This window comes from Staphylococcus sp. NAM3COL9 (genome assembly GCF_001431205.1).
Lineage (GTDB): Bacteria > Bacillota > Bacilli > Staphylococcales > Staphylococcaceae > Staphylococcus.
Window position 1 is genome coordinate 115,343 of the sequence record NZ_LGPC01000004.1, and the last position, 57,671, is coordinate 173,013.

49 protein-coding genes, 2 tRNA genes, 4 pseudogenes, 1 riboswitch and 1 other annotated feature (1 of these 57 cut by a window edge) are annotated in these 57,671 nt (G+C 33.7%); of the genes and pseudogenes, 47 read left to right on the forward strand and 8 right to left on the reverse strand.

The genetic code is table 11. The annotated features are described in order from the left end of the window. The first annotated feature begins 410 nt into the window (after positions 1–410). From dnaA to gyrA, 6 genes are all read left to right on the forward strand, one after another. Positions 411–1,778 carry a chromosomal replication initiator protein DnaA gene (dnaA, locus tag ACA31_RS00895; RefSeq protein ID WP_057511510.1) on the forward strand — a complete coding sequence of 456 codons (1,368 nt, stop codon included), beginning with the start codon at positions 411–413 and terminating at the stop codon, positions 1,776–1,778. A 247-nt stretch (positions 1,779–2,025) separates the two neighbouring features. Then, positions 2,026–3,156 carry a DNA polymerase III subunit beta gene (dnaN, locus tag ACA31_RS00900; RefSeq protein ID WP_057511511.1) on the forward strand — a complete coding sequence of 377 codons (1,131 nt, stop codon included), beginning with the start codon at positions 2,026–2,028 and terminating at the stop codon, positions 3,154–3,156. 527 nt (positions 3,157–3,683) lie between these two features. Further along, positions 3,684–3,917 carry a S4 domain-containing protein YaaA gene (gene yaaA / locus ACA31_RS00905; protein WP_172793137.1) on the forward strand — a complete coding sequence of 78 codons (234 nt, stop codon included), beginning with the start codon at positions 3,684–3,686 and terminating at the stop codon, positions 3,915–3,917. Next, entirely contained in the window at positions 3,914–5,029 is a 1,116-nt protein-coding gene (gene recF, locus ACA31_RS00910) for a DNA replication/repair protein RecF (protein WP_057511513.1), read from the forward strand. Before yaaA ends, recF begins: the two co-directional genes overlap by 4 nt. 12 nt (positions 5,030–5,041) lie before the next feature. Next, complete coding sequence (gyrB, locus tag ACA31_RS00915) at positions 5,042–6,973, forward strand: DNA topoisomerase (ATP-hydrolyzing) subunit B (protein WP_172793138.1); 1,932 nt, start codon at positions 5,042–5,044, stop codon at positions 6,971–6,973. A 35-nt stretch (positions 6,974–7,008) separates the two neighbouring features. Further along, positions 7,009–9,720 (forward strand): DNA gyrase subunit A, encoded by a 2,712-nt coding sequence (gene gyrA, locus ACA31_RS00920; RefSeq protein WP_057511515.1) that lies wholly within the window; start codon positions 7,009–7,011, stop codon positions 9,718–9,720. A 340-nt stretch (positions 9,721–10,060) separates the two neighbouring features. Here the strand turns inward: gyrA and ACA31_RS00925 are convergent, their stop codons facing one another. After that, positions 10,061–10,873 (reverse strand): NAD(P)H-hydrate dehydratase, encoded by an 813-nt coding sequence (locus ACA31_RS00925; protein WP_057511516.1) that lies wholly within the window; start codon positions 10,871–10,873, stop codon positions 10,061–10,063. 404 nt (positions 10,874–11,277) lie between these two features. Here ACA31_RS00925 and hutH point away from each other — a divergent pair, with 404 nt between their 5' ends. The 10 genes from hutH (at position 11,278) to ACA31_RS00975 (ending at position 23,652) form a co-directional block, all read left to right on the forward strand. Then, a complete protein-coding gene (gene hutH, locus ACA31_RS00930) occupies positions 11,278–12,786 on the forward strand; it encodes a histidine ammonia-lyase (protein ID WP_057511517.1) in 1,509 nt (502 codons plus the stop codon). A gap of 69 nt (positions 12,787–12,855) precedes the next feature. Beyond that, positions 12,856–13,044, forward strand: a binding site (T-box leader). Positions 13,045–13,111: 67 nt separating this feature from the next. Next, on the forward strand, positions 13,112–14,395 hold the full coding sequence (gene serS / locus ACA31_RS00935) for a serine--tRNA ligase (protein ID WP_057511518.1): 1,284 nt from the start codon (positions 13,112–13,114) through the stop codon (positions 14,393–14,395). A 328-nt stretch (positions 14,396–14,723) separates the two neighbouring features. Beyond that, entirely contained in the window at positions 14,724–15,419 is a 696-nt protein-coding gene (locus tag ACA31_RS00940; protein WP_057511519.1) for an AzlC family ABC transporter permease, read from the forward strand. Then, positions 15,416–15,745: an AzlD domain-containing protein gene (locus ACA31_RS00945; RefSeq protein ID WP_057511520.1), complete on the forward strand. Its 330-nt coding sequence runs from the start codon at positions 15,416–15,418 to the stop codon at positions 15,743–15,745. The genes ACA31_RS00940 and ACA31_RS00945 overlap by 4 nt, the downstream gene beginning before the upstream one ends. Before the next feature lie 127 nt (positions 15,746–15,872). Next, a riboswitch (SAM riboswitch) is annotated at positions 15,873–15,973 on the forward strand. A gap of 59 nt (positions 15,974–16,032) precedes the next feature. After that, on the forward strand, positions 16,033–17,001 hold the full coding sequence (gene metX / locus ACA31_RS00950) for a homoserine O-acetyltransferase MetX (RefSeq protein ID WP_057511521.1): 969 nt from the start codon (positions 16,033–16,035) through the stop codon (positions 16,999–17,001). Between the two features lie 306 nt (positions 17,002–17,307). Next, on the forward strand, positions 17,308–18,219 hold the full coding sequence (locus ACA31_RS00955) for a DUF2232 domain-containing protein (protein ID WP_057511522.1): 912 nt from the start codon (positions 17,308–17,310) through the stop codon (positions 18,217–18,219). 14 nt (positions 18,220–18,233) lie between these two features. Further along, positions 18,234–20,201, forward strand: coding sequence for a DHH family phosphoesterase (locus ACA31_RS00960; protein WP_057511523.1), 1,968 nt, complete (start codon positions 18,234–18,236; stop codon positions 20,199–20,201). Beyond that, positions 20,198–20,644 (forward strand): 50S ribosomal protein L9, encoded by a 447-nt coding sequence (rplI, locus tag ACA31_RS00965; RefSeq protein ID WP_057511524.1) that lies wholly within the window; start codon positions 20,198–20,200, stop codon positions 20,642–20,644. Before ACA31_RS00960 ends, rplI begins: the two co-directional genes overlap by 4 nt. A gap of 30 nt (positions 20,645–20,674) precedes the next feature. Beyond that, positions 20,675–22,078, forward strand: a complete 1,404-nt coding sequence (dnaB, locus tag ACA31_RS00970) for a replicative DNA helicase (protein WP_057511525.1) — start codon at positions 20,675–20,677, stop codon at positions 22,076–22,078. A gap of 290 nt (positions 22,079–22,368) precedes the next feature. Next, on the forward strand, positions 22,369–23,652 hold the full coding sequence (locus tag ACA31_RS00975) for an adenylosuccinate synthase (RefSeq protein ID WP_057511526.1): 1,284 nt from the start codon (positions 22,369–22,371) through the stop codon (positions 23,650–23,652). Positions 23,653–23,760: 108 nt separating this feature from the next. On the opposite strand, the gene ACA31_RS00980 is transcribed toward ACA31_RS00975, so the two are convergent. Continuing rightward, entirely contained in the window at positions 23,761–24,975 is a 1,215-nt protein-coding gene (locus ACA31_RS00980; protein WP_057511527.1) for a macrolide family glycosyltransferase, read from the reverse strand. Between the two features lie 283 nt (positions 24,976–25,258). On the opposite strand from ACA31_RS00980, the gene ACA31_RS00985 reads away from it, so the two are divergent. The 16 genes from ACA31_RS00985 (at position 25,259) to ACA31_RS01065 (ending at position 42,404) form a co-directional block, all read left to right on the forward strand. Further along, a tRNA-Glu gene (locus ACA31_RS00985) sits at positions 25,259–25,333 on the forward strand. A gap of 7 nt (positions 25,334–25,340) precedes the next feature. Then, a tRNA-Asp gene (locus ACA31_RS00990) sits at positions 25,341–25,413 on the forward strand. A 233-nt stretch (positions 25,414–25,646) separates the two neighbouring features. Further along, positions 25,647–26,108: a MarR family winged helix-turn-helix transcriptional regulator gene (locus tag ACA31_RS00995; RefSeq protein ID WP_057511528.1), complete on the forward strand. Its 462-nt coding sequence runs from the start codon at positions 25,647–25,649 to the stop codon at positions 26,106–26,108. Between the two features lie 364 nt (positions 26,109–26,472). Continuing rightward, positions 26,473–27,879: a DHA2 family efflux MFS transporter permease subunit gene (locus ACA31_RS01000; RefSeq protein ID WP_057511529.1), complete on the forward strand. Its 1,407-nt coding sequence runs from the start codon at positions 26,473–26,475 to the stop codon at positions 27,877–27,879. 426 nt (positions 27,880–28,305) lie between these two features. Then, entirely contained in the window at positions 28,306–29,007 is a 702-nt protein-coding gene (gene yycF / locus ACA31_RS01005) for a response regulator YycF (RefSeq protein ID WP_002506236.1), read from the forward strand. A gap of 13 nt (positions 29,008–29,020) precedes the next feature. Next, complete coding sequence (walK, locus tag ACA31_RS01010; protein WP_057511530.1) at positions 29,021–30,853, forward strand: cell wall metabolism sensor histidine kinase WalK; 1,833 nt, start codon at positions 29,021–29,023, stop codon at positions 30,851–30,853. Next, entirely contained in the window at positions 30,843–32,183 is a 1,341-nt protein-coding gene (locus ACA31_RS01015; RefSeq protein WP_057511531.1) for a YycH family regulatory protein, read from the forward strand. The genes walK and ACA31_RS01015 overlap by 11 nt, the downstream gene beginning before the upstream one ends. Then, positions 32,184–32,963: a two-component system regulatory protein YycI gene (locus ACA31_RS01020; protein WP_057511532.1), complete on the forward strand. Its 780-nt coding sequence runs from the start codon at positions 32,184–32,186 to the stop codon at positions 32,961–32,963. Positions 32,964–33,570: 607 nt separating this feature from the next. Continuing rightward, on the forward strand, positions 33,571–34,371 hold the full coding sequence (locus ACA31_RS01025; protein ID WP_156393384.1) for an MBL fold metallo-hydrolase: 801 nt from the start codon (positions 33,571–33,573) through the stop codon (positions 34,369–34,371). Positions 34,372–35,023: 652 nt separating this feature from the next. Continuing rightward, the gene (rlmH, locus tag ACA31_RS01030; protein ID WP_057511534.1) at positions 35,024–35,503 is read left to right on the forward strand and encodes a 23S rRNA (pseudouridine(1915)-N(3))-methyltransferase RlmH; all 480 of its coding nucleotides are present in this window, start codon (positions 35,024–35,026) and stop codon (positions 35,501–35,503) included. 140 nt (positions 35,504–35,643) lie between these two features. After that, positions 35,644–35,904, forward strand: coding sequence for a GNAT family N-acetyltransferase (locus tag ACA31_RS01035; protein WP_057511535.1), 261 nt, complete (start codon positions 35,644–35,646; stop codon positions 35,902–35,904). 228 nt (positions 35,905–36,132) lie between these two features. Further along, positions 36,133–36,591: a MarR family transcriptional regulator gene (locus ACA31_RS01040; protein WP_057511536.1), complete on the forward strand. Its 459-nt coding sequence runs from the start codon at positions 36,133–36,135 to the stop codon at positions 36,589–36,591. A gap of 119 nt (positions 36,592–36,710) precedes the next feature. Then, positions 36,711–38,123: a DHA2 family efflux MFS transporter permease subunit gene (locus ACA31_RS01045; RefSeq protein ID WP_057511537.1), complete on the forward strand. Its 1,413-nt coding sequence runs from the start codon at positions 36,711–36,713 to the stop codon at positions 38,121–38,123. A gap of 785 nt (positions 38,124–38,908) precedes the next feature. After that, complete coding sequence (locus tag ACA31_RS01055; protein ID WP_057511539.1) at positions 38,909–40,084, forward strand: FtsW/RodA/SpoVE family cell cycle protein; 1,176 nt, start codon at positions 38,909–38,911, stop codon at positions 40,082–40,084. 36 nt (positions 40,085–40,120) lie between these two features. Beyond that, positions 40,121–41,467 (forward strand): magnesium transporter, encoded by a 1,347-nt coding sequence (mgtE, locus tag ACA31_RS01060; RefSeq protein WP_253721345.1) that lies wholly within the window; start codon positions 40,121–40,123, stop codon positions 41,465–41,467. 235 nt (positions 41,468–41,702) lie between these two features. Beyond that, a complete protein-coding gene (locus tag ACA31_RS01065) occupies positions 41,703–42,404 on the forward strand; it encodes a TVP38/TMEM64 family protein (RefSeq protein ID WP_057511541.1) in 702 nt (233 codons plus the stop codon). Between the two features lie 157 nt (positions 42,405–42,561). Here ACA31_RS01065 and ACA31_RS01070 read toward each other — a convergent pair whose 3' ends face one another. Then, entirely contained in the window at positions 42,562–43,149 is a 588-nt protein-coding gene (locus ACA31_RS01070; RefSeq protein ID WP_057511542.1) for an undecaprenyl-diphosphatase, read from the reverse strand. A 208-nt stretch (positions 43,150–43,357) separates the two neighbouring features. Between ACA31_RS01070 and ACA31_RS01075 the strand changes: the two genes are divergently transcribed. The 11 genes and pseudogenes from ACA31_RS01075 (at position 43,358) to ACA31_RS01110 (ending at position 50,716) form a co-directional block, all read left to right on the forward strand. Continuing rightward, positions 43,358–43,543: a hypothetical protein gene (locus ACA31_RS01075; protein ID WP_057511543.1), complete on the forward strand. Its 186-nt coding sequence runs from the start codon at positions 43,358–43,360 to the stop codon at positions 43,541–43,543. Continuing rightward, positions 43,540–43,659, forward strand: a pseudogene (locus ACA31_RS12995) (sulfite exporter TauE/SafE family protein); the annotation flags it as partial. The gene ACA31_RS01075 and the pseudogene ACA31_RS12995, both read left to right, overlap by 4 nt. A gap of 14 nt (positions 43,660–43,673) precedes the next feature. Next, the gene (locus ACA31_RS01080; protein ID WP_057511544.1) at positions 43,674–44,282 is read left to right on the forward strand and encodes a methyltransferase domain-containing protein; all 609 of its coding nucleotides are present in this window, start codon (positions 43,674–43,676) and stop codon (positions 44,280–44,282) included. A gap of 526 nt (positions 44,283–44,808) precedes the next feature. After that, a complete protein-coding gene (locus ACA31_RS13195; protein ID WP_156393386.1) occupies positions 44,809–44,964 on the forward strand; it encodes a hypothetical protein in 156 nt (51 codons plus the stop codon). 12 nt (positions 44,965–44,976) lie between these two features. Beyond that, a pseudogene (locus ACA31_RS01085) lies at positions 44,977–45,411 on the forward strand (oxidoreductase); the annotation flags it as partial. Continuing rightward, positions 45,402–45,560: pseudogene (locus tag ACA31_RS13000) on the forward strand (fumarylacetoacetate hydrolase family protein); the annotation flags it as partial. The pseudogenes ACA31_RS01085 and ACA31_RS13000, both read left to right, overlap by 10 nt. Before the next feature lie 14 nt (positions 45,561–45,574). Continuing rightward, positions 45,575–46,468, forward strand: coding sequence for a VOC family protein (locus tag ACA31_RS01090; RefSeq protein ID WP_057511546.1), 894 nt, complete (start codon positions 45,575–45,577; stop codon positions 46,466–46,468). A 168-nt stretch (positions 46,469–46,636) separates the two neighbouring features. Further along, positions 46,637–47,704 carry a WD40/YVTN/BNR-like repeat-containing protein gene (locus tag ACA31_RS01095; protein WP_057511547.1) on the forward strand — a complete coding sequence of 356 codons (1,068 nt, stop codon included), beginning with the start codon at positions 46,637–46,639 and terminating at the stop codon, positions 47,702–47,704. 670 nt (positions 47,705–48,374) lie between these two features. Next, positions 48,375–48,956 (forward strand): PadR family transcriptional regulator, encoded by a 582-nt coding sequence (locus ACA31_RS01100; protein WP_057511548.1) that lies wholly within the window; start codon positions 48,375–48,377, stop codon positions 48,954–48,956. Between the two features lie 16 nt (positions 48,957–48,972). Further along, positions 48,973–50,109 (forward strand): FAD-dependent oxidoreductase, encoded by a 1,137-nt coding sequence (locus ACA31_RS01105; protein WP_057511549.1) that lies wholly within the window; start codon positions 48,973–48,975, stop codon positions 50,107–50,109. Positions 50,110–50,293: 184 nt separating this feature from the next. Beyond that, complete coding sequence (locus ACA31_RS01110; protein WP_057511550.1) at positions 50,294–50,716, forward strand: VOC family protein; 423 nt, start codon at positions 50,294–50,296, stop codon at positions 50,714–50,716. A 974-nt stretch (positions 50,717–51,690) separates the two neighbouring features. On the opposite strand, the gene ACA31_RS01115 is transcribed toward ACA31_RS01110, so the two are convergent. From ACA31_RS01115 to ACA31_RS01140, 5 genes and pseudogenes are all read right to left on the reverse strand, one after another. Further along, positions 51,691–52,119: a dihydrofolate reductase family protein gene (locus ACA31_RS01115; RefSeq protein ID WP_057511551.1), complete on the reverse strand. Its 429-nt coding sequence runs from the start codon at positions 52,117–52,119 to the stop codon at positions 51,691–51,693. Between the two features lie 74 nt (positions 52,120–52,193). After that, entirely contained in the window at positions 52,194–52,547 is a 354-nt protein-coding gene (locus ACA31_RS01120) for a cyclophilin-like fold protein (RefSeq protein ID WP_057511552.1), read from the reverse strand. A gap of 141 nt (positions 52,548–52,688) precedes the next feature. After that, positions 52,689–53,190, reverse strand: a pseudogene (locus ACA31_RS01130) (SDR family oxidoreductase). 36 nt (positions 53,191–53,226) lie between these two features. After that, a complete protein-coding gene (locus ACA31_RS01135) occupies positions 53,227–53,970 on the reverse strand; it encodes an SDR family oxidoreductase (protein WP_057511554.1) in 744 nt (247 codons plus the stop codon). A 107-nt stretch (positions 53,971–54,077) separates the two neighbouring features. After that, positions 54,078–54,638 (reverse strand): DapH/DapD/GlmU-related protein, encoded by a 561-nt coding sequence (locus ACA31_RS01140; protein WP_057511555.1) that lies wholly within the window; start codon positions 54,636–54,638, stop codon positions 54,078–54,080. A gap of 268 nt (positions 54,639–54,906) precedes the next feature. Here ACA31_RS01140 and ACA31_RS01145 point away from each other — a divergent pair, with 268 nt between their 5' ends. From ACA31_RS01145 to qoxB, 4 genes are all read left to right on the forward strand, one after another. Beyond that, the gene (locus ACA31_RS01145; protein ID WP_057511556.1) at positions 54,907–55,344 is read left to right on the forward strand and encodes a MerR family transcriptional regulator; all 438 of its coding nucleotides are present in this window, start codon (positions 54,907–54,909) and stop codon (positions 55,342–55,344) included. A gap of 849 nt (positions 55,345–56,193) precedes the next feature. Further along, positions 56,194–56,403: a gamma-glutamyltransferase gene (locus ACA31_RS13580; protein WP_367576194.1), complete on the forward strand. Its 210-nt coding sequence runs from the start codon at positions 56,194–56,196 to the stop codon at positions 56,401–56,403. Positions 56,404–56,456: 53 nt separating this feature from the next. Beyond that, positions 56,457–57,578, forward strand: coding sequence for a cytochrome aa3 quinol oxidase subunit II (qoxA, locus tag ACA31_RS01150; protein ID WP_057511557.1), 1,122 nt, complete (start codon positions 56,457–56,459; stop codon positions 57,576–57,578). After that, positions 57,578–57,671, forward strand: partial view of a cytochrome aa3 quinol oxidase subunit I gene (qoxB, locus tag ACA31_RS01155; RefSeq protein WP_057511558.1) — the 5' portion only. It continues 1,895 nt past the right edge of the window; 94 of the gene's 1,989 nt are visible here — the first part of the coding sequence; its start codon is at positions 57,578–57,580; the stop codon falls past the right edge of the window. Before qoxA ends, qoxB begins: the two co-directional genes overlap by 1 nt.

Sequence of the window (57,671 nt, forward strand, 5' to 3'; positions counted from 1 at the left end):
TACACTCTTTATAAATTATTTCCCAAGCTCACAAACGGTTCGATTTTTGTTATACTGTTTATTCCTCAAAGTTATCCACTTATGCACAATTACATTTTCTATTTCTGTGGATAATATATATGTTATTAACAAGGTCATCTACGTTTTAACAACATATTCACAGCCATTTGACATTAGTCATTGTTAAAAAGTATAATTGTGTGGATAAGTCATGTAAATATTGATAGATACAGGGTTTACTTTATAGAATTATATACTAATCAGCTGTGTATAAATGAGGGCACGTAAATAGTTATCCACTGATTGTGTGTAACTTGTGGATAATTATCAACATGCTATGATTCGTTTTATTTATGCCTGTTGTTTTTGTGTATAACTTTTAAAATTTATGAAAGTTGGAGTTTATTCATATGTCAGAAAAAGAAATTTGGGAAAAAGTCTTAATCTTGGCTCAAGAGAAAGTAAGTTATCCTAGCTATCAAACTTTCCTTAAAGATACTAAGCTTTACTCATTGCAAAATGATGAAGCTATTATTGTTATCGATGATCCATTTGTTGCCAATTGGTTAAAAACGCATTATGTTGAAATTATTCAAACTGCATTATATGAGGCAATCGGTCATGAAATTATGCCAGTTTTCTATTCTGAAGATCAATTAGAGAGTTTAAAATCAGGTGAAAATCAACACAAGAGTCAAGAGATTCCACAAAAGAAAAAGTATACACCGGGTGTAGATGAAGCTGTCATCGGTGGCGAACAATTCAATACAAACAATACTTTTGATACTTTTGTGATTGGACCTGGCAATAGATTTCCTCATGCAGCAAGTCTCGCTGTTGCCGAAGCACCTGCACAAGCCTATAATCCACTCTTCATTTATGGTGGCGTTGGTTTAGGAAAAACGCATCTAATGCATGCGATTGGTCATTATGTATTAGAAAACAATCCTGATGCTAAAGTTATTTACACGTCTAGTGAAAAATTCACGAATGAATTCATTAAATCTATTCGTGATAATAAAACTGAGCGTTTTAGAGAAAAATACCGTAATATTGACGTTTTATTAATAGATGATATTCAATTCATCCAAAATAAAGAGCAAACACAAGAAGAATTCTTCCACACTTTTAATGAATTACATCAAGCAAACAAACAAATTGTTATTTCGAGTGATAGACCGCCGAAAGAAATTGCTAAATTAGAAGATCGTTTGCGTTCTCGCTTTGAATGGGGATTAATCGTCGATATTACACCTCCTGATTATGAAACAAGAATGGCTATTTTGCAGAAAAAAATTGGAGAAGAGAATTTAAATATTCCAACTGAAGCATTAACTTATATTGCTAATCAAATCCAGTCTAATATTCGTGAACTTGAAGGTGCACTCACTCGTGTATTAGCATTTTCTAAACTTCAAGGTCAGCCGATTACAACTGAATTAACTGCTGCAGCGTTAAAAGATATTATTCAAGCGCCAAAATCGAAAAAAATTACGATTCAGGATATTCAAAAAATAGTTGGACAATACTATAACGTGAGAATTGAAGATTTTAGTGCTAAAAAACGTACAAAATCCATTGCCTATCCGCGCCAAATTGCAATGTACTTATCACGTGAGTTAACTGATTTCTCATTACCTAAAATTGGTGAAGAGTTTGGTGGTCGTGATCATACTACTGTTATCCATGCGCATGAAAAAATAGCTAAAGAAGTAAGTAGTGATCCAACTTTTAAGCAAGAACTTGAAAACTTAGAAAAAGAAATTAGAAATCAATAAAAAAACTGTACTATAACAGATTAATTGTAGGAAAATTGAGGAATAACGTATAAGCGATAAGTTTTGGGAATTGTGGATAATGTGTAAAAGTCATACACACTGTGCACAAGTTATCCACAACCGTTAAATAATGCCATACCTGATTTCATATAAGTTATCCCGTAATCCACAAGCCCTACTACTATTACTACTGTTTTAAAACCTATATAATTTATATATAAACGACTGGAAGGAGTTTGAAAATTAGATGGAATTCACAATAAGAAGAGATTATTTTATTGCTCAATTAAATGACACATTAAAAGCCATCTCACCAAGAACTACATTACCTATATTAACTGGTATAAAAATTGAAGTTAAAAATAACGAAGTGATACTTACTGGTTCTGACTCAGAAATATCTATCGAAATCACTATACCTAAACAAGTTGATGGTGAAGACATTATAGAAATTGCAGAAACTGGATCGGTCGTACTCCCTGGTCGTTTCTTCGTAGACATCATTAAAAAATTACCTGGTAAGGAAGTAAAGCTTTCTACAAATGAACAATTTCAAACATTGATTACTTCAGGTCATTCTGAATTTAACTTAAGTGGTTTAGATCCAGATCAATACCCATTGTTACCACAAGTTTCTCGTGATGATGCGATTCAATTATCTGTAAAAGTACTTAAAAACGTGATAGCACAGACGAATTTCGCGGTGTCCACCTCAGAAACACGTCCAGTACTCACTGGTGTTAACTGGCTTATACAAGATAGTGAATTAATATGCACAGCTACGGATTCGCACCGTTTGGCTGTAAGAAAAGTGGCATTAGAAGACGAGTCTGAAAATAAAAATGTCATCATTCCAGGTAAAGCATTATCAGAGCTAAACAAAATAATGACAGATAGTGAAGAAGAGATTGATATCTTCTTTGCATCAAATCAAGTGCTATTCAAAGTCGGCAATGTGAACTTTATTTCACGTTTATTAGAAGGGCATTATCCTGATACATCTCGTTTATTCCCAGAGAATTACGAAATTAAATTAGGCATTAATAACGGGGAATTCTACCATGCAATTGATCGTGCATCATTATTAGCACGAGAAGGCGGTAATAACGTTATTAAATTAAGCACTGGTAATGAATTAGTTGAGTTATCTTCAACATCTCCTGAAATTGGTACCGTAAATGAAGACGTTAAAGCTAGTAACGTTGATGGTGGCAACTTGAAGATTTCATTCAACTCAAAATATATGATGGATGCATTGAAAGCAATCGATAATGACGAAGTAGAAATAGAATTCTTTGGCACAATGAAACCATTCATTTTAAAACCCAAGGATGATGATTCAGTAACACAATTAATTCTACCGATTAGAACATATTAGAAATTAATAATTTATCCCTAGACAATTTATTTTGTCTGGGGTTTTTTCTGTTAATTTTTAAATTTAAAAGTAATCGCTAGTCTAGATGGGTGTATATAAATAAAGCAAGGTGACACTTTTTTTTAGATAAGCATAAATTTCAGAAGTATTTTAAGAGATATATTTCATTTTTAAAGGTACTAAGCGATTAAATATAAGCATTTATTGTTTATTGTTAGGGTATTTTCATAGAATTTTAAAACACGTCTAAAACACGCTTTAAATGCCATTATAAATTTCATATATTTAAAATGCAGATCTAAATTCGAATCAAATTTGAAATTATTGATAGAGAATCAAAAAAACGGAATAAAAACTACTCGGAATTTGATATAATATTACATGTAAAAAACCGCTATAATGGGCTTTGTAAATAATTATTAAAAATAAGTGAAAATTAGTTAGAAGAATACGCTTACATACTGTATTTTACATGAAATTTTCCGTGAAAAAAGGTATAATATATTAGTGAGCTTAAAAGAAACGGAGTGATTGATTTGGTTGAAGAGGTAATCGTTGATGGAGACATCACTTTAGGGCAATTTCTAAAGACAGAAGGTATTATCGAATCTGGTGGACAAGCAAAATGGTTCTTACAAGATTTTGATGTCTTGATAAATGACGAACGTGAAACACGTCGTGGTAAAAAGTTAAACCATCAAGATAGCATTGTCATACCAGAAGTCGGTTCATTTGTTATTTTACATCAAGGTGAAGAATGAGATTAAAGACACTCCAGATAGAAAATTATCGTAACTATGATTCAGTTACCCTTAATTGTCATCCAGAGGTCAATATATTGATTGGTGAGAATGCACAAGGGAAGACAAACCTCCTTGAATCTATTTATACGTTAGCGTTGGCTAAAAGTCATAGAACGTCCAATGACAAGGAACTTATACGTTTCGGTATGGACTATGCTAAAATAGAAGGTGAACTTAGTTATAGATACGGTGAAATGCCTTTAACGATGTTTATAACCAAAAAAGGTAAGCAAGTCAAAATTAATCACTTGGAACAAAGTAGACTGACTCAATATATTGGTCACTTGAACGTCGTATTGTTTGCGCCTGAAGATTTAAATATTGTCAAAGGATCACCACAAATTAGACGCAGATTTATAGATATGGAGCTTGGGCAAATTTCTGCAGTATACTTAAATGATTTGTCTCAGTACCAGCGAATTTTAAAACAAAAGAATAATTATTTGAAGCAACTGCAATATGGTCAAAAGACAGACAGCACAATGCTAGATGTCTTAAATCAACAATTTGCAGAGTATGCGCTCAAAATTACGCTCAGACGTGAACATTTTATTAAAGAACTTGAATCACTAGCTAAGCCTATCCATTCTGGGATAACAGATGAACGTGAGACGTTGTCATTAAAATATTTGCCTAGTATAAAACTCGACGATGAAGAGAAAAGTGAGACGGAACGCTTAGAAGAAGTCTTAACATTACTCAATGACAATATGGAACGTGAGAAAGATAGAGGCGTTTGTTTATACGGTCCTCACAGAGATGATTTAGGTTTCGATGTAAATGGTATGGACGCTCAAACGTATGGCTCTCAAGGCCAACAACGAACTACTGCTTTATCGATAAAACTCGCAGAAATCGAGTTAATGAATATCGAAGTGGGAGAGTACCCTATCTTATTGCTAGATGATGTTTTAAGTGAATTAGATGATTCACGTCAGTCGCATTTATTAAGCACAATTCAACATAAAGTGCAGACTTTTGTAACTACAACATCAGTCGACGGTATAGAGCATGAAATTATGAAGAACGCTAAACTTTATCGCGTTAACCAAGGCGAAATTATAAAGTAATGGAAAGTGAAGGTGGAAGCATTGTCAGATGTGAACAACACGGAAGATTATGGTGCTGGTCAGATTCAAGTATTAGAAGGTCTAGAAGCGGTTCGTAAACGACCAGGTATGTATATAGGGTCAACTTCAGCAAGAGGTTTGCATCATCTTGTATGGGAAATCGTTGATAATAGTATCGATGAGGCACTTGCTGGATATGCCGACGACGTTGAAATTGTTATAGAAAAAGATAATTGGATAAAAGTTACTGATAATGGACGAGGAATTCCAGTAGGTATTCAAGAAAAAATGGGACGTCCAGCTGTAGAAGTTATTTTGACAGTGCTTCATGCTGGCGGTAAATTCGGCGGCGGCGGATATAAAGTATCTGGTGGCTTACATGGTGTAGGTTCATCCGTAGTTAACGCGTTGTCTGAAGATCTTGAAGTATACGTTTATAAAGATTACAAAATATATCATCAAGCGTATAAAAAAGGGGCACCACAATTCGACTTGAAAGTTATTGGAGAAACTGAGGAAGCCACTGGGACGGTAATTCGTTTTAAAGCGGATTCTGAAATATTCACTGAAACTACAGAATATCACTATGAAACATTACAACAACGTACAAGAGAGCTTGCTTTCTTGAATAAAGGTATTTCAATTACGTTAAGAGATGAACGTGAAGAGGAAGTTAGAGAAGATTCTTATCGCTATGAAGGCGGTATTAAATCTTATGTAGAAATGTTGAATGAAACGAAAGAACCACTTCATGATGAACCGATTTACGTGCATGAATCAAAAGATGATATTGAAGTTGAAATCGCATTACAGTATAACAAGGGTTACGCAACTAACTTATTAACATATGCGAATAACATCCACACATACGAAGGTGGTACACATGAAGAAGGATTTAAACGTGCGCTTTCTCGTGTGCTAAACAGCTATGGTATAAACAGTAAAATAATCAAAGAAGATAAAGAACGACTTTCAGGTGAGGATACACGTGAAGGTTTAACAGCGGTCGTCTCTATCAAACATAGCGACCCACAATTTGAGGGACAAACTAAGACGAAACTTGGTAACACAGAAGTGCGTCAAGTTGTTGATAAATTATTCGCTGAACTATTTGAAAGATTCTTATACGAAAATCCACAAGTCGGACGTATTGTCGTTGAGAAAAGTATTATGGCATCGCATGCACGTCTTGCAGCTAAAAAAGCACGTGAAGTTACACGCCGTAAATCTGCTTTAGAAATCTCAAGTCTACCGGGTAAACTTGCAGACTGTTCTAGTAAAGATCCATCGCGAAGTGAAATCTTTATCGTCGAGGGTGACTCTGCCGGAGGGTCTACAAAATCAGGCCGTGATTCAGAGACACAAGCGATTTTACCATTACGTGGTAAGATTTTAAACGTTGAAAAAGCACGATTAGATAGAATACTAAACAACAATGAAATTCGTTCAATGATTACTGCTTTTGGTACAGGAATTGGCGGAGAATTTGATTTGAGTAAAGCACGTTATCACAAGATTGTCCTTATGACAGATGCCGATGTCGATGGCGCGCACATTAGAACATTGTTATTAACATTCTTCTATCGCTTTATGAGACCATTATTAGAAGCGGGATACGTATATATTGCGCAACCACCACTTTTCAAATTGACACAAGGTAAACAAAAATATTACGTGTTTAACGAACGTGAATTAGATAAGCTTAAAGAAGAACTAGACCCAAGTCCAAAATGGTCAATTTCACGTTACAAAGGTCTTGGTGAAATGAATGCGGATCAGTTGTGGGAAACTACAATGAATCCTGAACACAGAGCATTACTGCAAGTATCACTAGATGATGCTATAGAAGCAGACCAAGTATTTGAAATGTTGATGGGCGATGTTGTTGAGAATCGTAGACAGTTTATTGAAGATAACGCAGTCTATGCGAACTTAGATTTCTAATACAATGAACTGAATTTTTGAAGGAGGATATCTTGATGGCTGAACTACCTGAATCAAGAATTAATGAACGAAATATAACCAATGAAATGCGCGAATCGTTCTTGGATTATGCGATGAGCGTTATTGTCTCACGTGCTTTGCCAGACGTTAGAGATGGATTAAAACCAGTACATCGACGTATATTATACGGATTACATGAACAAGGTATGACACCTGACAAATCATATAAAAAATCTGCACGTATCGTTGGGGACGTAATGGGTAAATATCACCCACATGGTGACTCATCGATTTATGAAGCAATGGTAAGAATGGCACAGGACTTCAGCTATCGATATCCTTTAATTGATGGTCAAGGTAACTTTGGTTCAATGGATGGCGATGGCGCTGCTGCGATGCGTTATACAGAAGCACGTATGTCTAAAATCACGCTTGAAATGTTGAGAGACCTTAACAAAAATACAATTGATTTCATAGATAACTATGATGGTAATGAAAGAGAGCCGTCAGTCTTACCATCAAGGTTCCCGAACTTATTAGTTAATGGTGCTTCGGGTATCGCTGTTGGTATGGCTACTAATATTCCACCGCATAACTTAACAGAAGTTATTAACGGCGTATTAAGCTTAAGTTACAATCCTGACATCACTATTTCTGAATTAATGGAAGATGTCCAAGGGCCTGATTTCCCTACAGGTGCTTTAATTCTAGGTAAAAGTGGCATCCGTCGTGCATTTGAAACTGGACGTGGTTCAGTTATAATGCGTTCTCGTGCTGAAATAGAAGAGCGCGGTGGCGGACGTCAGCGTATCGTAGTGACTGAAGTACCTTATCAAGTCAATAAAGCACGTATGATAGAAAAAATCGCTGAATTAGCTCGTGATAAAAAAATAGAAGGTATTACAGATTTACGTGATGAAACAAGTTTACGTACAGGTGTACGTGTCGTAATTGATGTCCGTAAAGACGCAAACGCGAGTGTTGTTTTAAATAACTTGTATAAACAAACACCCTTACAAACGTCATTTGGTGTGAACATGATTGCATTGGTAAATGGTAGACCGAAACTTATCACGCTTAAAGAAGCATTGGTTGAATACTTAGATCACCAAAAAATAGTTGTAAGAAGACGTACTGAATACAACTTGAAAAAAGCGTTAGACCGTGCACATATTTTAGAAGGTTTAAGAATTGCACTGGATCATATTGATGAAATTATTAGAGTGATACGTGAATCAGATAACGACAAAATTGCGATGGCAAGCTTGCAAGAACAATTTAAGTTAACTGAACGACAAGCTCAAGCGATATTAGATATGCGTTTAAGACGTTTAACTGGTTTAGAACGCGATAAGATTGAATCAGAATACAATGATTTAATTGCTTATATTGAAGAGTTAAAAGCAATTCTTGCAGACGAAGAAAAGCTTTTACAAATCGTGCGTGATGAACTGATTGATGTTCGTGAGCGTTTTGGTGATGAACGTAAGACTGAAATTCAGCTTGGTGGTCTTGATAATATTGAAGATGAAGACTTAATCCCTGAAGAACAAATTGTTATTACATTAAGTCATAATAACTATATTAAACGCCTACCTGTTTCAACATATAGATCACAACATCGTGGTGGTCGTGGTGTACAAGGTATGAATACGCTTGAAGAAGACTTCGTTAGCCAACTTGTAACGTTAAGTACACATGATCACGTTTTATTCTTTACGAATAAAGGCCGTGTTTATAAACTCAAAGGTTACGAAGTTCCAGAGCTCTCACGTCAGTCTAAAGGTATTCCAGTAGTCAATGCCATAGAGCTAGATAGTGATGAATCAATCAGTACAATGATTGCGGTGAAAGATTTAGAAAGTGAAGAAAATTACCTTGTATTTGCAACGCTAAAAGGTAGAGTTAAACGTTCTGCGTTAAGTAATTTCTCACACATAAATAGAAACGGTAAGATTGCTATAAACTTTAAAGAGGATGATGAGCTGATTGCAGTACGTCTCACAGATGGAGAAACTGACATTCTTATTGGTACTGCGCATGCGTCATTAATTCGTTTTCATGAAACTGCATTACGTCCACTTGGTCGTACGGCAGCAGGTGTGAAAGGTATTACACTTAGAGAAGGCGATAAAGTTGTCGGTTTAGATGTTACTAAAGCGGAACAAGATGATGAAATCCTAGTAGTTACTGAAAATGGTTACGGTAAACGTACACCTGTAGGAGATTACAGATTATCAAACCGTGGTGGTAAAGGTATTAAGACCGCTACGATTACTGAGCGTAATGGTAACATTGTTTGTATAACATCAGTCACAGGAGAAGAAGACTTGATGGTTGTAACAAATTCTGGTGTTATTATTCGTATCGATGTAGATGATATTTCACAAAATGGACGTGCAGCTCAAGGTGTGAGACTAATCAAATTAGATGATAATCATTTTGTATCTACTGTAGCTATAGTAGACGAAGAAGAGGAAGAAGAAGTTGAAGCAACTGAAGAATCTGAAACAAATGAATCAGGTTTAACAAATGCTCAAATAACAGATTCTGAATCACAAGATGCGTCATCAAATAATGAAGCAGTTGTAGAAGATAACACACCAGGTAATGGTATCCATACAGAAGTTGAAGATGACAACTCCGAAGAAGATGGCCGTAAAGAAGTAAGAGAAGACTTTATGGATCGTGTTAACGAAGATATCGATAATGCAGATAGTAATGATAGCGATGACAACGAAGAATAATTTTTAATTAAAGTTGAACAAGCATATAAAAAGACCTACCTTCTTGAGGTAGGTCTTTAACTGTCGATAAAGAATGTGACTTTATTGGCAGTTTTTTGTGCGCGCTTTCCGCAAGCAGAACCTCATCCTGTAGTCTTTGGTTAATACTTTACTCACTAGTCAGGAGTCGTCCAAAGCACTGCATGATTCAAATAAACATTGCTATCAATCTTTAATTGAATCAATGAAATCATCACATAAAGTCAGAAAAATGTATGTTTTAGGTATAAAAAACAAACCAAACGCTAAAAGTGACGTTTGGTTTGTTTGCGTGTTAATCACTATCTCATATAGACCGTTATCAGCTTTCTAATGATTTCATTACATGCGGGATTTCGCTAATAAGTCTTGATGGTGGGACGACATACATTTTCTCTGCTAACTGTTCACCAATGAAGCTATGTGCGTATGTTGCACTTGTGACAGCTTCCTGAGTGTCATCAAACTGCCCGACGAAACTCGTAATCATTCCAGCTAGGGTATCACCCATGCCTCCGGTTGCCATAGCAGGCGTACCTATGGGTAATTTATACGCTTTATCTTTGAAATAAATTTCCGTACCATGCATTTTTAGCACAATGGTTGCTCCGATACGGTCTACAGCTTCACGATTACGTTCATATGTTTGTTCCTCAATTGGAATACCGCTTAAACGTTCCCATTCTTTTTGATGCGGTGTGAAAATGACATGGCAAGTAGGTATTTCAGGTTTCAATTTACTGAAAATCGTAATAGCATCACCATCTACAATTAGTGTTTGATGTGGTTGAATATTTTGTAGTAAGAATGTGATTGCATTATTACCTTTAAAATCACAACCTAATCCAGGGCCGATTAAGATACAATCTGTGTTTTCAATCATTTTTGTTAACATTTTTGTATCATTAATATCAATGACCATTGCTTCTGGACAACGAGAATGTAATGCAGCATGATTCGTTGGATGTGTAGCTACTGTTATTAGCCCACTGCCACTATAAACACATGCACGTGCTGCAAGCATGATTGCGCCACCTAAGTTTACATTACCCCCAATTAAAAGGATTCTGCCATAATCACCTTTATGTGTATCATCTTCACGTTTAGGAATGCTTACCGATGATAAAGTTTCCATATTGAAACCTCCTTTTAAAATTCATGATAATTTAACGATATTGATTTCTGAATAATATGCGTAAAAGTCAGACTTTAAAATTACAAAAGTAATTATAAATCCACTTTAGAAACTTCAATTATGCGTGCAAAATATTGATATCTATTGAAGTATTTTTGTTTTCGAATTTTTTTAGCTATTTTTAAATACAATAGAAAATATTAAACCCGCAATGCAATTAAGTCAATAGGGAAACCTGTTAAGAAATTTTTAACTTTTCTAAAATGAAAAGAGATGCTTCTTTACCCTATTAAAACAGTGATTTGATACCATGTTACGGATGTGCCAAAAGCTATTGTTCTACTGAAAATGTAAGCGTATACTCTAATTAATTGAATTAAATTCATAAGCGAGGAGATGGAGAAATGACATTACAATTAAATGGAGAAATGCTTACAATTGAAGATATTAAGGAATTTTTATACGAGAAAGATACGGTGGAAGTGACTGAAGAAGCTTTTGAACGGGTCAAGCATAGCCGTAAAACAGTAGAGAATATTATAGCGAATAAAGAAACGATCTATGGTATTACAACAGGTTTTGGCTTGTTTAGTGATGTGCGTATTGATGAAGGGGAATATAAGCAATTACAAGTTAATCTTATCCGCTCGCATGCATGTGGTATGGGGGATCCATTTTCAGAAGAAGTGTCATTAGTGATGATGGTATTAAGATTAAACACTCTACTTAAAGGACATTCTGGTACTACAGTAGATTTGGTCGAACAGCTCGTATACTTCATTAATAATAGAATTGTTCCAGTAGTTCCACAACAAGGATCACTTGGTGCTTCTGGAGATTTAGCACCGTTATCTCACTTAGCATTGGCCTTGATTGGTGAAGGTAACGTTTTTTACCAAGGTGAAGAGGTAGACAGTCGGTATGTCTTAAGTAACTTGAAACGTAACCCACTAGAATTACAAGCAAAAGAAGGACTAGCACTAATCAACGGCACACAAGCGATGACTGCCCAGGGTGTAATTAACTATATAGAAGCAGAGAGTTTAGGCTATCAATCAGAATGGATTGCTTCACTTACACATCAAGCACTTAATGGTATTACAGATGCTTATAATGAAAAGGTACATAAAGCACGTAATTTCCAAGAACAAATTGATGTAGCTGCGCGTATGTTAGATTGGTTAGAAGGTTCTGATTTAACAACCACACAAGGTGAAGTACGCGTACAAGATGCTTATACTTTACGCTGTATCCCACAAATTCATGGCGCAAGTTTCCAAGTGTTCAATTATGTTAAAGAAAAACTAGAATTTGAAATGAATGCTGCAAATGATAACCCACTTATATTTGATGAAGATGATGAAACACTAGTGATATCGGGTGGTAATTTCCATGGACAACCGATTGCTTTTGCTTTAGATTTCTTGAAATTAGGGGTCAGCGAACTGGCTAATGTTTCAGAACGACGACTAGAAAGACTTGTGAATCCACAATTGAATAATGGCTTACCTGCCTTTTTAAGTCCACAACCAGGTTTACAAAGCGGCGCAATGATTATGCAATATGCGGCAGCAAGTTTAGTTTCAGAAAATAAGACACTTGCACATCCGGCTAGTGTGGATTCTATACCGTCGTCAGCGAACCAAGAAGACCATGTATCTATGGGAACTATTGCTTCTCGTCACGGTTATATGATGGTAGAGAATGCACGACGTGTCTTAGCGATAGAGACGATTATTGCATTACAAGCCGTAGAATATAAAGATATTGATAAGTTATCACCAAAAACGTATGAAAAATACCAAACGTTACGCCAAATCATACCTTCAATTACAGAAGATAGACAATTTCATAAAGATATCGAAGCGGTATCGCAATATTTACACGATATTGCGTATATGAATGAGATATAATAGGCATCAACACTGTCACTCTTGAAAAACATAAGGTTATTTGCTATATTTAAAACAAGTTAATAAGTTATTGTTCGTAGGCTAAGTAGTATTAATTGTTTGATTTCAGAGAACTTGTGGTTGGTGTGAACAAGTAATCAACATTAGTGTGAATCTACCTACCATTAAAAGAGCAACCGGCTTTGGCCGTTATTTATGGAGAGTGCAGTCTAATTAGACTGTTAAATAGGGTGGCAACACGTAGACCACGTCCCTTGTAAAGGGGATGTGGTCTTTTTTGTGTTATTATCCAAACATTTTTTAAAATTGAAAGGATGAATTCGACATGTTAGACATTAAATTATTCCGTAACGAACCTGATTTACTTAGAGAAAAAGTAACAAAGCGTGGTATGGATGCCCAAGTAGTTGACGATATTTTAGCATTAGATGAAAAACGTCGCCAATTAATTAGCCAAGCTGAAGAAATGAAAGCACAACGTAATAAAGTAAGTGGTGAGATTGCTCAGAAGAAACGTAATAAAGAAAATGCAGATGATGTAATTGCAGAGATGCGTAAACTTGGAGATGAAATTAAAGTCTTAGATGACGATTTAAATCAAATAGATCGAGAGCTTAATGACAAACTGTCTCGTATTCCGAATATCATTCAAGATGATGTGCCTGTAGGTGCATCAGATGAAGAAAACGTAGAACTTAAACGTTGGGGCACACCAAGAAACTTTGATTTTGAAGAAAAAGCGCATTGGGACCTTATAGAAGATTTAAAAATGGCTAACTTTGAACGTGGTGCTAAAGTATCTGGAGCAAGATTTGTCTTCTTAACTGGTGAAGGTGCACAATTAGAAAGAGCGTTAATGAACTACATGGTAACGAAACATACAACACAACATGGTTATACAGAAATGATGGTACCACAATTAGTAAATGCAGATTCAATGTATGGTACGGGTCAATTACCTAAATTTGAAGAAGATTTATTTAAAGTTGAAAAAGAAGGTCTATACACAATTCCAACGGCTGAAGTGCCATTAACGAATTATTACCGTAATGAAATTATAGGTCCAGATGTCTTACCTGCTAAATTCACAGCACAATCAGCATGTTATCGTAGTGAAGCGGGTTCAGCTGGACGTGATACAAGAGGTCTAATTCGTTTACACCAATTCGACAAAGTTGAAATGGTTCGATTTGAAAAACCAGAAGATTCTTGGGATGCACTTGAAGAAATGACAAACCATGCAGAAGCAATTTTAGAAGAACTTGTCTTACCTTATCGTCGTGTGAATCTATGTACAGGTGACATTGGATTTGGAGCTAGTAAAACATATGACTTAGAAGTTTGGTTACCAAGCTATAATGATTATAAGGAAATTAGTTCATGTTCAAATGTGACTGACTTTCAAGCGCGTCGTGCGAATATCCGTTTCAAACGTGATAAAGATGCTAAACCAGAATTAGTGCATACACTAAATGGTAGTGGGCTAGCAGTTGGACGTACATTTGCTGCAGTCGTTGAAAACTATCAAAACGCAGACGGTTCTATTACAATACCAGATGCTTTAGTTCCATATATGGGCGGTAAAACAGAGATACGTCCTGTAAAATAAGATTAAACAAGTATGTTTAAAAGAGCGCAACAAATGTCTTTGTTGCGCTCTTTTATGTGTATCAAGGTTGGGTAGGGGAGGTGTAAGGTCAAGTGAATATATAAAAATATGTAATTGACCTTACCGTTTTCATATAGAAAATAGCAGGTAAGTCTAAAATGTTTCGTAAGATTAAAAAAAGTAAAAAACGCTATTTAATCAACTTATTTAAACGGAGGGTTGTCTTCGGCCACACAAACAGCATACTAAAGTTATTGAATGAAACTCATGGTTTATATTAAACTAAAGTTATTGTTTTTAAGAATTGAAAAATGGAAGGAGTGAGATAATGGAAGCGCATATAACTTTTAAACAAGGTGTGAAAGCGTGTGTTCCTACATTATTAGGATACGCTGGGGTAGGGTTGTCTTTTGGAATTGTTGCTGTTGCCTCAGGATTTAGTTTACTTGAAATTATCTTACTCTGTTTACTCGTATATGCTGGTGCTGCACAATTCATTATTTGTGCATTAGTCATCGCCGGTACACCGATTTCTGCGATTGTGTTAACAGCATTTATCGTGAATTCCAGAATGTTTCTACTGAGTATGACACTTGCACCGAGTTATCAATCCTATAGGTTATTAAATCGAATAGGACTTTCAACACTTATTACAGATGAAACGTTTGGTGTAGCAATTACGCCACATCTTAAAGGAGAAAAAATAAACGATCGTTGGTTACATGGTTTAAATATTACAGCTTATTTGTTTTGGACGTTTGCTTGTGTTATTGGCGCTATATTTGGAAAATACATAAACAACCCAGAGACGTTAGGGTTAGATTTCGCTATTGCTGCGATGTTTATCTTTTTAGCTGTATCACAGTTTGAAGCAGTGAAACGTTCTCGTATTAAGACGTATTTTGTATTGATTATAACTGTAATCGTGATGATGCTTCTTCTAAGTCTCTTTATGCCATCTTACGTGGCAATTATTCTTGCTTCTACGATAGCAGCTGGACTTGGGGTGGTGATGGAACGATGACGACAACTACGCATATGCTTATTATTATTTTGCTTTGTGGTATTGTGACATGGTTTACACGGATTATACCGTTTTTACTTATATCTAAAATTAAATTATCTGAAAGAGTAGTAAAATGGTTGTCGTTTATACCAATCACGTTATTCACTGCTTTAGTTATTGATGGTTTGATTGAACAACAAGATGGCATGATGGGTTATAGCATTAATGTGCCGTTTCTAATTACGATGGTCCCGACAGTTGTGATTGCAGTTATCACACGTAGTTTAACAATGACAATTATAGGTGGTATTATTATTATGGCTGCATTAAGATGGGTGTTTTAATTATTTCATTGATGTAAGTTGGTTTATTCGTTAGAATAACAATAATTAGAAAATTCCGATATTTTTTAAATAAATTGATTGTTGGAACATCAATAATAGTAATGTAGTGCAATACAATTAAAATTAAATCTTATTTCGAGGAGCTAAGGGATTTGGCCCAATGATGCTTCAGCAACCGGCTGAATAAAGTACGGTGCTAAAACCAACGATATAGTCGAATGATAAGTAATTTTTAACTTCTTACTTATTGAATAGTGAGGAGTTTTTTACTAAGTAGGAGGTAAGTCATGACGAATTATACGGTGGATACATTAGAATTAGGACCATTTACAACAGAGTCAGGAGAAACAATCTCAAACTTAAAATTACGTTACGAACATGTTGGATTGAAAGGTCAACCACTTGTCGTTGTATGTCATGCTTTGACAGGAAATCACTTAACGTATGGCACAAGTGAACAACCTGGATGGTGGAGAGGGATTATTGATGGTGGTTATATGCCGATTAACGATTATCAGTTTTTAACTTTCAATGTAATTGGTAGTCCATTTGGTTCCAGTTCTGCACTTACGGATGAAGACTTTCCAGAACAACTGACTTTGCGTGATATTGTGCGTGCAATTGAATTAGGTGTTGAGCGTTTAGGCTTTGAACGTATTAATATTCTAATAGGTGGCTCTTTAGGAGGCATGCAGGCAGTAGAATTGTTATATAACCGTAAATTTGAAGTGGATAAAGCAGTTATACTTGCTGCTACACAAAGAACGTCTTCATATAGTCGTGCATTTAATGAAATTGCGAGACAAGCAATTCATTTAGATCATGAACAAGGTATGAGTATCGCAAGACAACTTGGCTTCTTAACATACCGTTCGTCTAAAAGTTATGAACACCGTTTCTCACCAGATCAAGTTGTTACATATCAAAAACACCAAGGCGATAAGTTTATGCAACACTTTAGTTATTCATGTTATTTAACACTACTTGACGTCTTAGACAGCCACGATGTGGATAGAGGGCGTGATGACGTGGACGAAGTGTTCGGTAGACTGAATACTAAAATAATGACGATGGGTTTTGCGGACGACTTACTATATCCTGATGATCTCGTTTGTGCAGTTGGGCAACGTTTCAAATACCATAAACATTTCTTTGTACCTGATAATGTAGGACATGATGGGTTTTTAGTTAATTTTAATGATTGGGCACCTAATTTATATCATTTCTTAAAGGTTTATAAGATTAAGCGTAAATGAGAGTGACTGTACGATAGCATATTAAATTTAGGATGAGAGAGCAGAATCAGAATAACCACTTGGGATATACAGGTAGACTGACTGCTACTGTATGTCCTGTTTTTATGGAAAAACGCACGAACATGTTTAGTAGGGGATGTTTCTGTATAATATAAACTGAAGTGATGAATGTTAGTTTATCTTCGAATAGTTGAATATGTAGCGTATTTTTAACTTCTATAGAAATGAGTTGGCAATAATTGTATAAAAGTTTTAAAGAGGTTAAAATAAAAGTTATAGTCAAAAATAGTATTGGGAGTGGCGAATTTGTTTTCAAAAATATATCCTAAGGCAACTATGCTTAGTATAATCACGCTAGTCGTAGTAGCTTTAGCTTTACATATATTACCACCGCTTGGTCTTGTATTAAGTTTGTTTGCGACAATTCCAGGCATTATTTTATGGCACAAGTCTGTAGAATCATTTGGTTTAACAGCAGTCGTAACAGTTGTATTAACAACTTTATTAGGTAATATATTCGTATTAAGTATCATGGTCATCGTACTCTTAGTGAGTTTCGTTATTGGCCAATTATTAAAAGAACGTACATCTAAAGAACGTATACTTTATATTACAACTACATACGTGAGTATGATCTCGTTAATTGCATTTATGGCATTACAAACATTTGATAAAATACCAACGTCAACAACGTTAATGAAACCTGTGAAAGATCAAATAAATTATTATATTACTAATGCAGGTCTTGGTTCAGATTATAAACAAATGTTTGAAGAAACGTTCCGTCAATTATCAGTTCAATTACCAAGTTATGTAATCATTGCAGTATTTATACTTATATTAATCAATTTACTAATTACTTTTCCAATTTTACGCAAGTGTAAAATTGCTACACCAATATTCAAACCATTATATGCGTGGCAAATGAAGCGTTCATTGCTATTTATGTATATGATTGTCCTGCTTTGTGTTATGTTTACTATCGAACCGAGTACGTTCCAAAGTATCGTATTAAACCTCGAAATTGTGTTATCATTATGTATGTATATTCAGGGGTTAAGTGTGATTCACTTTTTCGGAAAGGCAAAATCAATGCCGCTCACGCTTACTGTAATTTTAATGGCGATAGGGACAATTCTAATGCCACTTACACATATTGTAAGCCTCCTGGGTGTTATAGATTTATGTATTAACTTAAAACGTATCATTAAAAAATGATTTGAGGTGGAAAAATGAATCGTCAATCCACTAAAAAAGCCTTGCTTTTGCCATTTATCATAATGGCACTCACAGCAATTGCGCTTGTTGTAATATGGTTTGTTTTCAACCAAATTATGGCAGGCATCGCTGCGATTGTCTTAGTGGTTATCATTATAGGGACAGTATTTTTGGTAAGACAAGCTTTACAAAAACTAGATAGCTATGTAGATGATCTGAGTGGTCATATTTCTGAAGGTAGCAACATCGCAATTAAGAATTTACCTATTGGGATGATTATCTTAGATGAAAATGAAAACATAGAGTGGATGAACCATTTTATGTCGGAACGATTAGATCGTAATGTCATTTCCGACCCAGTTAACGAAGTATATCCTAATATCTTAAAGCAATTAGAAAAAACACAAGAAATCGAAATTAAAGAAAATGAATATCACTATCGCGTTCGATATTCTGAAAAAGAACATGTTTTATACTTCTTTGATATTACAGAAGAAATTCAAACGCAAGAATTATATGAAGAATCTAAACCGATTATTGCAACACTATTCTTAGACAACTATGATGAGATTACTCAAAATATGAACGATACACAAAGGTCAGAAATTAACTCTATGGTTACCCGTGTAATCAGTAGATGGGCGACAGAATATAGCATTTATTTCAAACGTTATAGTTCTGATCAATTTGTGGCATACTTAAATCAACGTATTTTAAAAGATATCGAAGAATCTAATTTTAGTATATTAAGTCAACTCCGTGAAAAGAGCGTCGGTTACCGTGCCCAACTTACATTAAGTATTGGTGTCGGTGAAGGTTCAGAAAATCTCGTTGATCTAGGTGAACTTTCTCAGTCAGGCCTAGATTTAGCACTCGGTCGTGGTGGCGACCAAGTAGCGATTAAGAGTATGAATGGTAATGTACGTTTCTATGGCGGTAAGACTGACCCAATGGAGAAACGCACACGTGTAAGAGCACGAGTGATTTCACATGCCTTAAAAGATATCTTGATGGAAGGCGACAAAGTCATCATTATGGGACATACACGTCCTGATTTAGACGCAATCGGTGCAGCAATTGGTGTATCTCGTTTTGCAATGATGAATAACTTGGATGCTTACATTGTATTAAATGAATCAGATATCGATCCAACGTTACGTCGTGTAATGGGTGCAGTAAATGAAAAACCAGAACTAAAAGATCGTTTCATTACTTCAGATGAAGCATGGGATATTATGACATCTAAGACAACATTAGTCATCGTAGATACGCATAAACCTGAAATGGTTATTGATGAAAATATTTTAAATAAAGCAAACCGTAAAGTCGTGATTGATCATCATAGACGTGGTGAAAGCTTTATCTCTAGTCCATTACTTATATACATGGAACCTTACGCAAGTTCGACAGCTGAACTTGTCACAGAATTACTAGAGTATCAACCGACAGAACAACGTCTGACACGTTTAGAATCAACAGTTATGTTTGCAGGTATCATCGTAGATACACGTAACTTTACATTGCGCACAGGTTCTAGAACATTTGATGCTGCAAGTTATTTACGTGCACATGGTGCCGATACGATATTGACACAGCATTTCTTGAAAGATGATCTCGATACGTATATCAATCGTACTGAGTTGATTCAAACGGTGAAACTGCAAGAGAATGGGGTAGCAATTGCCCATGGCTCTAACGACAAAATCTATCATCCTGTTACAGTTGCACAAGCTGCCGATGAACTGTTAAGTTTAGATGGTGTAGAAGCTTCATATGTAATAGCGAGAAGAGAAGATAATCTCATAGGTATGTCTGCCCGCTCGCTTGGTGCAGTCAATGTTCAATTAACGATGGAAGCACTTGGTGGTGGTGGACATTTAACAAATGCAGCGACACAAATGAAGGATGTAACTGTCGATGAAGCAATCGAAAAATTACAACAAGCTATAACAGAACAAATGAGTAGGAGTGAAAATTCATGAAAGTAATATTCACACAAGATGTAAAAGGTAAAGGCAAAAAAGGCGAAGTTAAAGACGTACCAGTAGGTTATGCAAATAACTTCTTAATTAAGAAAAATTATGCGGTGGAAGCAACACCAGGTAACTTAAAACAATTAGAACAAAAAAATAAAGCAGTTGAAGCTGAGCGTCAACAACAAATTGAAGACGCTAAACAATTAAAAGAACAATTAAGTAATATTGAAGTCGAAGTATCTGCTAAAACAGGTGAAGGCGGCAAATTATTTGGTTCAGTAAGTACAAAACAAATCACACAAGCATTACAAAAACAACATGACATTAAGATTGATAAACGTAAAATGGACTTACCAAATGGTATCCACGCATTGGGTTACACAAACGTGCCAGTTAAATTAGACAAAGAAGTCGAAGGTACAATTCGTGTACACACAGTTGAACAATAATAACGGATTGAGATATGAGGTGTAATCGTAATGGATGGAATGTATGAACAAAATCAAATGCCACACAGTAATGAGGCTGAGCAGTCTGTCTTAGGTGCCATTATCATAGATCCAGAATTGATCAACACAACTCAGGAAGTATTACTTCCTGAGTCCTTTTATAGAGGCGCGCATCAACACATCTTTAGAGCCATGATGAACCTCAACGAAGACAACAAAGATATTGACGTGGTAACAATCATGGATCAATTGTCACAAGAAGGACGATTGAATGAAGCGGGCGGTCCACAATATCTAGCTGAATTATCTAGTAATGTGCCAACCACACGTAATATTCAGTACTATACAGAAATCGTATTTAAACACGCAACCAAGCGTAAATTAATACAAACAGCTGATAGTATTGCGAATGATGGTTACAATGATGAACTGGAACTAGATATCATACTGAACGACGCTGAACGTCGTATATTAGAATTATCATCCACACGTGAAAGTGATGGATTCAAAGACATTAGAGACGTGCTTGGAGAAGTATATGAGACGGCAGAATTATTAGATCAAAACAGTGGTCAAACACCAGGTATTCCTTCAGGATATCGCGATTTAGACCAGATGACAGCAGGGTTTAACCGTAATGATTTGATTATTTTAGCTGCCCGTCCTTCTGTAGGTAAGACTGCCTTCGCGCTTAATATTGCGCAGAAAGTAGCTACAAATGAGCGTAATTATTCAGTTGGTATCTTCTCGCTTGAGATGGGCGCTGATCAATTAGCGACACGTATGATTTGTAGTTCGGGCAACGTCGATTCTAACCGTTTAAGAACAGGTGCAATGACGGAAGAAGACTGGAATCGTTTTACAATTGCAGTAGGTAAATTATCACGTACAAAGATATTTATCGATGATACACCAGGTATCCGTATTACAGATATTCGCTCAAAATGTCGACGCTTGAAACAAGAACATGGCTTAGACATGATAGTGATTGACTACCTACAATTAATTTCAGGTAGTGGTTCGCGTTTTTCAGATAACAGACAACAAGAAGTTTCTGAGATTTCTCGTACATTAAAAGCAATTGCCAGAGAACTTGAGTGCCCCGTAATCGCACTAAGTCAGTTATCACGTGGCGTTGAGCAACGTCAGGATAAACGACCAATGATGAGTGATATACGTGAATCTGGTTCGATTGAGCAAGATGCCGATATCGTTGCCTTCTTATATCGTGATGATTATTACAACCAAGGCGAAGATGAAGAGGACGATGATAACACGAACTATGAACCACAAACGAATGATGATAATGGTGATATCGAAATTATTATTGCCAAACAACGTAACGGTCCTACAGGAACTGTGAAGCTTCACTTTATGAAGCAATATAATAAGTTTACAGATATAGATTATGCTCATGCAGATATGATGGGTTAGAAAAAAAGATAAAATTAATTTTTCCGTACAATAATACAAATTTTTGTTTTATTGTACGTTTTTTGTTTGTATTTTATTCTCGATTCTTAATGTAAGTATGTATCTTTTTTAAATGTAAAATATAGTTAAAACCTTGGTGTTACTATGTTTATCGCATTTATTGCAGCGTTTGAATATTGATAGTGATTAGAAAAATGATGAAAAATCAATGTTCGATTTTTGTTTGCAATATCGTTGTGGTATTGGTAGAATACTCATTGGTTAATTGAGAAAAACTTGGAGGTGCTCATATGTCATCAATAGTAGTCGTTGGGACACAATGGGGAGACGAAGGTAAAGGTAAAATTACGGATTTTCTAGCAGAACAAGCAGATGTTATTGCACGTTTTTCAGGCGGTAATAATGCGGGTCACACAATTATATTTGGTGGAGAAACTTATAAATTGCACTTAGTACCATCTGGTATTTTTTATAAAGAAAAATTATCAGTGATTGGTAATGGTGTAGTCGTAGATCCAGTTGCACTATTAAAAGAATTAGATGCTTTAAATGAACGAGGTATTTCAACAGATAATTTACGTATTTCTAATCGTGCACAAGTTATTTTGCCTTATCACTTAAAACAAGATGAATATGAAGAAGAACGCCGTGGAGATAATAAAATTGGCACAACGAAAAAAGGTATCGGACCTGCTTACGTAGATAAAGCACAACGTATCGGTATCCGTGTGGCAGATTTGTTAGATAAAGAAACATTTGAACAATTATTAAAAAATAACATTGAATATAAAAATGATTACTTCAAAGGTATGTTCGGTAAAGCATGTCCAACTTTTGATGAAATCTTTGAAACATATTACGCTGCAGGTCAACGTATTGCACCTTTTGTAGTAGACACTGCTAAAGTATTAGATGATGCGTTTGTAGCAGAAGAAAAAGTATTATTTGAAGGTGCTCAAGGCGTTATGTTAGACCTTGATCACGGTACATATCCATATGTAACTTCAAGTAACCCAGTAGCTGGTAACGTTACTGTAGGGGGCGGTGTTGGTCCAACATTCGTATCTAAAGTCATCGGTGTATGTAAAGCATATACATCTCGTGTAGGTGATGGTCCTTTCCCAACAGAACTATTCGACGAAGATGGTCACCACATCCGTGAAGTTGGCCGTGAATACGGTACAACAACTGGTCGCCCACGTCGTATCGGTTGGTTTGACTCAGTGGTATTACGTCATTCTCGTCGTGCAAGTGGTATCACAGACTTATCAATCAACTCTATTGATGTATTGACTGGTCTTAAAGAAGTGAAAATTTGTACCGCTTATGAATTAGATGGTGTAGAAATCACTGAATATCCAGCAAACTTGAAAGACTTAAATCGTTGTAAACCAATCTTTGAAACATTACCAGGTTGGACTGAAGACATTACGAGTTGTCGTTCATTAGAAGAATTACCTTTAAATGCACGTAGATATTTAGAGCGCATTTCTGAGCTATGTGATGTGAAGATTTCAATCTTCTCAGTAGGTCCAGACCGTAATCAAACAAACTTATTAAAATCTTTATGGTAGGAAAATAATACCACGTTAGGCTTTCAGTCTAATTATGAAAAAATACCTTGTAGCGTTCACCATTAAAGGTGCATCTACAAGGTATTTTTATTTATAAATAATTGTTATTTAATTGAATTGGCAAATTTTATTGCGAAAAGCGAGTATTTGGTCTACTGCATATGCATAACCCGCTTTGTCGAGAGGTTGCACGTTTTTTACTTTTTCGATATGTCGTTGATAATGCACTTGATTTTTTAACATTTCTGATACAGCACAGCTTAATTGTTCAGGCGTAACGGTCTCAGCATCAATATAATGACCTACATTTAAGTCTGTAATCTGTTTGGCTACGACAGGTTGGTCTGCACTCTGTGGGAAGGCTAGCATTGGTACATTCATCATCATAGCCTCGTTAGTACTATTCATGCCTGCATGCGTTAAGAATAACGCTGTATATTGTAATAACTCAGTTTGTGGAACATAGCTTTTAATTATAAAATTGTCCGGTACCTCATCGAAATCTTTGAGATGATTTGTTTCACCAATAGAAACTACGACCGACGCATTGACGTTTGCTAATGCTTTAAAGCATTTATTAAAAAAAGCGATATTTTGATTAAAAATAGTCCCTAAAGAAATATAAATGATTGGTCGTGTTTGGTCTATGTCATCCATAAATCCAGAAGGTTGCGGTTGAATAACTGAAGGACCAGTAAAGACAAAACGTTGAGCATCAAACAGGTCATAATTCATTTGGAAACCTTTCATTACATAACATAAATTGAAATCTCCTGGATTATTCATTACTTCAAAGCGAGAAGGTACATCTACACTATATGTAGATTCAATATGTTGTTTCAATTCATTAAATGTTTCATCTGCTTGTTTAATTTCATTGGCATCGACCATTGTTGTTAATTTTTCTATAAATGCATCAAAACTTTGTTTACTATGCGCAAATGATGTAATAGAAGATATGGAAGGAATATTTAATTTTTGCGCAATGATATGACCGCAACTAAACATAGAATCGTGAATCATATAATCGTAATGCTCATCTTTTGTTTCTTCTAAAATTTGAGGTAAGATAATATCTGCAGTTTTTAATAAACCATTAATCACATTATATAAATGATGTCCACCATAAGATCTAAAATGATCGAAGATAGCTTCGGTATGTAATGTGCGGACTTCTACACCTGTACCAGTTAATTTATCTTTATATTGATCGCATATATAATAAACAACGTTTTCTCCACGCTCAACGAGTTCTTTACATACTGCAATAGTAGGGTTAAAATGTCCGGGTGATCCTGAGTTGATAAATAATACATTTGCCAAAGGTAAGCCTCCTAATATATTTTATTACATAAGTTTAGCAAAAGTTTTGAAAACAAAAAAGATTTTAATTTTAATAACCTATTTTAAAATTAAAATCTTTGTGCGCACTTGAATGAATTTAAAGTTTTTTGTGTTTTCATTAATGACTTTATAACAGTTTTTCAAAATAAATCTTAAAATGCTCACTTTATACAATTAATATAGAAAATTATACTAATAAAATTAAAAAAAGAGCTTGTCTTCCTTGTTGAGACTTGGTATAATTTAACTTGTGCTTAAGACAGGCTCCTTGGTCAAGCGGTTAAGACACCGCCCTTTCACGGCGGTAACACGGGTTCGAGTCCCGTAGGAGTCACCATTTTTTAGGTCTCGTAGTGTAGCGGTTAACACGCCTGCCTGTCACGCAGGAGATCGCGGGTTCGATTCCCGTCGAGACCGTATAATGCCCATCCAATAGGATGGGCATTTTTTAATATCATTTTTTATACATGCGGGATATTGTATAGAAGTTTTAAAATGAGCTTAATTTGAATTTGATAAAAAAATTGCTTATGATAATTAAGTATACGATAGATGAATTACAATTTTATCAGGAATGCAATTTGAAGTTGCAGTGGCGATGGTCATTTATTGATATAGTATTTTATGAAATAAATATGAGGAGTGTAAGTATGGCAAATGATAAAAGTATAGAGGGATTGGATCTCATAGATTTAATTAGTGAACGTCACAGTGCGCTTAGACAAACATTAGAAACCACAACTTCAGAGCAAATAGAAGATGTTCACTTCAGTAGCTCAGAATGGTATCTGATTGATAAAATCAATTATGAGAAACCAACTTTTGCCGAAATCACTAGAAAAATCCACCTTACACGCCAAGCTATACACAAAGCAATCAAACAATTAGAACACAAAGGTGTCGTTCAAGTTGAAGCCGTTCCTAATAATAAAAAAGAAAAATGTGTAAACTTAACTGCATTAGGTCTGCAGTGTTTTGAACAATATGTAGATCATAAATTACAATTCGTCGGGCATATAGAAACAATAATTGGTAGTACACAATTAGAGCAACTTAAACAAGTACTACAGCAAGATTGGCATTTAGAAGATTTTAAAATAAATACTAAATAGCTACTTAAGTATCAGACAATAAAATTAATTGTTTGATGCTTAATTTTTCGTAAAGAAATTTGTCAACTAGGTTGACATTAATCAACGTGATTTGGTACAGTAAGAAAGTTCATATTGAGCGGACGATGTTGACTATCATCATGATTTATATTATTGCCTGGGTGGTATTAAAACGATGTTCAACTTATATAGACTAAAAGAAATGTAAATACAGGAATAAGTAGTAAAGCGTGGAGATGAATTTAATAAAAATGAGCGACAAAGCAGGATTGATTTATACTTGAATATGTACTTCAAGGCAGCACTCACTTTATATCTCTTAATTATACTTATACTTCGTTTACCATAAAAAGGAGTATATCAAATGGCAACACAAGTAATAGTGAAAAATCCAAAAATGTACGCACTCGTGCTAATGATTGGCGGATTTATGGGTCTATTTAGTGAAACAGCATTAAATATGGCTTTAACAGATATCATGGCTGACTTTCAAGTTTCAGCAGCAACTGTACAATGGTTAACAACAGGTTATTTACTCGTCATGGCTTGTTTAGTTCCTGCATCTTCGTATTTAACTAAATGGTTTAATACAAATCCATTAGTCATTACGGGCATATTATTATCTTTATTAGGTGTCCTAGTTGGTGCACTAGCACCTAATTTTGGTTTGTTATTATTAGGACGTACTGTTCAAGCATTAGGTACAGGTATTTTGTTCCCCATTATGGTGACTGTACTAATGTTAATCTTCCCAATTGAAAAACGCGGCGCAGTCATGGGCATTATGGGTCTTGTGATCACAGCAGGACCAGCACTCGGGCCGACGTTATCAGGCGTTATTATTTCAGCATCAAGTTGGCACTTTATCTTCTGGATTAGCGCAATTTTATACATTGTCGTATTATTGATGGCTTTGTCACATGTTGAAAATGTTGGAGAAATTACGAAACCTAGGATAGATATTATATCAATTTTCTTATCGACGATTGGTTTTGCAGGTCTTATCTTTGCACTAAGTTCAATGGCAGAAGCGTCATTTACAAATGTAATCGTTTGGTTGCCATTACTAATTGGTGTCATTGGATTAGCAATCTTTATCGTTCGTCAGTTTAAAATTGATTCACCGATGCTTAACCTAAGTGTATTTAAGTACCCAATGTTTATCATAGGTGCCACGATGGTATTCATAACGATTTTATGTGTATTGTCTATAGGGATTTTATTACCACTCTATTTAAAAGGTGCGTTATTATTTAGTTCTGTTGTAGCTGGTTTAATCTTATTACCAGGTAACGCAGTGAACTTAGTATTGTCGCCAGTTATAGGATCACTATTTGATCGCTTCGGTGCGAGATACTTTGGTATTATAGGCTTCTTGCTTATGTTTATTGCGGCAATCTCATTTGCATTTATGATTTCAGCATCTACACCTGTATGGGCAATCATACTCGCATTCATTGTGCTATTCTTTGGTATATCCATGGTCATGATGCCAGCACAAACAAATGCTTTAAATCAGTTGCCACATCATCTTTATGCAGATGGTTCAGCTACGATTACAACATTAATTCAAGTAGGTGGTTCTGCCGGCACAGCGATTGCCATTACAATTTATACTACGGCAATGAAATCATTCGGTTCAACTAACCCGAATGCGGCACAAGAAGTCATACTTGCACATGGCATTCAATATACCTTCTTCTTTATAGTAGGTTTAACAATAATTGGATTTATACTGTCTTTATTTGTTAAGAAAACAAAAACGGTATAAAAAATGATAAGTGATACATATAAATAAGCGACGCGTACATGTAGAAATTACAGCAAATGAACCATTATCCGCTGTAACATGAACACATGACCCGTTACTTCATATATGTATCACTTTTTTGATTTTGTATGGATAATGCAAGCGCATATTATAGGCTTCTTAAAAAGAAGGTTAAATGTAGGATATATATGGTCTATAAACAAGAAATTCGATTGATATGCTGATATTGTTTACACTTGATACATCTATGATTTAGCGATAAGTACCCATTTAATACGAATAATGTTATAATTTTACAATATACAAATATAATTTTCTATTTAGAAAATAGAATTAATATGACATAAATGGTAAATTATACTAGAGAGAAAGACGTAGAAATTTTTAAAATGAACGTACTACAATTTAGAAATGAGGTTTATAAATATGGCTAGAAAAGTTGTTGTAGTCGATGATGAAAAACCAATTGCTGATATTTTAGAATTTAACTTAAAAAAAGAAGGTTATGAAGTCTTTTGTGCCTACGATGGTGACGATGCAGTTGATTTAATATATGAAGAAGAACCAGACATCGTATTATTAGACATTATGCTACCAGGACGTGACGGCATGGAAGTATGTCGTGAAGTACGTAAAAAATTCGAAATGCCGATTATTATGCTTACAGCAAAAGACTCAGAAATTGATAAAGTTTTAGGTCTTGAACTCGGTGCCGATGATTATGTCACGAAACCATTTAGTACACGCGAATTAATCGCACGTGTGAAAGCAAACTTACGTCGTCATTATTCACAGCCAGCACAAGAAGTGGATAATGCATCCAATGAAATTTCTATTAAAGACATTGTTATTTATCCAGACGCATACTCTATCAAAAAACGTGGCGGAGAAATTGACTTAACACACCGTGAGTTCGAATTATTCCATTACTTATCTAAACATATGGGTCAAGTAATGACACGTGAACATTTATTACAAACTGTTTGGGGTTATGACTATTTTGGTGACGTGCGTACAGTAGACGTAACAATTCGACGCTTACGTGAAAAAATTGAGGATGATCCATCTCATCCAGAATACATTGTGACTCGTCGTGGCGTTGGATATTTCCTCCAACAACATGACTAGGGGACGCTTATAAATGAAATGGCTTAAATATTTTCAATCTTTACACACGAAACTCGTTATTGTCTATGTGTTGCTCATTGTAATCGGTATGCAAATTATCGGTTTATATTTTACCAATAGTCTAGAAAAAGAATTAACACAAACATTTAAAAATAATATTTCGCAATACGCGAAACAAATCGAAATTAATATAGAGAAAGTCTATGACGAAGACAATTCAGTTAATGCTCAAAAAGAAGTTCAAAACTTATTAAATGAGTATGCCAATAGACAAGAAATAGAAGAAATCCGCTTTATTGATAAAGATCAGATTATTATGGCGACTTCAAAGCAGTCTACGCGTAGTCTAATAAACCAAAAAGCGAACGATAACTCTATCCAAAAAGCCTTATCTTTAGGTGAAATTAATAGCCATACCGTGTTAAAAGATTACGGTAACGGCAAACAACGGGTGTGGGTCTATAATTTACCAGTTAAGACATCGAATGACGGAACGATAGGTGACGTTTATATCGAAGCGGATATTAACGATGTATTTAAACAACTAAGCAGTATTAACCAAATCTTTATTGTTGGTACAGGGATTTCCTTATTAATTACTATTATTCTTGGTTTCTTCATTGCGCGTACGATTACGAAACCTATTACAGACATGCGGAACCAAACGGTAGAGATGTCTAAAGGTAACTATACGCAACGTGTGAAAATTTATGGGAATGATGAAATTGGTGAGTTGGCCCTTGCTTTTAATAATCTGTCGAAACGTGTACAAGAAGCTCAAGCGAATACCGAAAGTGAGAAACGACGCTTAGATTCAGTTATCACACATATGAGTGACGGTATTATTGCGACCGACCGTCGTGGTCGTGTGCGTATTGTAAACGATATGGCACTGACGATGATGGGCTCATTAAAAGAAGACATTATCGGAGACTACATGTTAAATGTACTTAAATTAGAAGAAGAATTCTCTTTAGATGAAATTCAAGAGAACAATGATAGCTTCTTATTAGATATTAACGAAAATGAAGGCATTATTGCCCGTGTTAACTTTAGTACAATCGTTCAAGAAACAGGATTTGTGACAGGTTACATTGCCGTACTACATGACGTTACAGAACAACAACAAGTAGAACGTGAACGTCGTGAGTTCGTAGCAAATGTTTCACATGAATTACGTACACCACTGACATCCATGAACAGCTACATCGAAGCGTTAGAAAGCGGTGCTTGGGAAGATAAAGAACTCGCACCACAGTTCTTATCCGTAACACGCGAAGAAACAGAACGTATGATTCGTCTCGTAAATGACCTCTTACAATTATCTAAAATGGACAACGAATCCGATCAAATCACGAAAGAAATCATAGATTTTAATATGTTTATTAACAAAATTATTAACCGTCACGAAATGTCCGATAAAGAAACAACATTCGTCCGCGAAATTCCTAATAACACGATTTTTACTGAAATCGATCCAGATAAGATGACACAAGTATTTGATAATGTCATTACTAACGCGATGAAGTATTCTCGTGGCGATAAACGTGTAGAGTTTCACGTGAAACAGAATGCGTTATACAATCGTATGACGATACGTGTGAAAGATAATGGTATTGGTATTCCAATTAATAAAGTAGATAAAATCTTTGACCGTTTCTACCGTGTGGATAAAGCACGTACACGTAAAATGGGTGGCACAGGTTTAGGCTTAGCCATTTCCAAAGAAATTGTTGAAGCACATAATGGTCGCATTTGGGCAAACAGTGTAGAGGGACAAGGAACATCAATCTTCATTACACTGCCATGTGAAGTACTAGAAGATGGTGATTGGGATGCGGAGTAAAGAGTTAATCAAATCCATCATCCTATACCTTTTAGTATTAATGAGTGTTGTTTTGACATATATGACGTGGAACTTCTCGCCAGACTTAGTGAGTGTAGATCAACAAGATAGTAGTGATAAAGATGCTAAAGCAAATACGGTAGGCAAACCGCTCGACCAAGGCATGAGTAAAGTCGTTGCCCCATATCAAATCATTCACTCCAATGGCGAAGATACAAAAGGTATGGAAGCTACACGTAACAACGCCACAGAGGCCATCAGTCCATTGAAAAACCAGCGTGTACTACATGCTGAACAAATGCATAGTAATCATAATTTGATTATTCCAGACTTAAGCAACGAATTTTTAGTGTTGGATTTCAGTTATGACATGCCACTATCAACCTATTTAGGCCAAGCATTGAATATCGATGCGAAAGTACCGGATAATTTTAAATTCGACCGTTTATTAATTGATGACAATAAAGATGGCAAAGTAAAACTCTATGCGGTCAGTAAAGATCGTCATAATGTCGTTCGTATGACAACGACAGCGAAGATAAGTTCATTTGCTAAAAAAATAAAAGAACAACAGAAAAATATGCAGCCGTATACAGAGATTATTACGAATAAAGATACCATCGATAAGGCAACGCATATCTTTGCACCTAAGGCACCTAAAGGTCTGAAATCATACCACACGATTTACAACCGCATCAGTGTTGATACGATGAATTCCATACTCTTCAATGACTCTGTCGTTGTACGTAGCACGAAAAGTGGTACAACGACATACAATAATAATACGGGTGTCGCTAACTACAGTGAAGATAATGAAAAATATCGTTATACAAACCTTTCAGAAGATGAGAATCGTTCAACAAATATGCAAGACAGTATTCCAAGTACTTATGATTACATCAACAATCATGGTGGCTTTACAGACGACTACAGACTGTTCAGCACAGATAATAAAGGCGGCGAACTGACATATCAAATGTTCTTGAACGGCCGACCAACCTTCAATGATGATGACTTGAATAATATTAAAGTTTCATGGGGCGATAAAGGCGTCTTCAGTTATGCACGTGCATTGTTAAAATCTAACGTCACGATAGATAGCGGCGAAGATGAAATAGATTTGCCAGGTGCTGAAACAGTACGTTCAGAACTGGCAAACAACCCAGCAATCGACTTTGAAGAAGTAACGAATATGACGATTGGTTACAACATGGAACACAAAGATGACGGTAGCGACATCGAAATTCAACGTAATAGTGAATTCAAACCACAATGGTATGTAGAGTATAAAGGCGAGTGGCATGCATACAATGATGGGGGGCTAGAATAAATGAACTGGAAACGCGCAAAAACATTATTTATTATAGTATTTATTCTAGTCAACATCAGCCTGATTATTATTTATGTGGATAAAGTAAACAAATCACAAATTAATGATAGTGAAGATGAAAATGCAGTGGATTTTAAACAAGAAGAAATTAAAATTCCAGAAAATCTCCCAAGTGTAAATGGTTTGAAAATGCAATTACTGACAGCGAGATCAAATGACTTCTCATCTTATGCGAAGACACGACCAAGTATTACAAGCGAGTCTTCAGGCACAATGGCCAAGGGCGATATTAGCAATTCGATTAATATCAGTAATGACCAATTTACCGACCTTAAATCGTATGTCAAAGGCAGCGTGTATAAAGGTGAAGATTATGAAATGAGTCATATTGATGATGAAAAGGTTACATTTGAACAGACATATAACGACTATCCAATTATGAATAATAGTAAAGCGAGACTGCAATTCAATATTAAAAATGGTAAATCTTCAAGTTATGAACAAACTGCTATGAAATCGATCGAGCCTTCAGAAGGTACGAATAACGATGAAAAGCAAGTGAATACAGCGCGAAGTGCTATCGAAGACCTTTACTATAATCGTTATCTTAAATGTAACGATGAAGTAACTAATGCAAGACTAGGCTACTATACTGTCGTTAAAGAACCGAACGTTCAAGTGCTAGAAGCTAATTGGGAAATCAAAGTAAAACACGGTGACAAGATTAAAACATATTATGTAGAAGCCGTAGCAGACAGTCCGAAAATTATTGAAGAATAATCTTGTGGGTAACTGTGGATAAGTTGAGAATGAATTATCACGGGAGCGGGACAGAAATCAAAATTAGATTTCTATTCTGCTCTCTTTCTATTTAAAATTTACCAATTTTGAAAGTGCATGCTTGCCTGGGATATGGCACTGTCAAATAAATAACGTCTCAGTTTTTATTGTTATATTGGCAATAGATGACTGAATTGAAAATGCGCTTATACTAAGCTTTTTCAGTTCTAGTCATCTTTGCCGAGGTGGGACAACGAAATCTTATTAGAAAAATTAGATTTCTGTTCCACTCCCATATTATTCCACTAGGCGTCAGCCCTTTTCAAAATCGGTAGAAGTATATGTAACGATATAAAAAATATTTGGGTATTGTACACATCGATACAAGGGAATAAACAATTTGGACATGCGGAAACTTAAAAGTATGTTAAAATTAAATACTGTTAATGAGAGTTATTGAAGAAGTATGAAATAGTTCGAAAGAGTTTCATATTCTCAAAAACTTAGAGAAATTACTTTATTATAATAAATAATTAGACAGAGGGCATATTGATGGCACATAAACCGGAGACTGCCCCATCGTAATATAAGCAATAGATTAGAAAGGGTGAATCGCTTGATACGTATGAGCGCATTGGCGAGTGGCAGTACAGGGAATGCCACTTATGTGGAAAGTGATAAAGGTAGTATACTTGTCGACGCGGGTTTGACAGGTAAGAAAATGGAAGAGCTGTTTGGACAAATAGACAAACAAATTAAAGATTTAAACGGGATTTTAGTTACACATGAACATACAGATCATATTAAAGGTCTAGGCGTGTTAGCACGTAAATATGGTTTGCCGATTTATGCGAATGAGAAGACATGGACAGCTATTGAAAAGAAAGATAGTAAGATATCAATGGATCAGAAATTCATTTTTAATCCATATGAGACAAAATCAATTGCAGGATTTGATATCGAATCGTTTAATGTTTCTCATGATGCGATAGATCCACAATTCTACATTTTCCATAATGATTATAAGAAATTCACAATTTTAACAGATACAGGTTACGTTTCAGACCGCATGAAAGGCATGATCCAAGGTAGTGATGCGTTTATTTTTGAAAGTAATCACGATGTGGATATGTTACGCATGTGCGGTTATCCTTGGAAGACAAAACAACGTATACTTAGTGATATGGGACACGTTTCAAACGAAGATGCAGGCTTAGCAATGACAGACGTTATTACAGGCAGCACAAAACGCATTTACCTGTCTCATTTATCACAAGACAACAACATGAAAGACTTGGCGCGCATGAGCGTTGGACAAGTCCTCAACGAACACGATATCGACACAAACAAAGAAGTATTGTTATGCGATACTGATAAAGCCAAAGCAACCCCGATATATACATTATAGAGAATCTAAACTTCAAAGAAGTTTAAATTCTCTCAATGCGACAGCCCTAGCTGTTGTAATCCGCAATTCTACATTAAGCATGTGTATGGATATTTAATGCAGTAGTGGAGTTGATCAACAAATACTTAATTCAAATCAACCGATATCTCATTAGGAGGTATCGGTTTTTTATATTTTTCTAGCATACATATAAGTTAAAATACATTTAATGAGAGAATCTTTATAGGAAAATTTACCCAATAAAAGAAGGAATATATGGGCATACAACCCTAGGTCTTAACTGAAAATTGCAATATGCAATTGACGGATAATTATAACAATTTATGGAATCGGTATGTAGTAAGGAATAAGCAAAGATAGTATGAAGATAATGTAAACCCTGTGAATAAGTATGTAAGACAACCTCGAACTTATCCACGGAATTATACATAGTTATCCAGAGGTGTGCACAATTCACAGGGAAATACCCACATTGTACACAGACTTATCCACAAAATAACAAGTTATTCACTTCTTTTGTGTAAAAATCGTAAACATTATTAAAAAATAGTATGCATTCCTGTTATAATAAGAGGGAATAGTGTGAATAAGTGTATAACTTGTGGATAAGTCTAACAACTATCAACGACTATATAATTTTTGGAGGATAACTATGAAGATTACGATACTCACAGTAGGTAAACTAAAAGAGAAATACTGGAAACAAGCAATAGCAGAATATGAGAAGAGACTTAGTGCATATTCTAAAATAGAAATCATTGAAGTGCCTGATGAAAAAGCACCCGAAAATATGAGTGACAAAGAGATAGAGCAAGTTAAGGAGAAAGAAGGCCAACGCCTGTTAGCAAAAGTGAAACCACAATCCACAGTCATTACTTTAGAGATTAAAGGTAATATGCTGACATCAGAAGGATTAGCAAAAGAAATAGAAAGCCGCATGACACGTGGCCAAAGCGACTTTACGTTTATAATCGGCGGATCAAACGGCCTACACAAAGAGGTTTTAGACCGTAGCAACTATGCCCTGTCATTCAGTAAAATGACTTTTCCACACCAAATGATGCGTGTCATCTTAATCGAGCAAGTCTACCGCGCGTTTAAGATAATGAGGGGAGAAGCTTATCATAAGTGATGCGGTTTTCAAAAATAAAATTACATATTCACTTTATGAAGTAGGGTGAGATTACTAATTAAGGAATAGTAATAACTATGGATACTTCATATTTATTGAAAAATAAAGTGAGAATGTAATAGGGAGTGATGGAGCAAAAAATGGAATTTGCAAATAAAGAATACTTTGATTTATATTATCGATTGGATCCTAAGTCAACAGGTAATGGATATGCAATTGAAGCTATGGTAAAGATTTTAAATAGGTTACACTATGAAATAGACAATATTTTACCTTTTGTAATAAGAACCGATAAAAATAACTCAGCTTCTATAAATTTAGTTCATAAATTAGTATTTCAAAGGGATACTAATTTTGATGATTTTACAGATGAAGGAGACGTCTTCTTTTTAAAAATCTAACTTAATGACTAAAATATAATAATTCACATCAAATTTTAAAACGTTCTTGATTAAGATGAAATTTGAAACAATCAAGAGACTCCATATTCAATAAATTTCGGAATTTTATAAGTTGAATATGTATTGAAAGTAAATAACTTAGCAAAGTTATTTAGTATAATAATTAAATATATCATAAGACCGTCATATAAAGTGTTTACTACAATAATAATATAAGGAGATTTTAAAATGAATAAAGTGAAAGAACTATTATATCGGATGAGACGTGTGCAAGATAGAATAATCTGGCTTAATAAACCTATAATGGAAAAAGAACTAAACGGATATACCTCATCAGAAGTTCATTGTTTAGAATCTATCAAAAATATTAAAAATCCTAATGTAAAAAAAATAGCTGATGATTTATTCATGACTAGGGGAGCGATTAGTAAGTTAACTAAAAAATTGTTAAAAAAAAATGCGATTGAAAGTTACAAAAAAATTGAAAATAAAAAAGAAATTTACTTTTTGTTAACTGACGAAGGGGAAAAAATATATTTAAAACATTTAAAATTACATCACAACTTTTTCCTTAGAGACAAGCCCTTTTTCGATGAAATAACTAATGAAGAATTTGATATATTGATTACTTTTTTTGAAAGATACAGTAAATATTTAGAACAAGAAATAAATAAAAATAGTAAATAAATGGAAAAGATAAGTATAAAACCCATATCTTTTCCATTTATTTACCTGTTTTTATGTTGACAAGGAAACAATAAATGCAATATAATGTTTCCTGGGAAACGAAAAAGGAGCGAGTTTAAATGACAGAAAAACAGTTGAATAGCATTCCTAAAAGTACGATGTTAGCTGCATGGGCAATTGCTTTAGGAGCAATTGCACCTATGCTAGATTCAACAATGATTAATATTGCAATTGGTGATTTAACTCAATACTTTAACGTACCGTTGAATTTAATCCAATGGGGTGTGACTGGTTATATTTTAGCAATGGCAATTGCTGTACCTTTTTCAGGATGGTTAATGGACAATTTTGATGGGAAAAATGTTTATATAGCTTCAGTTTTACTTTTTGGGATAATATCCTTATTTACAGGAATGAGCAATATAGTTTCATTATTTATTTTATTTAGAGTATTACAGGGGTTTACTGCTGGGATTATTACTACACTTATGACAACGCTATTAGTAAAAATAGCTGGCCAAGATAAAGTTGGTCGTGTTATAGCAATAGTGAGCATACCTATGATTTTAGGACCTATACTTGGTCCTGTTTTTGGTGGATTTATTATCCATTTCACTTCTTGGAAATGGATATTTTTTATTAACATTTTTATTATGGTAATTATTATTCCAATTATGATTAAAAATTTACCTTCATTTTCGCCTTTTAATAAAGGACGAAAATTAGATTGGTTTGGTATTGCTAATTTATCTTTAATCAGCGTTACGTTCATATATGGTATTACTAAAATTACTAATAACGCTAAACTCATGAATAAAGAATTTATTTTTACACTAATTCTTGGAATTCTATTAATTGCTATATATATATATTATAATCGTAAAAAAAATTATCAAACTGTACTACCTACTAATTTGTTTAAAAATAGAAATTTTGCAGCATCAAGTAGTGGCTTGTTCTTAGCCAACTTAGCTATTATGGGGCCTATGATTATTTTACCCTTATTTTTTCAACAATTTAAAGATTTTAATACTATAGGAGCTGCTATAGCATTAATACCTCAAGGCATAGGCATGTTAGTAGCACGTCCTATGATTGGTAAATTAACTGATGAATATGGAGCAAAAAAAATTATTTTTATTAGTTTAATAATATCTTTAATTGGTTCTTTTCCATTAATTTTCATTACAGGACATACTTCTATAATCGTTATTAGCATAATTTTATTTATAAGAGGCATAGGTGTTGGTGGAGTTTTATTACCATTGACTACAAGCACATACGTTGGTTTGAAAGAAGAACAACTCCCTCAGGCTGGAATTACTATAAATATTGTTGAAAGTATTGGATCAAGTTTTGGTTCAGCAATAATTGCTACTGTGGTTGCTACAATGATAAAAAGTCCATTTGTCTCTTCAAATAATATAGTGAGAGCTTATCAAGTTGGATTTTTAGTACCAGTTATTATATTTATATTATTATTTATATGTTGGAATTATTTGTATTCAAATAAAGAAATAAATCAAAGATAACTTGAATAGTGAGTTAAAAAGCGTTGATGCAAATGATACACCTCCATATTCTCTAAAAATCTTAATAATATATTAATAGAAAACAACTCCCTCTCAATTAATTAAGAGGGAGTTGTTTTAACAAACTAAAATGTTTGGAACTCATATTAATATTTATGACTTTAAAAATGATAATAATGTTTTTTTTAACGTTGAGGTTCTTCTATTGCCACACCTTGTGCAATATACGTTCCTTATTAAGACAAAATTTAATTATGAAACGATTCAGAGACTCTTTATTAAAAAAGAGTCCCTTTTAATATGTCTTTTGGTAATGATCGATTATACCAATTATTGAAACCTAATCATGATATTTATCACTTGAAGTTAAACTTTGTGTAATTATTTTTAGGTTATATATTAAGTAACTCAAGTACGTGGCTCTACTTCTTCTTTTTAGCAATTTCCTCAGAATAAATAGGTTGTTTGTAGATTGGAGTATTACTTTTGAGGATACTGTTTCCATCAGTCATTTATCTACATGTGATTCTCCAAATAAAATGGGTGGTTTGTTTGTATGAATAAACCAAGGTGAACAATTAATATGCCTCTTCCTTTATAAGTAAGTACACTCAGAAAATTAATAATAATATTTTCAAAGATTCAATATTATTATTAATGCAACCTTTCAAAACCACTTTTCCTTTTATAATATCAAATTCTCAGTTTAACGAAAACTCCAAAACCATTGCTAACTTAATCAAATTTTGATTAACTGGATGTTAAAGCTTTTTCGGGGGGATAAAATGGAATTATTTTTACAGACATTAAACAGAAAGAGAAAAGAGAATGATTTTGGTTTAATTATAAGTTTTATTACATTGGGTGTATTAGGTGTGATTATGGTATACAGTGCCAGTATGGTTCCCGCATCTAAAGGGGCGCTCACAGGAGGCAACGCTGTCATAAGTAATTATTTTATGAAAAGACAATTTGTATTTCTTATCATAGGGACTGCGATTATTTTTACATCTTTTTTTATAAATATTAATGTGTTAAAACAAGTTAATGTACAAAAGGTTATTGTATTAGGAACGTTAACTTTATTGCTATTAACAATAATAATTGGTAACGAAGTTAATGGTTCAAAAAACTGGATTAACCTAGGTTTTTTTAGTTTACAATCTTCTGAGTTTTTAAAGCTATCTTCTATATTTTATCTTTCTTACATAATTGATCAACGTTTATCTAGCAAACAAGATTATAAATTAAAACATTTGATGCCCCCATTGGGTATATTAGGCGTTGGATTATTTCTTGTCTTACTTCAAGGTGATTTAGGCGGAACAATATTAACGGTCGCTATCATTGCATGCATCTTACTTTACTCTGACATAAAGGGAAAGGTAAAGCTTCAAATTCTAGGAATTACTTTAATTCCTACTACAATTTATCTACTTTACACTTTGCTATTTGATGCAAAAAACATTTACAGGTTAAAACGTATTAACGTTATGCTAGATCCATTTAAATATGAAAAGGATGACGGCTATCAGTTAACGAGTGCACTGATGTCTATAGGAAATGGCGGGTTATTTGGGAATGGTTTAGGAAATGGGGTTTCAAAATTAGGTTATTTACCTGAACCCCATACAGATTTTATCTTTACTGTTATTTCTGAAGAATTAGGATTGATAGGTGTGTTAATTGTTTTGATGATTTATGGTTTTATTTTAATGAAAGGACTTATTTATGCAAATAAAACCAATAATCATTTTTATAAACTCATTTGTATTGGTGTTGTAAGTTATTTATTTATACAAGTTTTTGTAAATTTAGCAGGTGTCTCAGGTCTGATACCATTGACTGGGGTAACATTGCCACTATTAAGTTACGGGGGTTCTTCAATGTTAAGTGTTAGTATCGCTTTTGCTGCTTTACTAGCGGTAACAAGGAAAATTAATAAGGAGAGCATTCACTAACTAAACTTAATGAAAAATATTGAAAAGAGGAATATTATGAATTTAAAACAAAAGCATCTTGTTAATTTAATAGAGGAAAATCACTATTCACAATTTAGAATAGAATTTTTAAGCTTACATGCTTATGAACAAAGTGAATTTTTCTCAGCAATAGATAAAAAAATTAGGAAAAATTTATATGAATTACTTTCTGCTCAAGAAGTAGCTCGATTTTTAGAATATTTAAATACTAGTGACAAAGAGTTCGAAATGATATTTAATGAGTTACATGTAAATTATGCGAGTGAAATATTAGAACATATGGCAGATGATGATGCAGTAGATATTTTAAATAAATTGTCGAAAGAACAACGTATTACACTGCTTACGCTTATGCCAAAGGATAAGTCAACCTTGTTGAAATCTTTAATGCATTATTATGAAGATACAGCTGGTGGCATAATGACTAAAGAATATATTTCTGTCCCAACTACTATGAACGTTGATGAAGCGCTGAAATATATAAAAGAAAAATCCAATTATGCTCAAATGATTTACGTTATTTATGCGGTGGATGCTAATAATAAATTGGTTGGAGTTATGTCTTTAAGGGAGATTATTCATACTGATGCCGATATGTTGATTAGTGAAATCATGAAAGTTAATGTCGTACAAACAGACATTTCTACTGATCAAGAATATATTGCCCAAACTATTCGTGATTATGATCTTATTGCAATTCCCGTAGTAGATTATCAACAACATTTACTAGGTATCATTACAGTCGATGATATTTTAGATGTTATGGAAGCTGAAGCCAATGAAGATTATTCAAGATTAGCAGGAATTGACAGTGTTAAAGATACAGAGGAATCTATTTTAAAAACTGCTAAAAAACGTTTGCCTTGGCTAATCCTACTTACTTTTTTAGGTATGATTACAGCAACGATATTAGGGTCATTTGAAGAAACACTTGAACAAGTAGCATTACTTGCAGCATTTATCCCTATTATAAGTGGTATGTCTGGTAATACAGGAACACAATCCCTGGCTGTTTCGGTCCGTAGTATTTCGACGGGTGATATGAAACATAAAAATAAATTGAGACATGCTTTGTATGAATCTGGGAGTGGTTTTATTTCTGGATTTGTCTGTAGTTTAATTTTATTTTTAATTATTGTGATTCTTTATGGTCAGCCATTATTAGCGACAATTGTGGCTATTAGCTTAACCATTGCTATGACAGTTGGAACAACGATAGGTTCAGTCATTCCATTATTTATGAATAAAATTGGCATAGACCCAGCCGTAGCAAGTGGTCCTTTTATAACTACAATCAATGATATAGTAAGTATGTTGATTTACTTTGGTCTTGCTACCTCATTTATGAGTTATCTAACATAATCTATTTATAGACAAAATATTTTTATTAATATAACGATACTTAGTGCTGAATATATTTTAAAATATGTTAGAGAAACAAAAATTCAGGAGGAATGAAAATGAAATTCATAGATATTTTCAGAAAATTGTATGGACTATATGAGGTTTTTGATGAAAATATAAAACTGATTAAACAATATATATTACCAAGATTACAAGGCGTATCTTCTAAGTTCAAGATTAGGGAGAAGGCTCTATGAGTACGTTTAAAAAGAACAATAGCATGTTTTCTTTTCGTTCTATAGGTTCTTTAATTGTTCTGGTGGGGCTAGGCGTATCGTTATTATGGATTAGTTTCTATCTAGAATTACCGTCACCAGCGGAAATGCGCAAGATTATACTTAGCTATGGATGGGCAGGATGGTTGGTATTCGTAGGAATTACCGTAGCCATCGCTATTACTCCTATTCCTATAACACTGCCTGCCTTTGTAGCCGGGTCTCTCTATGGTCTGGTGGAAGGGACACTGCTCTCTTTCTCCGGAGTAATGCTTGGATCTTGGGTTGGATATTGGCTGGCGCGTCTTGTAGGTCAACGTATTACTCTTCAGCTACTAGGACGACACAGATTTATTGTACAGAAGCACCTTAGTAATGCGGGATTTTGGGCTATGTGTACGGTGAAGCTAATGCCTGGTTTGCCGTACTGGCCAGTAAATTATGGTGCTGGGGCCTTAGGTGTAAGACAGTACACTTTCATCTATGCTACCTTTTTAGCTTCTATCCCTGGACAGATTTCTTTGGTGGCTTTAGGTGCTTTTGCAGTGAAACACTCAGTATTCCATGGTGTCGTATTAATTATCGCGTGGACTACGGTATTGATTTTGACTGGTATTTCCTATCGCCATTGGCGTGGCACAAATTCTGATATACAGAACCCAGAGGAGATAGAGCGATAGGCAAACTATCTATGATTTTTGAACACAATATCCATTACTGTTTGATTTTAAAATGATAAAGAGATTCCTTTTAAATAAGGAATCTCTTTTAATATGTGCACCTTTCTATAATCATCGGTTATTTAAAAGGGGTTAGTAAATCATTAAATTATATTTTCTATTTCGATATTTTTGATAGAATAAATTGTTCTCCATTTTCGTATAGTTCTAATGATTTTTTAATTAAATTTATGCAAGGAACAATCCTGAAACAAATCGAAGCTGACAACGTGCCTAAAATTGCTCCCACTAAGATGTCTCCTGGGTAATGAACCCCCACCCAAATGCGTGAAATTCCTACAAGAAAAGCCAATATTAGCCACATAAATCTCAAATTTTTCTTAAAAAGTAAAAACGTGATGCAGATAGAAAAAAACTGCATTGCATGGTCACTTGGAAATGAATTATCTACTGTATGCCCAATAAGTTGGTTAACATTTGTTAATTCAGCAAATGGCTGATTATTTGAATATATTTTCCCTACAACTTTCCCCAATACTTCAGCCATTACAAAAGCAATCATTCCACAAATGATCATTATTCTATTCTGCTTTTTTCGAGTGAACCAATATATGATAATACCTAAAACTAAAAAGTATTTCATGTACTTAGCTAAAAAAATCATTAATGGATTTAAAAATAGCAATTGTTTACTTAATTCGTTAAACATTCTAAAAATTTCAATATTTACTTCTGATAAATTCATAAAACTCATCCTCTTAATATTATAATGTTAGTTTAAATATAAATTATACTTAATCTCTGACTATACCAAAGTAAAGAACTTAGATAAACCTAGTCATATTAGTTCAGAAATAATCGTTTGTTAACACAAATTCTTATAAAATCCCTATTATTTAATATTTATTTTCTGTTAGTATGAAATTAAATATAGATATAAATGGAGTGAGATGATGCAACGACCGAAATTAAGAAAAACATTATTTACTTTACACTTTTTAATTGTTATCTCATTCATAGTTATAATTGTAGTATCAGGTTATCCGATATCTCAAAATCTTTGGATGATGATACCAATTTGGTTAGGTATTATTTTCATGCCTTCTATTATTGATAAGATTGCACCAAAACAAAATTAGGAAGCATTATCTTTGCACCTATAGGTTTAAAATTAGGTAATAAGGTTCCTAATACTGTACAAAAATTGATTGTAAGTATCTTAATTGTTATCGCAATCGTTCAACTTATATTTTAAAAGGAGACATTAAAATGAATCATTGGGATGAAAAATTTAATTCTGAAGATTATGTTTATGGTAAAGAGGCAAATGAATTTGTAAAAAATACATTTCAATCTAAAACTACAAATAAAGAAAAAGTTTTATTACTCGCAGAAGGTGAAGGCAGAAACGCTATCTACCTCGCTCAACTGGGTTATGATATCACAACGTATGATATGTCTAACGTAGGTATTAACAAGCAAGATAAATTAGCAGAAGATGTAGGTGTTAATATAGACGCAAAATATGGCGATATTACCCAGCCTAATTTAGCACCACAATCATCATTTGATTATAGTATTAATATCTTTGGCCATGTTCCGAAAGAAGGGAAACAAGGTATGTTTAATAATCTTGTGCAATCACTAGTTAAACATGGTCATAGTTATTTTGAATTTTATTCAACAGAACAACTAGAATATGGCACTGGTGGTCCAAAAGATGAATCTATGTTGTACGATACTGAAGAAATTAAAACTTACTTAAGAGATTTACCAGTTAAAATTCATCAACTAGAAAAACATGAATTTTACCGTAACGAAGGTATTAAACATACTGGTATAGGTTCTATAATTCAAGGGCACATAGAAAAAATTTAGTATTTGAGAATGCTAAATTTGATATAACAAATAGTAATTTAATCAATTTATGATAATAAAATATCTTTTAAATGAATTATTGTTATTTTGTTTAAATCTATCGTTATTAAGACATATTTTGATTTTGAAACGTTTAAGACACACGCATAATATGCATGTGTCTTTTGTTACACTTATAAGCCTTATTTATTCCAATAACCTAATTCATAGATTATAAATAATCAGGATATGATGATTTTATAAAAGAAGTTGGAGAACCTTTAATTTCAGATAATGATACACTTAAATTACCAACGGAAGAAGATATAACCAATTTAGTTAATATTGGGAAGAAATATAATATGAGCTTTTTAATAAATAATCAATGGTTGTAAGACGAAGCTTAAAATAATAATAGTAATAAGATTTATGATAATAGAGGAGATAAAATACTAATGAAATTTGAAAAACTATTTGGAAAGTCTAAATTTAAAAATGGAATTGAGATAAATAATAGAATAGTAATGGCACACTTAATAATGATGAATTGAAGTATATTGAAAGAATATCAAATGGCCCAGGGATGATAGTAACAGCTTGTGCATACATTTCTAAAAATGGGAAAGGATTTGAAGGCGAAACATCTGTGGAAGACGATAGTATGATTAGCCAACTGAGTGATTGGGCAAATGTATTAAAATAAAATGATTCAAAAGCAATATTACAATTACATCATGGAGGCAGAACTTGTAATCTCAATTCAGTTGTTAACAATGAAGTAGTAGCACCAAGTAATATACCTGCAGTAAGAGAAGCTTCAGGAGGAGTGAATCCGATAATTCCCCGTGAGCTTACTAATGAAGAAATAATTGATATTATACGGGATTTTGCAAAAGCAACAAAAATAGCTATAACAGCTAACTTTGATGGAGTGGAAATACACGGTGCAAATGGGTACCTACTGCAACAATTTTATTCTCCTCATGCGAATAGAAGAAAAGATAGATGGGGTGGTTCTAGAGAAAAAAGATTGGAATTCCCTATGGAAGTTATCAATGAAGTTAAATCAACAGTAGAAAAATATGGGGATGACTTCTTTATTATAGGCTATCGTTCCACTCCAGAAGAACCAGGTTTAACAATGATGTAGTTAAACAAAACTCTAATACTTCTAAAATGTTATTTTCTGTTCAAGAAATTATTGAGTACTTATCTTCGATTATGACACTTGAACCAGGGGACATAATTGCTACTGGTACACCAGCAGGAGTTGAACATGGAAGAGCAAAACCTGATTATAGGAGGAATTATATATGTTTGAAATCGTACGCCTAGTCAATGTGACATTGAATACTAAAAATATTGAAAAGATGCAAGACTATTATACTCACGTTATAGGTATGTATCATATAGAAACTGATAATGACATCAATCGCTATCTTAGTTTTGGAGTAGATCATCATAATTTAATTTTGAAACCCACTAAAAGTGATTTTGGATTTCAAAGTTTATCTTTTGAAATAGCAACGGATAACAGTTTTGAATCTATTATTCAATATTTTCATGATAACAATATTGCAGCACATCTTAAATTTAATGAAGAATACAATGTACCAGAACTTATAGAATTACCAGACCCTGATGGTCATTTAATTCATCTCTTTTTAGAAAGTCCTAAAACAAACGTTGATTGTAAAAATGGAGGTATTAGCCCTGATAAACTAGGTCATGTCGCGTTTACTGTTAATGACGTTGAACAAACAGTTGAATTCTATGAAACATTTTTAGGGTTTAAAGTCTCAGATTGGATGGACGATTTCTTTTGTTTCATGAGATGTAATCAAGATCATCATACAGTGAATTTTATTGAATCTAAAAAAACAAAAAAAATGCATCATTTGGCATTTGAACTTAAAGATGCATCTCACATTATTACTAGCAATGATTTGCTTTATAAAAATAATAAACCTTTAATTTGGGGTCCAGTTAGACATGGTATTGGACATAATATGTCTACTTATCATAATGATCCAGAAGAAAATACAATCGAACTATTTACAGAATTAGATGTTATTAATGAAAAACAAGGCGTTTTTGAACCACGTTTAGTGCATGATGATCATCCACAAAAACCAAAAGTTTGGAAAAATACCGATGATGCAGCAAATTTATGGGGCACACCGCCGCCAGAAGGATTTATGGATTAATAGTCTAAAATGAAAAAATCTGTGGAAAGAAGTCTTTATAAGGCTTCTTTCCATAGATTTTTTAGAGAAAAACATCCTATTGATGGATATAATACCAAACTTTTTTTGATAACATTGATTTTGAGGTTTAATTTGAAATTTCACCTCAAAAAGAAAGGATGGTTCAATATGAAAAAGTTTTTTCTAGGGTTAGAAGATGAATTATTAATGGTAACAGAAAAAGGAGATGACTATGATTCAACTAGCTGTTTAAAAGGCACACAACCTACTGATCTAGTCGTGGATCATCAAAATAAAAACCAAATTTTTTGTGGAACATATGGGAATGGGTTATGGAAAAGTGAAGACGGTGGGGAAAGCTGGTTTGCTATAGGTCAAGTTAATAATTATCATGAACCAAATAAAGGGATGGGAATCAAATCAGCATATATCACATCATTAGCCATTGACGATACAGAGGGAACTCTATACGTTGGTACAGAACCAAGTGAACTTTATTATTCTCAAGATGGTGGACTTACGTTTACAGAATTTAAAGCGATTCAAAACTTACCGTCTAAACCATTTTGGCAATTTCCACCACGTCCATACACTAATCATGTTCAAAGTATTGCTTCTAGTTATTCAAATAGCAAGGGGTTAAATGTAGCTATTGAATTTGGTGCCTTTATCTATACTACAGATTTTGGTCAAACATGGAATGACAGACCATTTTTAAGCCCTAAAGACATACACACGTTACTTGCTCATTCACTTGCACCCGGAAGATTATACGCAGCATGTGGCGATGGCTTTTCGGATTCTAGTAGTGCGTATGCAGAAAGTAAAAATGATGGCAAAGCATGGAAATATATGAGTGAAGGATTAGAAGCTCATCCCTACCTTTATAGCATGGCTATTGATCCTGAAAATCCTGATGATCGGTTTGTTTCAGCTTCAGAAAGCCCTATGAAAGCACACTTTAAAGGTGATGAAAAGCACAAGCGTTATTCCACAATCTATAGAAAAAATGGTGAAGAGCCATGGAAAGAAATAGCAAAAAATCTTCCAGTAAATGAGAGCTTTATCTACGAACTCGCAACAGACCTAACGGAAAGTGGTGTCGTTTACGCTTTTAATAATCATGGTTTATTTAGGTTGAAGATTGAAAATTATAAATGGGAACGTATAGAAATTGAATGGAAAGAAAAATATATGACACAACATCCATCCTTTTTAGTAGTAACTTCTGTATGATTATTAGCTTATTTAAAACGTTCGTTATTAAGACGAAATTTTATTATGAAACGCTTAAGAGACTCCTTTTTTCAATAAGGAGTCTCTTTTAACATGCCTTCTGATAACCATGGATTATGTAAAGTTAATATAGTATTTTATTTTAATGATAGATTAACTGATTTTATGTGTTCTTTTGGTTTTAATTTATTTTAAGTATCTATATATACGAATAATTAATTTTTAACTTCCATGGAGAGAATTATTACGTAACATATCGACAAACTCAAAAGGAGCTTATTTTCCTAGATGCTTATAAAGTATCTGGTTCTAAAAAACAAACGATATATCTATAAACCAATTAAAATACTCCTTGTCGAAAAGAAGTGTCTTTTAAGGTATCTCCTAATAAGCATGAATTATGTCTATTCATCATAAAAATAGGATGATAATGGTATAGCCAAGTTTTCTAGTCCCACAATAAAAAAAGTTCTTAAGTCAACAAAAACTGTAGACAAACAACCTTCTATTTGGAAGTTATTTGTCTTTTTCTATGACCAAATAACACATCTATTATACTGTTAATAGTTTTAATACGAGCACATTTCCATTTTCAATGTCTAAAACCGTTTGACTACTTTCGATATATCGTTTAATATAACGATATATCGAAAGTAGAAAGGTGATAATAATGTTTAACAAATCATTTAACAATAGAAGGCATACAATGATGCAACCTGAAGTTGGAGGATTCGGCAATGGTTTTGGTGACTTTGAAAAAATGTTTGCTTCTGCACGTGGTACAGATCGATTCTTCAAAAAAGGAAATTTGCAATTCACTATATTGAAATTATTATTGGAAGAACCCAAACATGGCTATCAAATTATCAAAGATCTTGAAGCACAATTCAAAGGTTTCTATTCGCCAAGTCCAGGCAGTGTTTATCCAATTTTACAAATGTTAGAAGATCGTGGCTTTGTTTCCATTTCAAAAGATGGCAAGAGAAAAATTTATACGGTTACAAATGAAGGAATGCAGTTTTTAGAAGAAAATGACAGTAACGATGAATTCACAAAACGTATGGAACAATTCAAAAATATGGACATGGATAAAATGAAAGAAGCAAGAGGCGAATTACAAGAGTTATTCAAATCATTTATGTTAGCAGGTCAAAACGCAATGCAAGATGATAAAGAATATGAACAATTTCAACAGTTAATTAAAGACACTAAAGAGAAACTCCTACTGTTCAAGGAAGAAAATAAAATTTGAAAAAGAAGGTTTAATGATGAAAAAACAAAATCTAAAACACATTGCAATTGTTGGTGGCGGACCAGGTGGATTAATGCTAGGTCTACTATTACAGCAACAGGGATTTCCTTTTACTATTTATGAACGTGGATACAAAAATATGCATGATGATAGAGGTGGTTCACTAGATATTCATGAGGACAGCGGGCAGTTACCCTTGAAAGAAGCAGGTCTATTTGATGCTTTCCGTAAATATGCGCGTTATGAAGGAGAAGACACACGTATTGTACGAAAAGATGGCAAGATATTATACGATGAAGATGCAGAAGATGAAGGCGGAAGACCTGAAATTGACAGAGGAAAATTATGTGATATTATAATTGAACAAATTCACCCAGAACATATTAAATATGGTTATAAATATGAAAAGATGATACAACAAGATAATGGACAAGTCGAACTTATATTCGAAGACGGTGGTACAGTAATGACAGATTTAGTTATTGGGGCAGACGGTGCATTTTCAAAAATTCGACCATATTTAACAAATGCTGAGCCTGAGTATACTGGTATATCTATGATTGAGATGAATTCTGATGAAAATGAACACCCAGATCTTCTTAAGTTCAATAAAAATGGTAAAGTCATGGGGTTAGGTGGCAACCAAGCTATATTAGGTCAACGTAACGGAGATGGACGCATCATGGCGTACATCAGTTTTAAAGAGAAATATGAAATACTTGATGAATATCGAAATCTTTCATTAGATGAATTAAAAGAAAAATTGTTAAATGCGTTTAGTGAGTGGGGATTAGAACTCAAAAAATATATTGCATATAGTTATGACGACATCAAGCTTCGCCGTATCTACAAACTCCCTATTGGCTTAACTTGGAAAACACAATCGAACCTCACACTCATTGGTGATGCTGCACATCTCATGAGTCCATTTGCAGGTGAAGGTGTAAACATGGCTTTATACGATGCTTATCTTTTAGCAGGGTCATTCAAAACCTACGATAATCTTACTGAAATATTGAAAAGTTATGAGCAACAGATGTTCGAAACCGCAAAAGTTCACGCGAAAGAATCCCAAGATAACTTAGAGATATTTTTCTCAGAAAATGGTGCTGAAAAAATGACACAATTCTTTATGGATATGGAAGAAAATTAAAGAAGATTCGAAACAACTTAGCATTTATGCCGTAGAGGGTGGCGTAAATTTATATCCTTTTGAAATTTAAGAATTGTGAAACCCAAATAATACCTTTATGATTAAATACTGAATATAGTTATTTATTTCATAACTTTGAACAGTAACTATCCATAAAATAAAATTTAGGTTGGGAGGATTTTATATGAAGTCTAGAATAACAGTAATTACTTTAGGTGTAGACGATTTGGACAGAGCAGTATCGTTCTATCAAGAGGGGCTAGGTTTTTCAACAGACGGAATCGTAGGAGAAGAATTCGAAAATGGTGCTGTTGCATTTTTTAAAATGAATTCAGGGTTAACATTTGCAGTATTTGAACGTAAAAACATTGCTCACGACACCCAGTTAAGCCAAGGTGCTGCTAACCCAACAGAATTCACTTTAGGTCATAATGTAGAAAGTAAAAAAGAAGTAGACCAAGTAATTGAGCAAGCAAGAAAAGCTGGAGCACATATTACAGTAGAACCTCATGATGCTTTCTGGGGTGGTTATTCAGGATACTTTCAAGACCCAGATGATCACCTATGGGAAGTGGTGTGGAATCCTGATTTAGATATTAACGAATAAGTAGCTTAAAAAACATCCAACGCACCTCTTACTATCGGACTTCGAGTACAATTAGTTGAAGATGTCGTTAATTTTTATCAAGGTGTTGGATTTAAAAAATATATGAATATTACTGATAAAGATGGTAAGTTACTTATGTCTATTCTCTCTTATGGTGTTTGTGCTATAGAAGTAAGTGTGCTTGAAAGGCTTCTACATCCTGATACTTAACGAGAGAGAAATATTAAAGAGGGACTCAAAACAATATAAGCAGCCAACTTGATATTATAAACATTAATGCAAGTAGATGGGTCGTTTTTGAAAACGAAGATAAGTTTCCAAAAGTTTTACAAGACACATGTGTTAAGATTTATTCTGAATGGTTATCGATATAGAATATAAAGTATCTGACATATCGATGTTTTTTCACTAAATTTAATGATACAAACAAAGGTTTTTCATATAGTGAAATCTGGGTAGCAGTTAGTAACTAATCATTTTAATTTATTAATGCACATATCTCTTAAATTAAGCTTTTAAAACGTTCGTTTAAAGAAAATACCCCTTAACTTCTTAAGAGGGTGTTTTTTTGTTTATTTAGGGTCTACCTTAATAGAACCATTAGTGAGGTTAGTAAAACAGTATTTCTGTATGTATGATTAGGTTGTTAAAAATGATCCTTATTTAGACAGAATTTGATTTTGAAATGGTTAAGAGATTCCTTTTTTCAATAAGGAGTCTCTTTTAACATACCTTCCGATAACCATGGATTTTATTACTATTTTATTTTAAATTTGGATAGTCTATTACTCTTGTTATATTGACAATATCATGAGAATTTATATCTTCCTCTTTTATATTTTTCATTTGTTCTAAAATAATACTTCTTTTTTCCATGATAAACTTATTTAAATAGGTTGTTGTTAAATTAAAATATTAATGATTTTATTGAAAGAAAACTTATAGTAGTCATTTGTATTCTGTTAGATATTTCATTAATAGCGCATCGTCATCCAATTTTTTACCTCTTTTAATTTAAATGTTATTGGGATGTTTTTTGCGTATTTACTCGCTTCAAATAAAGAAGGGCTATCGTTAGTTGCATCGGCTGATGCTGATTGAGTGATAAAAATTTCATCACATAATCCTTCTTGAATAAATGACCAGTTAATTTTTTCACCGCCGCCTACAAGTATTTCTTCTAAACCCAAATAGTCACTCAATTTTTTAACAACTAATTTTAAATCTAGTTTATCTTCTCCAGCGATAATATAAGAAATATTTAAACGACGTAACATATCTTTATATGCATTAGACGCATTCTCAGTCAATATTTCTACTACATGAGCAACTGTATCATTGTAGTATATATTGTTTTCTTCCCACCCTAATCTCCCTGAAGGGTCAATAGAGAAGTAATACATAGCTGCATCTTTAGTAACAATAAAATCACTAATGAGATCTATAGATAATATATAGTTGGCTCTAGAATTTCGATTTATGATAATGACTTTATTGTTATGTCTACATCAGAAATACTATTAAGTACATCTAAAGAATCTGGGTGTGTAATAGTACCAACAGGAGTGTAACTAAATGTAGTAGTAAATGATTTATAAAATATTACCAAATAGCTATCTTGGTATAACATAATATCGCCTTTGTGAATGTGCTTGATTTCTTGCATATTTGTTGGAAAAGCATCATTAAAATCATGATATTTTTCATTGTTGTTTAAATCATGCATTGTAATAGATAAAGGCAATTTTTCTAATAAATATTGTGATGTTACATTATCAAATATGTTTGCAGAAAATGTAATTGAGTCAATTGTGAATGTAACTTTTGACATATTTATACGCTCCTTTTAATTACTTTAGTTGAACTATCGGTTACAAAAGTATTTTCTAGCACATCTTTTGTTACTATAGCATTCGTACCAATCCATGTATCTTGCTTAAATAATAATTTTATTATTACCTCTCCATGAGTATTACCAAGGTTGAGAAGTAGGCCCAACTGTAAATTCATTAACATTAACATCTTCGGGTTAATCAATTGCGAAAGCCACAATATTAGCAATACTGTGTGGAGAAATTTGGTATTGATCGTACATCTGCTCTGTCCCTTTTGCTGTATCTTTATCAGTGATACGATCTATTAATTCAGTTTCTATTGCTGCAGGATAAATAGTATCAGTACGTATATTTGTACCTTCTTGTGCTGATTCTATACGTAAAACTTCCATTAGACCACATACTGCCCATTTAGTTGCACTGTAAACAGTACCACCTGGATATGCTTTCAATCCTGCTACAGAGGAAGTAGTAATGATATGACCGGATTTTTGTGAAGTGAATTCAGGTAATACTGCCTTAATACCATTAAGCACGCCTTTAATATTTACATCTATCATTTGATTCCATTCATCAGACTTAAGTTTTAATAAAGGGGGAGTTGGTCATTAAACCAGCGTTTAAAAAAATAACATCAATTTGTCCATAAGTTGATACAGCATGTTCAACTTTCTTTTAAAGTTTTTGTTGCGTAGGACGTATGATAATTTCATTTAGTCCAACATCTTCATCTTCATCAATACAAAAAGCAATAATACGTGCTACAGAATCGGGTTCAATGGCGTCTTCACTCAACTTATCAAATTGCTCTCTAATTTCTGGATCTTGAATTGAATGTGTGAATTTTGTATCTATAGAACCAGGAGAAATACTAGTTACTCTAACGTTTTTATCTAATTCTGCTTCTTCCTGTCTTAATCCTTCTGTTATGGCTTTAACAGCATATTTTGTCGCACTATATACTGCCCCGCCTGGAATAACACTATGAGCTCCAATTGAAGATATATTAATAATGTGACCAGAAGATTGTTTGTGCATTTCAGGCAATACAGCACCAATACCAAACAAAATGCCTTTCACATTAATATCTATTCCATTTTCCCATTCTTCATAGTTATTTTGATATAAATAGGATTGAGGCATTACACCTGCACAGTTAATAAGCACATCAATTCGACTATGTTTTTCGAGTGCCATTGATACTAATTGATTGATATCATTTCTATTACTGACGTCTGTTACTTTTGAAATGACACTATTTCCTTCATCTTTAATAAGTTTAGTTACTTCTTCAAGTCGTTCTTTATTTATATCACCTAAAACAACCTTTGCTCCTTTTTTAGATAATCTAAGAGCATTTGCTTTACCCATACCACTTGATGCTCCTGTGATAATAATCACTTTATTTTCTATTGTCATAGCAAAAATCCTCTCTAATAAATATTGTGATGTTAGCTTCTGGCATTTTTATATACTCTTTTTAATAAAAATAAGCACCTATAATTTAAACTGTTCACTAATTTGAGTTAAATTGTTTTAATAACTTTAGCTGGAATACCGGTCACAACAGTATTTGCTGGGACATCTTTTGTTACTACAGCATTCGCACCAACAATTGCATTTTCGCCAATAGTTACGCCTGGTAATACAGTAGCTGATGCACCAACCCATGCATTTTTTTTAATAGTAATTGGATCAACAATTAACCCTCTGCGTTGTTCAGGATCCGTGGGATGATTTACACTAAGCAAATTAACTCTTGGGCCAATTAATACATGATCTTCTAAAGTAATGCCGCCTAAATCTGTAAACATGACGTTACTATTAATAAATACAGATTTTCCAATAGATAAGTGTTTTCCGAAATCTGAGTAAAATGGTAAATTAACTCCTACAGAATCATCGATTCTTTGGCCTGTTATTTCTGATAATAACTGTATTGTTGAATCATGATCATGATATTCATTATTTAATTTTGATATAATTTTTGAGTTAGAATCTACTATTTTATTAATTTCTTCAAATACTGGTTCTTTTTCACTGACAATACGTCCCCAAATATTTTTACTTAAGATATTTTCAAACATAATCATTCTCCTTTTGTGATAACACCTTTAGTTGTAACTATACCCTTTAATATAAACGAATAATTTTTATGAATTGTTTGTTAAAAAGTTTTGTTCCATGATTCTGTTGAATTCAAATTTTCCATCTGTATAGTTGAATGCTCCCTTGAATGTTTTAATTAAGCTTTGCTTATTGATATCACTGGTGTTATATTTAACACGTTATCACCTGAACCTAACTTTAGGTCAAGCACTAAGAAGAATAATTTAAGGATTGTGGGGCATTAAAATGTATTCAATAGGAGAAGTATCTGAAAAATTCCAATTACCAATATCTACTTTGAGGTATTATGATAAAGAAGGATTACTACCAAATTTAAAGAGAAGTGAATCAGGCATTCGTCAATTTGATGAACAAGTACTTGAAGCGATAAGAGTTATAGAATGTCTTAAAAAATCTGGGACATCTATTAATGATATTAAGGATTTTATGTTGTGGTGTGAACAAGGTCCATCAACTTATGATAAAAGATTGTCCTTATTTGAAAAACAAAAAAAACATGTAGAAAATGAGATTAAAGAATTAGAAAAGACATTAAATATGATTGAATTTAAATGTTGGTATTATAATGAAGCTGTGAAGAATGGTGATGAAGCATTTGCAGAACGTATTCCTGAAATATTGCCTAGTGAAATTGAAGAGAGTTATGTAAAAGCGCATCATTAAAAACGTTCGTAATTGAGACATATTCTGATTTTGAGACAATTAAGAGACTTCCCATTAAAAGGAAGTCTCTTTTAATGGGTAAATCATAAGGATATGTCTGAACAAGGAACAAATAAAAAACAATAGCATGATTCTATTACGATTAGTAGTTTCTTTACAGAGATTGCTGATTTTTTAGTTATTGCACCTTACGCACCTTTTGTATCTTCAATCGATTTTTTTAAAACAAATGCAAATAATAAAACAATTATCATTTGTTATAGTAAGTTTCATATTTCTTATTATTGGATTTATCCCACCAATTGGGGAGTTCTTTTGAACTATTCGTTTAAGTATTGGTGGTGCAGACCTATTTGTAGGTTGTTTACAGTTACTTAATTCTTCTTTTGATTTATTTAAAAAATTGAAGTTTAATTCAATCAGTATTTATCGTTCGGCTGTTCCAATATTCGTTGGGACAATTGTTATGATACTACCACTTGAAATTTTTTGCTTCAATACCTAGTGTTATTCGGCCAGTAACTAGTAACGGTTTACTAGTGAATACTATTTTAGCATTAGTATTAGAAAATCTATTTAATTAGGATGTTATAAAAGGGTAAAATGTTTATATTTGAGTATAAAAGGAATGGAATAAGAGTTTAGTTATTAAGGTTTTAAGGGGATGAGAATAATGAAAAAAATAACAGATCTACGTGTTGGCCAACCATTTGTAGCCCAAAATTAAGTTGTTGCTTCTTCTAATAATTTAGTAATAACACGTTTTAAACGCTAGTGGTCTCTCTGTGAATGATGTTGATATAAATTCCTATAAAGAGAAGAGTTCCCTGTAAATAAAGCATTCGTCAAATTTTCAAAAAAAAATTAAATACACTACTTAGATACCAGGAAACTTTTAGGTTTTTTACAGATCAGGACTCTCCTTATATAGAAGGAGAGATTTTTTATAATAAGGGCTTATCTAACACATTAGAATTAATTGCTGAAAAGGGTGGTAAAGCTTTTTATGAAGTAGATATCGCTGATAAAATTGCTGAGTTTATGAAACAAGAAGGATGATTAAGATGACTATTTTAACTATATTACAATTGTAGTATTAGGAGGTCAAAAAAGTGTCAAAATTTAAGTCTTTGCTTCTACTCTTTGGCTCGCTAATTTTACTTAGTGGTTGTGAGAATGTAGAAGTTTTAAACCCAAAAGGGCCAATGGCAAGTGATTCGAAGTTCTTGATTATGTATTCAATCATCTTCATGCTTGTTATCGTTGCCGTCGTAATTCTCTTGTTCACAGTCTTTCTATTCAAATATAGAATCAGTAAGACTGAGGAAACAGGTAAGATGCACCACAGTGTTTTAATGGAAACCATTTGGTTTATCATTCCGGTCATCATTCTAATTGCTTTAGCCATTCCAACGGTTAAATCACTTTACAATTATGAGGAAACGCCAGATAAAAAGGATGATCCTATTGTAGTTTATGCTACAAGTGCTGGTTATAAGTGGTTCTTTAGTTATCCTGAAGAAAAAATCGAAACGGTTAATCACTTAACTATTCCGAAAGATCGCCCTGTTGTTTTCAAACTCCAATCAATGGATATGATGACAAGTTTCTGGATTCCACAACTTGGTGGTCAGAAATATGCGATGACAGGTATGACTATGGACTGGACGTTAACAGCTAGCGAAGAAGGTACGTTCCGTGGACGTAACTCAAACTTCAACGGCGAAGGGTTTGCTCGTCAAACTTTTGATGTTAATTCAGTAAGTCAAAGTGAATTTAAAGATTGGGTCAAAGATGCTCAAAGTAAAAAAGAATTAGATCAAGATACCTTTGATAAGCAACTTTTACCAACTACTGAAAATGAAAACTTAACTTTCAGTGGTACTCATCTAGCATTTGTTGATGCTGCAGCAGATCCTGAGTATATTTTCTACGCTTATGATCGCTACAATTACGTACAAAAAGATCCAAACTTTAACACTGAAAAAGAATTAACTGAAGATGTGTTAGATAAACCAGATCAACCTGCACGTAAACCGCAAATCACAAATGCGAACTATGAGAGACATGGTATGAAAGCCATGATTCTTGGCAACAACGAACCATACGATAGTGAATTCAAAGACGAGGAAACACATAACGTCGATGAAATGGACAAAATCTCTAAAGGTGCTAAAGACGAAAAAGCATCTGAATTAGAGAAAAAAGAGCATGAATCTGGAGGTGGACATTAATGGATTTTCCATGGGATCAGTTACTCGTTAAAGGTTCTTGGATGATTACAATGGCACAAATCGGTGCCCCATTTGGAATCATTGGACTAATCG

Bases quoted from the DNA above. Each gene is read 5' to 3' on its own strand.
- ACA31_RS01115 (WP_057511551.1), bottom strand. From the start codon at position 52,119: ATGTATTACTTCTCTATTGACCCTTCAGGGAGATTAGGGTGGGAAGAA.
- ACA31_RS00940 (WP_057511519.1), top strand. From the start codon at position 14,724: ATGGAAGCGCATATAACTTTTAAACAAGGTGTGAAAGCGTGTGTTCCT.
- ACA31_RS01075 (WP_057511543.1), top strand. From the start codon at position 43,358: ATGCAACGACCGAAATTAAGAAAAACATTATTTACTTTACACTTTTTA.
- ACA31_RS01140 (WP_057511555.1), bottom strand. From the start codon at position 54,638: ATGTTTGAAAATATCTTAAGTAAAAATATTTGGGGACGTATTGTCAGT.
- ACA31_RS01035 (WP_057511535.1), top strand. From the start codon at position 35,644: ATGGAATTTGCAAATAAAGAATACTTTGATTTATATTATCGATTGGAT.
- ACA31_RS01110 (WP_057511550.1), top strand. From the start codon at position 50,294: ATGAAGTCTAGAATAACAGTAATTACTTTAGGTGTAGACGATTTGGAC.
- yycF (WP_002506236.1), top strand. From the start codon at position 28,306: ATGGCTAGAAAAGTTGTTGTAGTCGATGATGAAAAACCAATTGCTGAT.
- ACA31_RS01105 (WP_057511549.1), top strand. From the start codon at position 48,973: ATGAAAAAACAAAATCTAAAACACATTGCAATTGTTGGTGGCGGACCA.
- ACA31_RS01070 (WP_057511542.1), bottom strand. From the start codon at position 43,149: ATGAATTTATCAGAAGTAAATATTGAAATTTTTAGAATGTTTAACGAA.
- ACA31_RS01000 (WP_057511529.1), top strand. From the start codon at position 26,473: ATGGCAACACAAGTAATAGTGAAAAATCCAAAAATGTACGCACTCGTG.
- ACA31_RS01120 (WP_057511552.1), bottom strand. From the start codon at position 52,547: ATGTCAAAAGTTACATTCACAATTGACTCAATTACATTTTCTGCAAAC.
- ACA31_RS01080 (WP_057511544.1), top strand. From the start codon at position 43,674: ATGAATCATTGGGATGAAAAATTTAATTCTGAAGATTATGTTTATGGT.
- rplI (WP_057511524.1), top strand. From the start codon at position 20,198: ATGAAAGTAATATTCACACAAGATGTAAAAGGTAAAGGCAAAAAAGGC.
- ACA31_RS01145 (WP_057511556.1), top strand. From the start codon at position 54,907: ATGTATTCAATAGGAGAAGTATCTGAAAAATTCCAATTACCAATATCT.
- walK (WP_057511530.1), top strand. From the start codon at position 29,021: ATGAAATGGCTTAAATATTTTCAATCTTTACACACGAAACTCGTTATT.
- recF (WP_057511513.1), top strand. From the start codon at position 3,914: ATGAGATTAAAGACACTCCAGATAGAAAATTATCGTAACTATGATTCA.
- ACA31_RS01040 (WP_057511536.1), top strand. From the start codon at position 36,133: ATGAATAAAGTGAAAGAACTATTATATCGGATGAGACGTGTGCAAGAT.
- ACA31_RS01135 (WP_057511554.1), bottom strand. From the start codon at position 53,970: ATGACAATAGAAAATAAAGTGATTATTATCACAGGAGCATCAAGTGGT.
- ACA31_RS01020 (WP_057511532.1), top strand. From the start codon at position 32,184: ATGAACTGGAAACGCGCAAAAACATTATTTATTATAGTATTTATTCTA.
- ACA31_RS01100 (WP_057511548.1), top strand. From the start codon at position 48,375: ATGTTTAACAAATCATTTAACAATAGAAGGCATACAATGATGCAACCT.
- hutH (WP_057511517.1), top strand. From the start codon at position 11,278: ATGACATTACAATTAAATGGAGAAATGCTTACAATTGAAGATATTAAG.
- rlmH (WP_057511534.1), top strand. From the start codon at position 35,024: ATGAAGATTACGATACTCACAGTAGGTAAACTAAAAGAGAAATACTGG.
- ACA31_RS01095 (WP_057511547.1), top strand. From the start codon at position 46,637: ATGAAAAAGTTTTTTCTAGGGTTAGAAGATGAATTATTAATGGTAACA.
- ACA31_RS01065 (WP_057511541.1), top strand. From the start codon at position 41,703: ATGAGTACGTTTAAAAAGAACAATAGCATGTTTTCTTTTCGTTCTATA.
- dnaA (WP_057511510.1), top strand. From the start codon at position 411: ATGTCAGAAAAAGAAATTTGGGAAAAAGTCTTAATCTTGGCTCAAGAG.
- ACA31_RS00925 (WP_057511516.1), bottom strand. From the start codon at position 10,873: ATGGAAACTTTATCATCGGTAAGCATTCCTAAACGTGAAGATGATACA.
- serS (WP_057511518.1), top strand. From the start codon at position 13,112: ATGTTAGACATTAAATTATTCCGTAACGAACCTGATTTACTTAGAGAA.
- ACA31_RS01055 (WP_057511539.1), top strand. From the start codon at position 38,909: ATGGAATTATTTTTACAGACATTAAACAGAAAGAGAAAAGAGAATGAT.
- ACA31_RS00995 (WP_057511528.1), top strand. From the start codon at position 25,647: ATGGCAAATGATAAAAGTATAGAGGGATTGGATCTCATAGATTTAATT.
- mgtE (WP_253721345.1), top strand. From the start codon at position 40,121: ATGAATTTAAAACAAAAGCATCTTGTTAATTTAATAGAGGAAAATCAC.
- metX (WP_057511521.1), top strand. From the start codon at position 16,033: ATGACGAATTATACGGTGGATACATTAGAATTAGGACCATTTACAACA.
- ACA31_RS00960 (WP_057511523.1), top strand. From the start codon at position 18,234: ATGAATCGTCAATCCACTAAAAAAGCCTTGCTTTTGCCATTTATCATA.
- ACA31_RS01015 (WP_057511531.1), top strand. From the start codon at position 30,843: ATGCGGAGTAAAGAGTTAATCAAATCCATCATCCTATACCTTTTAGTA.
- ACA31_RS00945 (WP_057511520.1), top strand. From the start codon at position 15,416: ATGACGACAACTACGCATATGCTTATTATTATTTTGCTTTGTGGTATT.
- ACA31_RS01045 (WP_057511537.1), top strand. From the start codon at position 36,711: ATGACAGAAAAACAGTTGAATAGCATTCCTAAAAGTACGATGTTAGCT.
- ACA31_RS00975 (WP_057511526.1), top strand. From the start codon at position 22,369: ATGTCATCAATAGTAGTCGTTGGGACACAATGGGGAGACGAAGGTAAA.
- ACA31_RS01090 (WP_057511546.1), top strand. From the start codon at position 45,575: ATGTTTGAAATCGTACGCCTAGTCAATGTGACATTGAATACTAAAAAT.
- gyrA (WP_057511515.1), top strand. From the start codon at position 7,009: ATGGCTGAACTACCTGAATCAAGAATTAATGAACGAAATATAACCAAT.
- dnaB (WP_057511525.1), top strand. From the start codon at position 20,675: ATGGATGGAATGTATGAACAAAATCAAATGCCACACAGTAATGAGGCT.
- dnaN (WP_057511511.1), top strand. From the start codon at position 2,026: ATGGAATTCACAATAAGAAGAGATTATTTTATTGCTCAATTAAATGAC.